A 55060-nucleotide genomic window follows, 5' to 3' on the forward strand; every position below is an offset into this window, starting at 1 on the left:
CACCCCGACGCCGACCACGCGCCGGGGGCTGCGCTTCGCGCTGGTCGTCATCGGCCTGCTCGCAGCGCTCGTGATCACCTGCATCGCATCGATCACGAGCGGCCAGTACGACCTCTCCCCCACCGATCTCGTCGGCGTGCTGCTGCACGGCATCGGCATCGACACCGCCTGGGCGCCGTCGAACGCCACCGATTACGGCGTCATCAACAGCATCCGGATGCCGCGGCTGGTGCTCGGCCTGCTCGTCGGCGCCGCGCTCGCGGTGTCGGGCGTGCTCATGCAGGCGATCTTCGGCAACCCGCTGGCGGATGCCGGTGTCGTCGGCGTCTCGTCGGGCGCCGCCCTCGGCGCGGCCGCGAGCATCACCCTGGGACTCGCCTCGTTCGGGATGTGGACGACCCCCGCGTTCGCCTTCATCGGCGGACTCGTGGCGGTGCTCTCCGTCTACTTCATCAGCCGTTCGGGTGGGCGCACCGAGGTCGTCACCCTCCTGCTCACGGGTATCGCGATCAACGCGATCGCGGGCGCCGGGATGGCGTTCCTCACGTTCATCGGCACGACCTCGACGCGCGAGCAGATCGTGTTCTGGCAGCTCGGATCACTCAACGGCGCGCTGTGGCAGAACGTCACCCTCGTCGCACCGCTGGTCGCGATCGGCATCGTCGTGGCGTTGATCGTCGCTCCGAGCCTCGACCTCTTCGCCCTCGGCGAGCGCACCGCACGGCACCTCGGGCTCAACGTCGAACTGCTGCGCATCACGGTCATCGTCACCGTGGCGCTGCTGGTGTGCGCGGCCGTCGCGTTCGCCGGGATCATCGGGTTCGCGGGCCTCGTCGTGCCCCACCTGATGCGCATGATCATCGGCCCCGCGCACCTGCCGCTCGTGATCGCCTCGGCTCTCGGCGGCGCACTGCTCATCGCCGTGGCCGATCTCGTCGCCCGCACCGCCGTGCCCCTCGCCGACCTGCCGATCGGCATGATCACCTCGCTCGTCGGCGGCCCCTTCTTCCTCTGGCTGCTCGTGCGCACGCGCCGCCGGGCGGGAGGCTGGGCATGACCGTCCGCCTGCGGGGCACCGGGCTCACCGTGCGCGTCGGCGACGGTCGCGCGATCCTCGACGACGCTTCGATCGACATCCACGCCGGGCAGATCCACGCCCTCGTCGGCCCCAACGGCGCCGGCAAATCGACCCTGTTCGGCGTGCTCGCCGGCGACGTGACGGCCCAGACCGGACGGGTCGAGCTCGACGGGGCGCCGATCACCGGCATCCGTTCGCGCACCCTCGCGCAGCAGCGGGCGGTGCTGCTGCAGGAGAACACCGTCACGTTCCCGTTCACGGCCGAGCAGGTCGTGCGCATGGGGCGCTCGCCCTGGGCGCGCACTCCCGCGGCCGACGACGACGACGCGATCGTCGCGACCTCGATGGGATCGACCGAGGTGCTGCCGCTCAGCGCCCGCTCGGTCACGTCTCTGTCGGGCGGTGAGCGCGCCCGCGTGGCGCTGGCCCGCGTGATCGCTCAGAGCACCGGCATCCTGCTGCTCGACGAACCCACCGCCGCTCTCGACCTCAAGCACCACGAAGACGTCATGAGGCTCATCGGACTGCAGGCGGCCGAGGGCGTCGCCGTCGCGATCGTGCTGCACGACCTCAACGCCGCACTGGCGCATGCCGACCGTGTCACCCTGCTGTCGCAGGGGCGCGTGGTCGCCACCGGCGCCCCCGCCGAGGTGCTCACGGCGCCGCGCATCGAAGAGGTCTACGGTCAGCCCGTCGACGTCTTCCCCCACCCCGTCACGGGGGTTCCGCTGGTGGTCGCGCGCCGCTAGGTACCGGCGCGCTACGGGCGCAGCGGGAGCACGTCGACGAGGTCGGCGCGCGTGCCCGAGGCGGCGATGCGACCGGATGCCGCGGCATCCGCCCACTGCTCCTCGCCCAGCGCGACCGCGAGCCACGTCGCGGCATCCATCTCGACCACGTTCGGGGGCGTGCCGCGCGTGTGCCGCGGACCCTGGATGACCTGCACCGCGCCGAACGGCGGCACCCGCACCTCGACGCTGTTGCCCGGCGCCTTCTCGTCGAGCAGCTGCAGCAGATACCGCACGGCCGTGGCGAGAGCGGGGCGCGGAGGCTTCTCGCCCGCGGCATCCGCCTGCTTCACGACGTCGAGCGCCGTGCGTCCGTCGACGATGTCGATCTTCTTGGCCATCTCCTCACCCTATGACCGCGCGTAGGCTCGCAGCATGAGCATGCATCCCGAGGGCGCCCGCGCCGAGCTGCTCGCCGCGGCATCCGGGCACGGCTGGAGCGGCCCCTTCCCCGCACTCCTCGATCCCGAGAACGCGCACGATGCGGCGGTGCTCATCCTGTTCGGTGTGCTCGATCGCGAACCAGCCGTGGTGCCCGATGCGGCCGTCGCGCGCGACCTCGACGTGCTGCTGCAGCGCCGCGCCCCCACGCTCTCGTCGCATCCGGGTCAGGTGTCGTTCCCGGGCGGTCGGGTCGAGCCGGGAGATGCGGATGCCGCCGCCACCGCGCTCCGCGAAGCAGAAGAGGAGACCGGACTCGACCCGGAGGGCGTCGACGTGCTGGCGACCCTGCCCGAGATCCCCCTGGCGGCCAGCAACCATCGCGTCACCCCGGTGCTGGGGTGGTGGCGCACGCCGTCGCGGGTGGCGGCGATCGATCACGCCGAGACGGTGGAGGTGTTCCGGGTGCCGGTGGCGCAGCTGCTCGACCCGGCGACGCGGTACACCTCGGTGCGCACGTTCGGCGACCGCACGTTCCGGGCTCCGGCGTTCGACGTCGACGGCACGATCGTGTGGGGCTTCACGGCCATGGTGCTCAGCGGCATCTTCGACGCGGCCGGGTGGACCGTGCCGTGGAACGTCGCCGACGAGCGGCCGGTCTGAGGGGTCCTCGAGGCGCGGCCCTTCGGCGGGCTCACGGACCGGCGGCCCGTCGACAAGCTCAGGGACCGAGCTGCACCTGTACCTAACTCAGGACAAATCGACTGATTCTGCGCTTTCCTGCCCTAGATGGCCCATAGCGCTCCGTTTGTCCTGAGTTAGTGCCACCCCGCGAACGCCGCCCGCCCCGGCACCCCGCCGAAACCCGACGGGCGAGGCTCGATAGGCTGGGCGGGTGAAGATCCTCGTCCTCGGTTCCGGTGCCCGTGAGCACGCGATCATCCTCGCTCTGCGAGCAGAGAAGGCGGAGCACGAGATCTTCGTCTCCCCCGGCAACGCCGGCATCGCACAGGATGCGACCCCCGTCGCGGTCGACGTGCTCGACGGCGGCGCGGTGACCGCGTTTGCGAACGAGCACGCGATCGACCTCGTCGTCATCGGCCCCGAGGCACCGCTGGTCGCTGGTGTCGCCGATGCGCTGCGCGAGCGCGGCATCCCGGTCTTCGGCCCGGGCAAGGCGGCGGCCCAGCTCGAGGGTTCGAAGGCCTTCGCCAAGCGCATCATGGACTCCGCGGGTGTTCCCACGGGCCGCGCCGTGCGTGCGACCACCACCGCCGAGGTCGAGGCGGCGTTCGACGACCTCGGTGCCCCGCACGTCGTGAAGGCCGACGGTCTCGCCGCCGGCAAGGGCGTCATCGTCACCTCCGACCGTGCCGAGGCCCTCGCGCACGCCGAGCAGTATCTGCCCGCCGGCCCGGTGCTCGTCGAGGAGTTCCTCTCCGGCCCCGAGGTCTCGCTCTTCTTCCTCAGCGACGGCGACACCGTGCGCGCGCTCAGCCCCGCGCAGGACTTCAAACGCGCGCTCGACGGCGACGCCGGCCCCAACACGGGCGGCATGGGCGCCTACTCGCCGCTGCCCTGGCTCGCCGAGCAGTTCGGAAGCGAGCAGGAGTTCGTCGCCGAGGTCACGCGCGACGTGGCCGTGCCCGTGATCCGCCAGCTCGACGCCGAAGGCACCCCCTTCATCGGCCTGCTCTACGCCGGCCTCATCCTCACCCCCGCGGGTGTGCGCGTGATCGAGTTCAACGCCCGTTTCGGCGACCCCGAGACGCAGGTCGTGCTGCCGCGCCTGGTCACGCCGCTGTCGGAGCTGCTGTTCGCCGCGGCATCCGGCACCCTCGAAGACCAGCCCGAGCCCGTCTTCGGCGACGACGTCGCGATCACCGTGGTGCTCGCGAGCGAGGGCTACCCCGAGGCCCCGCAGACCGGCCGCCCGATCGAGAACCTCGCGGATGCCGCGGCCGTCGAGGGCGTGCGCATCGTGCACGCCGCGACGGCGGGTCCGGATGCTCCGGGCGGAGACCTGCTCGCAACCGGCGGCCGTGTGCTGAACGTGGTGGCGACGGCATCCGATTTCGGCACCGCCCGCGCCCGCGCGTACGACGCGATCGGACGCATCCGTCTGGAGGGCGCGCACTACCGCGGCGACATCGCCGCCCGCGTCGCGGAATGACGCTGCTCTACAGCGCGATCCAGTAGCGCCGCAGCATCCCCTGGCCGCGCGCCGACTGGTCGCTGATGTCTTGCAGCACTCCGCCGGCACGCTCGATCGTGCGGTACGAGCCCTCGTTGTCGACGTCGCAGGTGATCATCACCCGCTCCAGGCCGATCTCGCGCGCTCGCTCGAGGCCGAGCGTGAGCGCGGCCGACGCGATCCCCTCGCGGCGGCGTGAGGCTCGCACCGAGTAGCCGATGTGCCCGCCGGCCTCGGCGAGCCACTCGTTGAGCGTGTGCCGGAACGACAGGAACCCGACCACCTCGGCTCCGTCGACCACCCAGTACAGGTCGTTGTGCACCCGGTCGGCGGGCGGGGCGATCGCGGTGTCGGCGAGGCGCTCGGCATCCGCGATCAGGGCATCCAGAGTCGCCCGATCGGGCGTCACGGGAGCCGTCAGACCCGACCCGTCGACATGCCCGTCACCGAACTCCGCCACGGCGGCTGCCCACGAGTCGAGGAGGTCGGCGGTCGGTCGAACGAGCTGCACGGTCATCGCCCCACCCCATCAGATGGCGGTGTCCGGTCGCAAACCGCCCGCGTGCCGTCGAGCGAGACCCACCGCAAACGTCGAGACCCACCTTTCCCGACGCCGATACCGGTGGGGCTCGACGCGAGTGGTGGGTCTCGACGAAGTAAGTCTCGACGAAGAGCGGATGCCGCGAACTACAGCACCTTCGAGAGGAACTCCTTCAGGCGCTCGTTCTTGGGCGCCTCGAACAGCTCGGCCGGTGCGGCCTCCTCGACGACGACGCCGCCGTCCATGAAGACCGTGCGGTCGGAGACCTCGCGGGCGAAGCCCATCTCGTGCGTCACGAGCACCATCGTCATGCCGCCCTCGGCGAGATCGCGGATGACCTGCAGCACCTCGCCCACCATCTCGGGGTCGAGGGCACTGGTGGCCTCGTCGAACAGCATGATCTCGGGGTCCATCGCGAGCGCGCGGGCGATCGCGACGCGCTGCTTCTGACCGCCCGAGAGCGAGGCGGGCTTGGCATCCGCCTTCTCCGACAGGCCGACCCGCTCGAGCAGGGCCAGCGCGCGCTCGCGGGCCTTCGACTTCGACAGACGACCCAGCTCGATCGGCGCGAGCGTGATGTTCTCGAGCACCGTCATGTGCGGGAACAGGTTGAAGTGCTGGAAGACCATGCCGATTCGCTGGCGCACCTCGTCGAGCTTGACGCTCTTGTCGGTGAGGTCGACGCCGTCGATGACGACCTTGCCCGACGTGGGCTCCTCGAGCTTGTTGAGACAGCGCAGCAGCGTCGATTTGCCCGAACCCGAGGGCCCGATGACCGCGACGACCTCGCCGTCATCGACCGTCAGATCGATGCCCTTGAGCACCTCGTTGCTTCCGAACGACTTGTGCAGGTTCTGCACGGCGATCTTGCTCATGCGTTGAACTTCCTCTCGAGGCGGTTCGCGAGCAGCGTCAGCAGCGTGATCACGACGAAGTAGATGATGGCGACGATCGTCAGCACCTGCGCCGACAGATAGGTCGAGGCGATGATCTGACGCGACTGGAACGTCAGCTCGGCGAGGCCGATGACGCTGATCAGCGACGTGTCCTTGAGGGTGATGATGCCCTGGTTCACGAACGACGGGATCATGATGCGGAACGCCTGCGGCAGCACGACCTTCTGCATGGTCTTCCAGTGGCCGAGACCCAGCGACCGCGATGCCTCGTTCTGACCGGGGTCGACGGCCTGGATGCCGCCGCGGATGATCTCGGTCATGTACGCACCCGTGTTGAGCGAGAGCGTGATCGCTCCGGCCACGAACGGGTTGAACTGCAGGCCCGGGAACAGCTGCGGGATGGCGAAGAAGACGAAGAACGCCTGCACCAGGATCGGGGTGCCGCGGAACACGAACACGTAGGCGGTCGCGATCCAGCGGAACGGCAGGAACTTCGACAGGCGTCCGAAGCCGAACACGATGCCGAGCACGAAGGCGGCGACGAGGGCGACGAGCGTCGCGAGGATCGTCAGCCAGAGACCGCTCATCAGCGCCGGCCAGTACTTCACGGCGACCGAGATGATGTCGGTCGGCTGGGCGGATGCCTCGCCCGCGCTGAGGTAGGTGTCGACGATCTCGTCGTACTCGCCGCTCTCCTGCAGGTTCGCCAGGCCGGCGTTGAACTTCTCGATCAGCTCGGGGTTCATGCCCTTGTTGACCGCGAAACCGTACTCGCCGCCGAGCTCGGGCTCGCCCACGAGCCGGAAACCGGAGCCCTGCTGGATGCCGTACGCCAGCACCGGGAAGTCCTCGAAGTAGCCGACCGCCTGGTTCGCCTTGACGGCATCCACCATGTCGGTCGTGTCGGAGTAGGGCGTGATGCGGAAGCCGTACTCGTCTTGGTTGTCCTCGGCGAAGGTCTGGCCCTGGGTACCGGTCTTCACCGCGACGGTCTTGCCGTCGAGGTCGTCGAGCGAATCGATGTCGCTCGACTCGAGAACGCCGAGCTGGATGCCGCTGGTGAAGTACGGCTCGCTGAAGTCGAACGTCTGCTGACGCTCCTCGGTGATCGACATGCCGGCCATGACGGCATCCACCTGGTTCGACTGCAGGGCCTGCAGGGCCGCGTCGAATCCGAGCTGGCGGATCTCGACCTCGAAGCCCTGGTCATCGGCGATCGCGCGGAGCAGGTCCATGTCGATGCCGACGAGCTCGCCGTCGGAGTTCGTGAACTCGAACGGCGCGAAGGTCGTGTCGGTGCCGATGACGTACGTCTCACCGTCGGCGGCCGTGGCGGGGGCGGCTCCGCCGAGCAGCGCGGCGCCCGCGACGGCGGTCGCGAGCACGGCGGCTCCGGTCGTGCGGGCGAGGCGGCGGAGCCGGGCGCGCAGGGAAGAGGGGTGTGGGATCACGACGGATGCTCCTCGGATCGGGGTGGCGACCGGCCGGTCGCCGCCCGTCTACCTTAGTCAACGCGAAACGCCCCGCCCATTTCGGGGCGGGGCGTTCGTCGGGGGATCAGACGGTCGGATGCTTCGGCGCACCGCGCAGGAACAGCGACGCAATGAGCGCGACGAGGATCACGCAGGCCGGCAGCAGGATCGCCTGCGACATGCCCGTCGAGAAGCCCTCGGCGACGGCATCCGGAAGGCTTCCGCCCGAGCCGATCGACGCGCCCGCGTCGTCCATGCCGGGCAGGTTCGCCTCGAGGCGCGCCTGCATGAACGTGGCGATCGCGGCCGATCCGACCACCGATCCGATCGTGCGGGTGGTGTTGTAGATGCCCGCGCCCGCGCCCGCCTGGCGCATCGGGAGCATCCGGGTGGCGGTCGTCGCGAGCGGACCCCACATACCGGCGTTGCCGAGGCCCATGAGGGCGGAGGGGAACAGGAACATCCAGATCGGGGTGTCCATGTTCACCAGCGACGAGTACCAGAACAGGGCTCCCGAGACGGCGAGCAGACCCGGGATCAGGATGATGCGGGGGTCGGTGCGGTCGAGGATCTTGCCCGCGACCGGAGCCAGCACGCCCGAGAGCACCGCCATCGGGATCATCAGCAGCGCGGCTTCGGTCGGGGTGAGGCCCCGGGCCGTCTGCAGGAAGAACATCAGCGGCAGCGACATGCTCGTCACCGTGAAGCCCACCGCGGCGATCGCGACGTTCGCGCCCGAGAAGTTGCGGTCCTTGAAGAGCTCCAGCGGCACGAGCGCCTCGGACTTCGTCTTCCACTGCTGCACGATGAAGATAGCGAGCACCACGATGCCGGCGATGATCATGCCCCACACCGAGATCGGGCCCCAGATGATGCCCCAGTCGTACTTCTCACCCTCCTGCAGGCCGAAGACCACGAGGAAGATCGCGACGGCGCTCAGCACGACACCGAGGATGTCGAAGCGGTGCGGGTGCGTCTTGAGCTTTGGCACGAGGATCCACGCGGCGACGAAGGCGATCACGCCGACGGGCAGGTTGACGAAGAAGATCCATTCCCAGCCGAGGCCGTCGACGAGCACGCCGCCGAGCAGCGGGCCGACGAGCGTCGCGACACCGGCGGTCGCACCCCACAGGCCCATGGCCGCGCCGCGGCGCTCGGGCGGGAAGGTGCGGGTGATGACGGCCATGGTCTGCGGGGTCATGAACGCAGCGCCGAGACCCTGCACGGCGCGGGCCGCGATCAGACCCTCGAGCGAGCTCGACAGACCGCACCAGAGGGATGCCGCGGTGAAGATCGCGAGTCCGATGAGGTAGATGTTCTTCGGGCCGAAACGGTCGCCGAGGCGGCCGGTGATCAGCAGCGGCACGGCGTAGGTGAGCAGGTAAGCGCTGGTCACCCACACGACGTTGTCGAGGTTGTTGGTGTTCGGGTCGAGGGCGGCCTTGATCGCGGGGTTCGCGACCGAGACGATCGTCGTGTCGACGAGGATCATGAAGAAGCCGATGACGAGCGCCCAGAGGGCGGGCCAGGGGCTCTTCGGTGCCTGCCCCGCGGCGAAGGGGCCGGTCTGGGGGCCGACGGCCTGTCGGGAATCGGTCATTGCTGTGCAGCCTTTCGCTGAGCGATGTAGCGGTCTGTGTCGTCGAAGTCGTTCGGGCCCCAGCGGAGCCCGTCGCCGTCGAGTCGGGTGAGGAGGGTGTCGAGCCAGCGCACCTCGGCCTCGAGCAGTGCCTCCTGGCGTTCTATCTCGACGAGCACCTGCGCGGGAGTACCCCGTTCGTGTGCTGCGCGGAGCCCGTCGCGGTGGGCCACGTGGCTGTCGACGAGAGCGGAACGACGCTCGCGCAACAGCGCGGTGACGTCGTCGCGCTCGAGATTGTGCGCTTCGGCGAGCGCGATGCGGAAGTCGGTCTCGCTCTCGGTGCGGGGCAGTTCGCGCCGCACCCACGCGATGACGGTGTCGCGACCGGCATCGGTCAGCGTGTAGGTGGTGCGCTCGGGACGGTTGCCGTCACGATCGATGCCGATCTCGTCGATCAGGCCGGTCTTCTGCAGGCGCGCGACCGTGTGGTAGAGCGTGCCGTTGGTGATCGTGAGCAGGCGGTCGTCCTGACGGCTGCGCAGCAGACGGACCATCTCATAGGGGTGCATGTCGCCCTCGCGCAGCAGCGCGAGCACCATCACACCCATGGGCGTGAGCGTGTCGATCGGATCCTTCATCACCTGCTCCACTTCGATTAGTCCACGTGGACTATACGCCTGTTCCGCGGCGCGATCAAGCACGCCCCCGGCGAGGAGGCGGATGCTGCGACCGCAGCCGTCAGACGTCGATCGGTCCGTGCCCCGCGCGTTCGAGGAGCACACCGACCTGCACGCGATTGCGCACCGCGAGCTTGGCGAAGACCTGCTCGAGATGCGTCTTCACGGTGCCCGGGGCGATGTGCAGCGCCGCGCCGATCTCCTGGTTCGTGGCGCCCGAAGCCACCCGCACGGCGACATCGCGCTCGCGCTCGGTGAGCACCGAGATCCGGGCGACCGCCGCGGCGCGCCCCTGCCCCTGCTCGCCCTCGACCGCGCGTCGCACCAGCTGCGCCGTGCTCTGCGCCGAGAACACGCTCTCGCCCGCGGCGGTGCGTCGCACCGCATCGATGATGCGCGTCGGCGCCTCGTCCTTCAGCAGGTAACCGAGCGCCCCGGCGATCAGCATCCGTACGAGCTGCCCCTCGGCGTCGAGGCTCGTCATCGCGAGCACTCGCGCGCCCGATTCGGCCACGATGGCGGCGGTCGCCTCGGGCCCGTCCATCACCGGCATCCGCACGTCCATGAGCACCACGTCAGGTCGGTGCGTGCGCACGAGCTCGATCGCGGCGGCGCCGTCGGATGCCTCGGCGACGACCTCGATCGACGGGTCGGCGCCGAGCACGAACCGGAATCCGCTGCGGATGAGGGGTTCGTCATCGACGATCAGCACCCGCACGGGGGAGTCGTCGAAGCCGGTCACGCACCGAGCATATCGGCGCGGGTCAGCCGCGCTCCTGCCAGGGCAGCGTCACGTCGACGATGAACGAGCCCTCGTACGCGCCGATCCAGGCCTGGCCGCCGAGTGCCGTGGCGCGTTCGCGGATGCCGAGCACGCCGTTCCCTCCGCCCGGAATGCTCCCGGGGGCACCCGCCGGCACCCCGGCGCCGACCGGATTCACGACGCGGATCCGCGCGCCCGACTCGGGAGAGACCTGCACGATCAGGTCGATCGGTGCGCGCGGCGCGTGCTTGACGGCGTTGGTGAGCGACTCCTGCACGATCCGGAACACCGCGCCGTCGAAGAGCGCGCCTGCACGCTCGGGCGACTCGATCAGGATCAGCGAGGTGATCGCATGACCCGCGCCGCGGAGACCGGCGACGAGGGCACCGACGGCCCGCATCGTCGCGGGAGCGGAGCTCTCGGCATCCGCTCCGCTACGCAGCTCGCCGATCAGGCCGCGCATGTCCTGCAGTGCGGCGTGGGTCTGCTCGCGGACGGTCCTCGCCATCTGACCGGTCACCCCCTCGTCGGCAGCCGCCTCGAGCGCTCCGGCGTGCAGCGAGACCACCGAGAGGCGGTGGGCCAGGGCGTCGTGCATGTCGCGGGCGATGCGCTCGCGCTCGGCCTGACGCACGGTCTGTTCGGCGAGCACGTCGGCTCGTTGCGTCTGCACGGCCGCCCGCTGCTCGCTGCGCTCCGCGCGGTCCCGCGTGCGGGTCAGTGCCACCGACCCGGCGGCGATACCGAGCGACACGAGCGCGCAGACGATCACCGCGACGTTCCATTCGACACTGTCGACCGCGCCGATGCTGGTCGTGAGGAACCAGGGCAGGGCCCCGCCCCACGGCGTCAACGCCTCGCGCAGCGCGAACAGCAGCACGGCCCCGCCGACGACGGCGCCGATCGGCGCGACCTTCGTCGGCTTCTGACGGATGAGCGCGACGGCCCCGATCAGCAGCAGCAGATACGAGGTGCCGACGACGGCGAGCACGCCACCGGCGATCACGACGACCAGCGGATGCCGCCGCCGCCAGAGCACCGTGAACCACGCGGCGATCGCGAAGAGGGCGATGCCCACACCCACCGGGGTGATCCGCAGGGTGCCGCCGGCCGCACCGTCGACGGTCGGGTACGTCGCGGCGCCGGGCACGTTCGCGACGGCGCAGATGTCGAGCACCGCGCCCACGATCAGGAGCGCGATCGACCCGGCCGTGTACGTCACGGCGCGACCGCGGGAGCGCGCTGAGGAGGGGTTCGATGCCGACACAGACCGAGCGTATTGCCCCGCGCGCCTCGCGCGCGCCTGCCGGACGGTGCGAGACCCCTCTGCCGAACGGCGTATCCGGGTGTGGACGGATGGCCGATACCCCCGGCCGAGCGGGGCTGCGAAGGTGATGGACGAGCGCCGATCAGGGCGCGATCCGCCACCCACGTCCCCACCCCTTGAACCGAGGATTCGTCATGTCTTTCGACAACACGGGCTCCACGCCCCCGCCCCCGCCCTCCCCGCTGCCCACCGCACCCACGGCGGCCTACCCCGCGCCCGGCGCCCCGGCCCCGGGCTACTCCGCCCCGCCCGCCGGCTCCCCCGCACTGACCGCACCGCCCGTCGCCATCGGCGAGAAGTCGTTCCTCGTGACCTGGCTGCTCGCGCTGCTCCTGGGCGTGCTGGGCGTCGACCGCTTCTACCTGGGCAAGGTCGGCACCGGCATCCTGAAGCTCGTCACGTTCGGCGGCCTGGGCATCTGGGCACTCATCGACCTGATCCTGGTGCTCACGAACTCGACCCGCGACTCGAAGGGGTTCGCGCTCGCCGGGCACGAGGAGCACAAGAAGATCGCCTGGATCGTGACCGGCATCGTGATCGCGCTCGGCATCGTCAGCAGCGCCGTGAACGGTTCGCAGGCGTCGTCGCGCCCGACCTCCGACCGACCCGCGGTCTCGGCCCCGGTCGAGTCGGCCGCACCCGAGGAGACGACCGCCGCCGAGGAGCCCGTCGAAGAAGCATCCGCCGAACCGGTCGAAGAAGAGGCACCGGCCGAGCCCGAGGCACCGGCCGTCCCCGCCGAATACGCGTCGGCGCTGACCAAGGCCGAGACCTACTCCGACTTCATGCACATGAGCAAGGCCGGCATCTACGACCAGCTCACCTCGGAGTACGGCGAGAAGTTCTCTCCTGAGGCGGCGCAGTACGCGGTCGACACGATGGTCGCCGACTGGAACGCGAATGCGCTCGAGAAGGCGAAGACCTACCAGGAGACGATGGCCATGTCACCGTCGGCGATCCGCGACCAGCTCGTCAGCGAGTACGGCGAGAAGTTCACGCCCGAAGAGGCGGATTACGCGATCGCGCACCTGAACGACTGACACCGACCGGGCTGACGGCGCTGCGGGGGCGCGCCGTCAGCTCTTCAGTCGCCGCAGGGCCGATCCCTTGTGCGCGGCGCGATCACCGCTCTTCTCCGACTCCACGATGTAGGCCGGGTCATCGGCCGTCGCCGTGAAATGCTGCCCCGCGAACTCGAAGTCCTTCGTGCGCTTCTCCTCGATGGTCCCTCGTGTGCGCCCCTGCGAGGTGTTCCAGCTCACCCGGTCACCCTTCGACAGTTCCTTCGACATGCATCCTCCGTTCGTTGCGGAGAGCATCGCGGATGCCGCGGCATCCGCCACTCCCCTTGACACGGCGCGGTCGCGCGACCGGGATAATGGGGCAGGTGAGCACTCCTGCAGACAGCACGTCCCAGAGCATCCCCGGCTGGCGTCACCTCTACTCGGGCAAGGTCCGCGACCTGTACGCCTCGGAGGATCCCGCCGACACGCGCATCCTGGTCGTGGCGAGCGACCGCGTCAGCGCGTTCGACTTCGTGCTGTCGCCCGGCATCCCGAAGAAGGGCGCCCTGCTCACACGGCTGAGCCGCTGGTGGTTCGCGCAGCTCGACACCCCCAACCACCTCGCCGAGGGCGAGATCCCGGATACCGTCGCCGACCGTGCCATGCTCGCGCAGTCCCTCGAGATGCTGCCCGTCGAGTGCGTGGTGCGCGGCTACATCACGGGCTCCGGCTGGGCGGAATACGAGGAGAGCGGCACGGTCTGCGGCATCCCGCTGCCCGCCGGGCTCAAGAACGGCGACCGCCTGCCCGAGCCGCTGTTCACCCCCGCGTACAAGGCGCCGATGGGCGAGCACGACGAGAACATCACCTTCGCGCAGACCGTCGAGCTGGTCGGCGAAGTGCGCGCCGCCGAGTTGCGCGACGTCTCGCTCGACCTCTACACGCGCGCGGCCGCCATCGCCGAGGAGAAGGGTCTGATCCTCGCCGACACCAAGTTCGAGTTCGGCACGGATGCCGACGGCACGCTGCGTCTGGCCGACGAGGTGCTCACGAGCGATTCGTCGCGGTACTGGGATGCCGAGGCCTGGCGCACCGGCGTCACGCCGAGCCAGCGCATGGCGAGCTTCGACAAGCAGATCGTGCGCGACTGGCTGGCGTCGCACTGGGACAAGCAGGGCGAGCCCCCCGCGCTGCCCGAGCACATCGTCTCACGCACGGCCGACCGCTACCGCGAACTGATCGACCGCCTCGGGGCGTGACCGTTCGTCTCGCGGCGCGGTTCCTGAGCGAGGAGCGCAGCGACGAGACGAAGGGCACCCAGGGAACACTCAGGAATCGGTAGTGTTGCTCCAGCACTCCCCCACCCCGAATCCCTGAGGAGCCCGCATGCCCCTGTGGAAGATCCACGGCAACGGCCGCACCGTCGAAGCCGGCGCCGTCGTCGCCCCCGAAGAGCGTCTGAACTGGCCCGCCACGATCGCGATCGGTGCGCAGCACGTCGTCGCGATGTTCGGCGCCACGTTCCTCGTGCCCACGCTGACGGGCTTCCCCGTCTCGACCACGCTGCTGTTCAGCGGCGTGGGCACCCTGCTCTTCCTGCTGATCACCAAGAACCGCCTCCCCAGCTACCTCGGCTCGTCGTTCGCGTTCATCGCGCCGATCACCGCGGCGGTCGCCGCGGGCGGCACGGGTTCGGCGCTCGCGGGTGTGGTGGCCGTCGGCATCCTGCTCGCCCTCGTCGGCCTCGTGGTGCAGTTCGCCGGCCTGCGCTGGGTCGATGCGCTCATGCCCCCGGTCGTCGCCGGCGCGATCGTGGCCCTCATCGGCTTCAACCTCGCGCCGACCGCGTGGAACAACTTCAACCTCGACCCGGTCACCGCCACGATCACCCTCGTCGCGATCATCGTGTTCGCGGTGCTGTTCCGCGGATTCCTCGGCCGCATCTCGATCTTCCTCGGCGTCGCCGTCGGCTTCATCTGGGCGGCGTTCAACGGCTCGTTCGATGTGCCGAACGAGCTGCGCGGCGGCAAGACCCCGAACGAGCTGATCGCCGAGGCATCCTGGGTCGGCCTGCCCGACTTCCAGTTCCCCGACTTCGTCGCCCCCGGCACCTGGTCGACGATCGCGATGTTCCTGCCCGTCGTGCTCGTGCTCGTCGCCGAGAACATCGGCCACGTGCGCGGCGTCGCCACCATGACCGAGGACCCGACGGTCAACAAGCAGACCGGTCGCGCGCTCATCGCCGACGGTGTCGCGACGACCATCGCCGGCGGTTTCGGAGGCTCGGGCACCACGACGTACGGCGAGAACATCGGCGTCATGGCGGCCACCCGCGTCTACTCGACCGCCGTCTACTGGGTCGCTGGTCTGTTCGCGATCCTCCTCGCCTTCTCGCCCAAGGTCGGCGAGGTGTTCAACTCGATCCCCGCCGGCGTGCTGGGCGGCGCGACCACCGCGCTCTACGGCCTCATCGGCATTATCGGCATCAAGATCTGGGTCGACAGCCGCGTCGACTTCTCGCGCCCGGTGAACCAGTACACGGCCGCGGTGTCGCTCGTGATCGGCATCGCCGGGTTCTCGATGAACCTGGGCGACTTCGCCTTCGGCGGCATCGTGCTCGGCACCGTCGCGGCGCTGCTGATCTACCACGTGGGCAACTTCATCGCCCGCGCGCGCAAGACGGGTGCCGACGACCCCAAGCCGCTCGAGCCCGTCGGTCCGCTGGGCGGCGACCCGGCCTGACCCCGGCACGCACGACAGGAGGTTCCGGCCCTTCGTCTCGCTGCGCGGTTCCTGAGCAAGGAGCGTAGCGACGAGACGAAGGGCCGAGTCAGTCGTCGGAGCCGGCGCCCTCGCACACCCCGCCGCGAGCCCGGGGGCGCGGTTCTCCCTCGCACGGGGCGACGGCGAGCGGCAGGGGCACGGTCGGCTCCGGCAGGTCGTAGAGCCGACGCACCCAGCGGCGGGCATCTTCGAGCGGATACGTGTCGCGGTACACCGAGTACTTCACGAACACGCCCTCGAGCACGCTGCGGAACATGACCTCTTCGAGCCCGGGATCGGCTGCGCCGCGCGCGCGGAACAGGTTGCGCACCGCGTCTTCGGCCATCGTGACCTGCTCGCTGAAGCGGTCCTCGGACTCGGCGAAGAGGCGGTGCGTGGCCGGCTGCTGCTGGATCGCGAGCACGACGCGCTGCAGCGGCACGGCGTAGGCCGTCGCCTGGAACACGCTGTCGATGATCGAGGCGAGCACCTCGTCGGGGCTGCCCTCGACGCTCGGCAGCTCGAGGAGGGTGATGAACCAGCGGTCGATGACCGCGGCGATCAGCTGATCCTTGCCGCCGAAGTGATAGCTGACGAGCCCCTGGGCGACACCAGCGCGCTTGGTGATCTCGGCGATACTGGCGCCGGAGACGCCCCGCTCCTCGAACACCTCGATCGCCGCCTGGAGGATGACCTCCTTGGCTCGTTCGCGCGCACGTCGATTCTGGTCTTCCGATCGCGCCATGTGAAGTTCACTTCCCCGTTGCCCCCGAATGTGCACCGATGTGCGTCCCCGTACTATAGATTACTCGCTGAATGTACGTTCAGTTTAATTATCTCTGGGGAGCCTCCATGCACCGTCTCGCGCCCGTCGATTTCAACGACCTCGGGTCCATCGTCGGCTGGCTGATCGGCCAGTGGTGGGTGTGGGCGATCGTCGGCGCCGTGGCCCTCTTCTTCCTGATCCTCTGGATCATCCCGGCGGCCAAGGTGAAGCCCTCCGAGAAGTTCTCGACGACGGATGCCGAGGCGAACGAGATCGCCCTGGGCTTCCTGCAAATCCGCAACCTGCCCTCCGGCCCGTGGAACGACCCGACCGCGAGCGACCTCGGCCCGTCGGAGAAGTCGGTGCTCGTCGAGCAGTGGGGCGTGCACACCCGTGAGGAGTGGCTGTCGAACATCGAACGCCTCACCACGGTGCGCCGCCGCCGCGAGGTCTGGGTGCTGTACCTCGCCGTGCGCGTCGCCGTCGCCGAGCGCCTCGGCCGTGCCCCGAAGGCGAAGGAATGGCTGGCGGCCATCGTCGAGGAGGGCGGCGACAAGCGCGACGCCAAGGCGTTCATCACCGCGATCGAGTACATCGAGTCCGAGGTGCGCAAGCGCGTGGGTAAGGACATCGTGACGCCGGACCTGTTCGTGCAAACTCTCGACGGCTACGCGATCGGCCAGGCCGTCGCGATGGCGACCTGGGGCGTCGCGCTCGGACACGGCGACGTGCCCGAGGCCCGCTCGATCATCCACGCGATCAACGTCGAGGCGCGGCCCGCGTTCTCCTCGTGGGCCGACTTCGGCCTCAGCTACATCGCCGGCCGGGTCATGCACTGGTCCGACGGCCGCGTCGACGAGAAGTCGTTCGAGAAGTTCGGCGACGGGTGGGCGGACTTCAAGGCCGCAGCGACCGAGACGCGCAACGGTCCGTGGGCGACCCTGCCGTGGACGCTGTAGCCGTCGACCTCGCTCCGCTGCAGCGCAGCGCCGGCATCCGCGACATCGTCGCCTACGAGCGGATCACGAAGATCCCGCTGCACCGGCGCTTCGTGTTCCTGCTCGTGGTCGTGCTGCTGTTCGCGGCGGCGATGCTCGCGGGTCTGTGGTTCCTCGGGCGCACCGACATCCTCGCCGTCGCACCGATCCTCGCGGTGTTCGTGATCGGCTACACGCTGCTCGCGGCCGTTGGATTCGTGTGGTTCGCGGTGGGCCTCAGCCGTCGCGTGAAGATCGCGGCGTTCGCCTGGCAGAACGGCTGGGCCTACGCGGATCGACTCGAGCACACCCGCCGCCCCGGCGCTCCCTTCACCCGCGTGCTGCGCGGCCAGGAGCGCGCGGTGGTCGCGGGCGACGATCCGCGGATGCCGTTCGAGCTCGGCATCCATCACTCGCTGTCGCGCGGCCAGGAGGGCGCGACCGTGCAGCGACCGTTCGCGTTCATCGAGCTGCCGCTGCCGTCGTCGGTGCCGCACATCGTGCTCGCGAACCGGCGACGCAGCATCGTCCCGACGCTGGGCCTCGGCCGGGGCGCTGCCCGGATGGAGCTCGAGGGCGAGTTCGCGAAGGTGTTCCGGCTGATCGTGCCGGAGGGCTACCAGACCGACGCTCTGTACATCTTCACGCCCGACCTGATGGCGCGCGTGCTCGACCTCGGACGCGGCGCCGAGATCGAGCTCGTCTCCGATCGGTTGTACGTGTACCTGACGGGGAGCACGCGCTTCGATCGCCCCGCCACCATGGCCGCGGCGCTCGTTCTCGCCGAGGAGTTCCACCGCCGCTTCGCCGCACGCACCGAGCTCTACCGCGACGATGCCGCGGGCGAGATCGCGGCGCGCGCCGGCGTCTCGGTGGGGCTGCGGGGACAGCGCCTCGGCGGGCACGGCATCTCGGTGCTGGCCGTGGCGGGCACCGTGGGGGTGGTTCTGCTCTCGGCCGGCGTCACCGCGCTGACGCTCTTCGGCGGCGACTTCTTCACGTCGCTCCTGGGCGGCCCCTGAAACCGCGGGTGCGTCCCTGTCCCGGAGGGGGCGACAGGGCCGCACCCGTGCAGTTCCCGCGGTGGGTGCTTCGACAGGCTCAGCAACCCAGTTTCGATACTGGGCCCCTGAGCCTGTCGAAGAGTCCACAGAACTGGGTCCCTGAGCCTGTCGAAGAGTCCACAGAACTGGGTCCCTGAGCCTGTCGAAGAGTCCACAGAACTGGGTCCCTGAGCCTGTCGAAGGGTCCCGCCCCGAGAAACCCCGTCAGACGGGGCCCGCACGCTTGCGCACGTCCGATCGTGCCGGCGCGCCCAATTGCTAGACGCGGAAGGACTACGCACCGACCTCATCCGCGAGATCTCCGCTCAAACTACTTAGGCCGCGCTCGTTCTTCGCGTCATGAAACGCGCCCTAACGCGTCGTGTAGGTATCAGAGCGGTGTCACGCTCGAGGGTCGGCCACGTTCTCATACGGAATAACATGAGCTCGGCGACGGAAACGGCACGGAGGAGCACCATGAGCACGCCCCCTGGATGGTACGACGACGGGTCAGGTCGCCGGCGCTGGTGGGACGGCCAAACGTGGACCGATCATTTCGCTCCCGAGCAACACACTCCGGCGCTCGCGCCACCACCAGCACTTCAAATCTCCAGCGGCACGCAGATGACTGTGCCGCAGCGGCGTGGTGCTCCGGTGCTGGGACCCATCGGTCTGGGCCTGGCGGTCGTCGGCACCGTGCTCGCGTGCCTCCCGGTGACCTTCATCTTCGGAGTCGTCGTGCTCCTCGCAGCGTTCGTCCTGTCGCTGATCGGGCTGTTCGCGAAGAACACGGCGAAATGGCCGTCGATCGCTGGGACCATCCTGTCGATCGTCGGCGGCGCGATCGGAACCTTGGTGACTCTCGCCGTCATCGCCGCGGGTCTCGTCAGCCCCGAAGGCCCGATCACGCTTCCGACAGACGCACCGTCGCCGACCTCGTCGGAACAGCCCTCGACTGACCCGAGCGACTCGCGGCCGGTCCCGGAAGAGATCGCTGAAGGATTCGCAGTGCTCTTGCGGTCGGACGGCATCACCGACTACGAGGACATGCCCGACTACTATCCGTGCATGGGGCAGCAGCTGTACGACTCGAATCTCCCCGATGAGCCCCTCCGACTTCTCGCCGACGGACAGGATGTGACGGGCCCCGAGCGCGAGGCCGTGTATGACGCGATCGTGGAGGCAGGACTGATCTGTGATCCCGAAGGCGAAGGCCTGAACGGCTGACGTTCCCAGCGCATGATCGGCGGCTTCTCTCGATCAGCGAGGCGGGTGAGCCCTCGCTTCGCTGTGCTCTCCGAGATTCCGTACCAAGCAGGCGCTCGGTTGTATGGGAGTTCGAAGTTCGGCTTCGAGCTCAACGCAATGAGCAACATGATCTTCTCCGCGCTGCTGAGTTTCTGATCCCATCCATCGAGCCAGTAGGTGTACGGGACGGTGAACCATCGGGCGTCGTACGGGATGCGGGAACTCGCGAGTGCATGGATGAGCAGGTAGCCCCGTCAGCCCGATGCCCGGACCACGAGCTCCGTCGGCAGGATGGTCGTGCGGGGCGGGTCTCCCCCGGCGAGCCGCGACAGCAGCACCTGCGCCATCGCCTCGCCCTGCGCGTACATCGGCTGACGCATCGTCGTGAGCTGCGGGTCGCAACTGAGCGCGACCGAGGAGTCGTCGAACCCGACGAGGGCGATGTCGTCGGGAACGCGGATGCCGGAGGCACGCAGCGCCGTGAGAGCGCCGCGGGCCATCAGGTCGCTCGCGACGAAGATCGCGTCGGGGCGGCCCGCCGCGAGGATGCGGCGGGCGGCGTCGGCGCCGCTGGCCTCGCTGTAGTCGCCCTCCTCCTCGGCGAACGGCGTGAGCCCGGCATCCGCCAACGCCTCGCGGAAGCCCTGCACGCGGTCGATCGACGAGAGCATCGTGAGCGGACCGGAGATCGTGGCGATGCGGGTGCGGCCGATGTCGACCAGGCGGCGCACCGCCTCACGCGCCCCGGCCACGTTGTCGACGTCGACCACGTAGTCGGTCTCGCGCGTGCGCACGGGGCGCCCGCCGTAGACGACCGGCACGGCATCCGCGATCCGGTCGATGAACGCGTCGCTCGTGTGGTGCGACACCAGCAGCGCCCCGTCGACACCGCCGTTGCGCACGAAGCCGGTCATCTTGTCGCCCGGGTCGTCGCTCGCGATGAGCAGGTTCAGCAGGTAGTCGGAGGTGCGGAGCGTGCCGGTGATGCCGGCGACGATCGCGGCGAAGAACGGGTCGCCGAAGAAGCGCGTGGTGTCTTCGGGCACGATCAGGGCGATCGCATGCGTCTGACGCGACGCGAGCGATCGCGCCGCGCGGTTCGGCACGTAGTTCAGCCGCTCGATCGCATCGTGCACCGCGGCGAGCGCCTCGGGGCTGACCGCCGTCGAACCGTTGACGACGCGCGAGACCGTCGACCGTGACACTCCGGCGGCAGCGGCCACCTCTTCGATCGTCGCTCGCGACACAGCTCTTCCTCCGATCCGGCGGGGCGATCGGATGCTCCGACCGCCCTCGCCGCCCGGTCTCAGAGAGAGCGAGCGGCGATGATGCGAGCGTACTCCCGCGCGGAGTCCTTGAGCGTGCGCTCCTGGGTGTCGTAGTCGACGCGCACGATGCCGAAGCGCTTGTCGTAGCCCCACGCCCACTCGTAGTTGTCGAACAGCGACCAGTAGAAGTATCCGCGCACGTCGACCCCGGCATCCGCCGCGTCGAGCACCGCAGCGAGGTGCAGGCGCAGGAACTCGGCGCGGTCGTCGTCGTGCACGCGGGTCTCGCCGTCTTCGACGACCGCGACGTCGTCGTAGGCGGCGCCGTTCTCGGTCATGTACAGCACGGTTCCGGCGGGCTGCGCGTACTCCGTCCACACGCGCTGCAGCAGGCGGGTGAGCCCCTCGGGCTGCACCTCCCAGTTCTGCGCCGTACGGGGCAGGCCGCGCTCGACGTTGTGGATGTTCTCGAACGACGGGTAGGGGCTGCGCACCTTTCGCTCGGTGTCCGGCACGCTCTCGACGGCGACGTTCTCGGGCACGGCGCCCGAGACGAGGTCACCGTGGTAGTAGTTCACGCCCTGCGTGTCGATGTGCTGCGCGATGGTGGCGAGGTCGCCGTCGTGGATCGCGGCTTCGAAGGTCTCGACGGCCGCGGCATCCACCGCACGGATGTCCTCGACGATGTCGGCCGGGTACTCGCCCCGGTAGATGGGGTCGAGGAACCAGCGGTTGAACTGCCCGTCGATACGGCGCGCGGCGTCGACGTCGGCGGGGTTGGTCGGGTCGGCGGGGTCGGCGACCGTGTGGTTGAGCGTGATGCCGAGGTTGAGCGAGGCGTCGCGCCCTCGCAGCTCGCGCACCGTCTCGCCGTGGGCGAGCAGCAGGTGGTGGGCCGAGAGCAGACCCTCGGCGACGCTCGTGTGACCGGGGGCGTGCTCACCGCCCGTGTACGACAGGAACGACGAGCACCACGGCTCGTTCAGCGTGGTCCACACGTTCACCCGGTCGCCGAGCGCGTCGTGCATGGTGCCCGCGTACTCGAGGAAGCGGTCGACCGTGTCGCGGTTCGTCCAGCCGCCGGTCTCCTGCAGCGCCTGCGGCATGTCCCAGTGGTACAGCGTCAGCCACGGCAGGATGTCGGCGGCGAGCAGCTCGTCGACCAGGCGCTCGTAGAAGTCGACGCCCTGCGCGTTCACGGCACCGCCGTCGGGGCGCACCCGAGACCACGAGGTCGAGAAGCGGTACGTCTGGAGGCCGAGGTCCTTCATCAGCGCCACGTCGTCGCGGTACCGGTGGTAGTGGTCGCAGGCGACGTCGCCGTTGTCCCCGTTGATCACCGCTCCGGGTACGCGCGAGAACGCGTCCCAGATCGACGCGGTGCGCCCGTCTTCGAAAGCCGCCCCCTCGATCTGGTAGGCCGCGGTGGCGGCGCCGAAGAGGAAGTTCTGGGGAAACGCACGGGTCATGGAGTCATCCTTTCACCGCGCCCGCCATGATGCCACTGACCAGCTGCTTGCCCGCGACCACGAAGAGCACGAGCAGCGGAAGGGTCGCGAGCACCGCACCGGCGAGCACGATCGAGTAGTCGATGTAGTAACCGGACTGCAGCTGGCTGAGCGCGGTCTGGAGGGTGGGATTCGAGGGCGAGAGCACGATGAGCGGCCACAGGTAGTCGGTCCACGCGGTCATGAACGTGAAGAGTCCGAGGATGGCCATCGCGGGGCGGGCGGCCGGGATCCCGACCGTCAGGAACGTGCGGAACTGGTTGGCGCCGTCGACGCGGGCGGCTTCGATCAGTTCGTCGGGGATGACGTCGACGAGGTACTGCCGCATGAAGAAGACGCCGAACGCGGTGACGAGTGTCGGCACGATCACGGCCCCGATCGAGCCCGTCCAGCCGAGTTCGCGCATGAGCATGAACAGCGGGATGATGCCCAGCTGCGTGGGGATCGCCATGGTCGCGATCACGAACACCATGAGGCCGTCGCGTCCCTTGAAGCGCAGCTTCGCGAACGCGTAGCCGGCGAGGGTCGAGAACGTCACGACCGAGATCGTGATGATGCCCGAGATGAGGAACGAGTTCCCCAGCGCCAGCCAGAACGGGATCGCGTCGAACACCTTGGCGGCGTTCGCGAGGAAGTTGCCGCCCGGGATGAGCGGCAGGGTCTCGCCGCGCGTGGCGTTCGTGCCGCTCGCGACGACGACCGACCACCACAGCGGGTACACGCTGCCGATCACGAACGCGGCCAGCAGGCCGTAGGTGAGGAAGCCGGGGCGGCTGCCGATCCCCGCGTTGCCGAGGGCACTGCCCCGGCGACGGCGGATCTTCTCGGGCACGCTCAGTGCCATCGTCGCGGTCATCGTGCGTCCTCCTCGAGGGTGGCGGCGGTCGCACGGGCGCGGCGGCGCGCGGCGCGGTTGCGGCCGGCATCCCCCGTCGATATCCGTCGCGAGATCAGGAAGTTGATCACGCCGATGCCGACGATCAACAGGAACAGCAGGATGGCGACGGCGGATGCTTCGCCCAGATCGCGCCGGAAGAACGCGAGCTCCCAGAGGAACAGCACGGTCGTCTGGAACTGCCGATCGCTGCCGCCGATGCCGCCGGCGGTGGAGACGTCGAACAGCCGGGGCTCGGCGAAGATCTGCAGTCCGCCGATGGTCGCCGTGATGATGACGAAGATCAGCGTCGGTCGGATCGTCGGGATCGTGATCGAGAAGAAGCGGCGGGCGGCGCCGGCGCCGTCGAGGGCCGCCGACTCGTAGAGGTCGCGCGGAACGGCCTGCATCGCGGCGAGCAGGATGAGCGCGTTGTACCCGGTCCAGCGGAAGTTCACCATGACCGCGATCGCGATGTGCGACAGCGCGGTGTCGTGCTTCCACTGCTGGTCGGCGATGCCGATGAGGTTGAGCAGGTTGTTGGCGAGGCCGTCGGCCTCGTTGAAGATGCTCGAGAAGATGATCGCGACCGCCACCGGGGTGACCACGAACGGGATGAGCACGCTCATGCGCCAGAACGTCGGGGCGCGCAGCCCGCGGTCGAGCAGGTAGGCGATCGTCAGGGCGACCGCGAGCTGCGGGATCGCCGACAGCAGGAAGATGCTGAGGGTGTTGAAGATCGAGTTCCAGAACATCCCGTCGCCGAGGATCTCGACGAAGTTGCCGAAGCCGACGAACCCGCCCTCGCCCTTGAGCAGATCCCACTCGTGCACGGCGACGTACACCGTGTACAGCAGCGGGAACAGGCCCACCAGCCCGAACAGCAGGAAGAACGGCGAGATGTAGAAGTACGGCGAGGCGTTCTGGTCGAAGCGGGAGACGCGATGGCGCCAGGAGCGTTTCGGCGGAGCATCCGATTCAGAAGCGGATGCCGCCGCACGCTGCTGCGCGGGCGGTGCGGTGAGAGTCATGAGGGTTTCCTTGATCGGAGGTGCCCTTCGTCTCGCTCCGCTCGCTCAGGAACCGGGGGAACCGGTCCCTGAGCGAGGAGCGTCAGCGACGAGACGAAGGGCGAAGGGCCGGTCAGCCGACCAGGTCGTTCAGGAGGGAGATCGCCTGATCCCAGGCGCCCTTCGTGTCGGTCTCGCCGCGGTCGAGCGCGCTGAGCGCCGGGCCGAAGACGTTCTCCTGGATCACCGAGTCATCGGCGCCCTTGAACTGCGCGACCACGCCCTTCGCGCGCTCCGCGAGGATCGCGCCGGTCGGGGCGTCGTTGAAGAACGCGTTCGGGGTGGCGTCGGCGGCGAGGGTCTCCTGCGCCTTCACCGTCGAGGGGAAGTTGCCCGCGGCGGCCGACTGCTTCACCTGCTGCTCGGGCTGCGTCAGCCAGTCGGCGAGCTCGGCTGCGGCCTCCTTGTGCTGCGAGGACTCGGGGATCGACAGGAACGCGCCACCCCAGTTCGCCGCTCCGCCGGGGAAGACATCCGCGAAGTCCCAGCCGGTCGACGCGTCGCCGCCGCCGGCCTCGACCTGACCCTGCACGACGCCGAGCATCCAGCCGGGGCACACGAAGGTCGCGAAGGTGCCGTCGACGAAGGACTTGCCACCGTTCCAGTCCCACGCGGTCTGGGCGGCGGACTGGCCGCCCTCGGTCGCCGCTCCCAGCAGCTCGAAGCGCTCCTGCAGCTCGGCGTTGCCCTCGACGTTCAGCTCGCCGTCGGCGGTGTAGTACCCCTCGTCGAGCTGGTTGACCATCGCGTTCCACACGAAGCCGGAGTGGTCGTACCACGCCTTGCCGGTCTTGGCCGTGTAGTCGGCGCCGACCTGGAAGTAGTTCTCCCAGTCGCCGTTCAGCAGCTCGGCGACCGACTCGCGGTCGCTCGGGAGCCCGGCGGCCTCGAACGCGGCGCCGTTGTAGCAGATGCCCGAGGGGCCGATGTCGGTGCCGTAGCCGATGACGCGGCCCTCGGCATCCGTGGCCTGCCCGTACTTCCAGTCGACCCAGTCGTCCTTGCGGTCCTCGATGCCGTAGTCGCGCAGGTCGACGAAGGTGTCGGAGACGTCCATGACGGCGCCGAGCCAGCCCTCCTCGATCGCGACGACGTCGCTGAGACCCGAGCCGGCCGCGATCTTGGTGAAGGCGTCGGTGCGGGCGTTGCCGCCGGTGTCGATGTTGGTGGCCTCGATGGTGATGTTCGGGTGGGCGGCCTCGTACTCCTCGTACAGGTCGTCGTAGCCGAAGGTGCCGAACGTGGTGACGGTGAGAGTGATCTCCTCGTCGGCGTTCGAGCCGCCCTCGCCTCCTCCGCCGGTGGAACAGCCGGCGAGGGCGAGGGCCGAGACGGATGCCACGGCTGCGGTCGTGAGGACCCGGTGGCGGGCGCGTGCGTTCACAGTTCACTCCTTCGTGAGGTGGTGCGGTGGGTGGTGCGTCGGGATGGTGCTGAGCCGTGGGCTCCGCGATGGGAGCGCTCCCACGACGTTCCGGCCACGATATGGGAGCGCTCCCACGATTGTCAAGGGTCCCCGTTTTCGAAAGCCTCGAACACGAGGAGTACCCTTGCTCAGTGCCCGAAGCCGAACTCTCCCCTGCCCTCGCCCGCGCCCAGTCGCTGATCCGCAACGTGCCGGACTACCCGCAGCCGGGCATCATCTTCCGCGACATCACGCCGCTGCTCGCCGACGCCGAGGCCCTCCGCGTCACGACCGAGGCCATCATCGAGCCGTTCGCCGGACAGTTCGACGTGATCGCCGGGATCGAAGCCCGCGGGTTCATCCTCGCGAGTGCCGCCGCCATCGCCGCCGGCACCGGACTCATCCCGATCCGCAAGGCCGGCAAGCTGCCCCGCCCCGCAGCATCCGTCGACTACGCCCTCGAATACGGCACCGCCACCATCGAGATGCACGACGACCTGCCCGCGGGATCGCGCGTGCTGCTCATCGACGACGTGCTCGCGACGGGCGGCACCCTCGCCGCCGGCCGCCAACTCGTCGAGCGCCTCGGCAGCCACGTGGTCGGCATCTCGGTGCTGTTCGAGATCGACGGCCTCGGCGGCCGCGAGCTCATCGGCGATCTGCACACCGTCTTCCACGCCTGAGCGACGCCCCGCGCGCCACGCCCGGCGGCGAATCGCGACCGGAGCAGGGCGGTAGACTGGACGCGCCTTCCTGCCCGCGACTTCTGGAGCCGTTCATGCCCACCATCGTCGTCGACGTCATGCCCAAGTCCGAACTGCTCGACCCGCAGGGGAAGGCCGTCTCCGGAGCGTTCGCACGCCTCGGCGTCGAGGGCTTCTCCGACGTCCGCATCGGCAAGCGCTTCGAGCTCACGGTCGAGGGCGAGGTCACCGACGAGCTGCTCGCCGAGGCGACCCGCATCGCCGACGAGGTGCTGTCGAACTCCGTGATCGAAGACGTCGTGGGCATCGAGGTCGTCGAATGACCGTACGCATCGGGGTCGTCACCTTCCCCGGCTCGCTCGACGACCGCGACGCGCAGCGCGCCGTGCGCATGGCCGGCGCCGAGCCCGTCGCCCTCTGGCACGGCTCGCACGACCTCGAGGGTGTCGACGCCCTCGTGCTGCCCGGCGGATTCAGCTACGGCGATTACCTGCGCGCCGGCTCCATCGCCGCGCTCTCGCCGATCATGGCCGAGGTGAAGGATGCCGCCGCCAAGGGGCTGCCCGTGCTCGGCATCTGCAACGGCTTCCAGATGCTCGTCGAGTCGCACCTGCTGCCCGGCGGACTCATCCGCAACAGCCACCAGCACTTCATCCGTCGCGACCAGAAGCTGACGGTCGAGAACTCCGACACCGCGTGGACCAACGAGTTCCGCCGCGGGCAGGAGATCGTCATCCCGCTCAAGAACGCCGACGGCGGCTACATCGCCGACGAGCAGACCCTCGACCGCATCGAGGGCGAGGGCCTCGTGGCCTTCCGCTACGCGGGCGTCAACCCCAACGGTTCGCTGCGCGACATCGCGGGCATCACGAACGAGGCGGGCAACGTCGTGGGGCTCATGCCACACCCCGAGCACGCGACCGAGGCCGGCTTCGGCCCCGACACCTCGGTGGCCATGCGCTCCGGCATCGACGGGATCGGCTTCTTCGCGAGCGCGATCGCCGCGGTCGCGCGCGTCGCCGCGTAACTTCTTCGACGGAGGGGGCGGATGCTTCGGCATCCGCCCCCTCCGTCATTCCTGCCGCCGGTCAGTCGGCCGGCAGGGTGAAGGGGTTGTCGCCGGCCTCGGCCAGCAGGTACCAGGCGGTCGCGCCGGTGTGCAGGCTCGCGTAGTAGAGGTCGCCGAACCCGGAGTCGAGGCCGTCGGTCGAGGTCGCGACGATCCCCTTGCCGTCGCCGTTCGCGGCGTCGCGCTGACCGAGACGGATGCTGTCGAGCAACGTGTCCGCATAAGCCGCATCGCCTGCGGCATCCCGCAGCTTCAGGGCCAGTGCGAGGTGCGCTGCTCCCTCGAACCAGACCTTCGAGGTGTCGACGTCGCTGATGCCGGGGCCCGTGTAGGGGCCGTCGGTGCCGATGAGGTTCGCGAGCGTCCAGTCGAGTGCTGCGTCGTAGCGCGGGTCGCCGGTCGCGAGCGAGGTCCAGGTCTGCGCGTCGAGCGGGATGGGGTGAGTGTTGACCGTGCTGCCGTCGAGCAGCGTGCCGGTGTCGACGTGGCCGTCGGGGCTCTGCATCGCGGTGACGAACGCGGCGGCGACGGCGGCGCGGTCGGCCCAGACGGTGTCACCGGTGAGCTGGGCGAGCTGCCCGAAGAAACCGGCGATGTCGGCGTTGTGCTCGGTGGACTTCCAGACGAGCGAGTCACCGGCATCCGTCTGCCCACCGGTGTAGCCGAAGGGGGCGCGCACCATGTCGGCGGTGTTCGTCTGGATCCAGTTCGCGATGTCGAGCGCACCGTCGAGGTAGCGCTGATCGCCGGTGGCGTGGAAGAGGCGGGCGAGGGCGAGGCCGGCCCAGGCCTGGTTTCCGGTGAACGTGCCGGGTCCGGTGATCTCCATGCGGCCCTGACGGATGGCGTGGGGTTCGTAGTGGGTGCGCACGCGTCCGTCGCCGATCGGGTCGTTCTCCTGCACGAAGAGCAGCGTCTCGCCGATGCTCTTCGCGCGGCGGATGTCGTCGGGAAGACCGCGGGCGGTGTACGCGATGATGACCAGCGCGTCGTCGTAGACGAACGACGGTGTGAAGTCCCAGGTCGGCGTCGTGAAGAACCCGCCCTCGTAGCTGCGCGGCAGGCACATGCCCTCGCCGTCGCAGAACTGATCGGTGCGCGCGTCGAGGAACTCGTAGGCGAGAGCGATCGACACGGAGGGCTCCGGAGCGGTCGGGTCGGCGGTCTCGTCGGCGGGGACGGGATCTCCGGTGGCAGCGGATGCCGCGCCGGCGAGCACGGCGGTGGCGACGAGCGCGACGACCACCGTCCAGCCGACAGCACGACGGGGAGAACGGGAACGAGACATTGGGGGACCTCTCGTCAAACTCCGTGCGCGGTGGGGGAACGCACACGGGCGACCCGAAGGTCACGCGATGATCATCGCAGTTCCGTCGCCGAGAGGGAAGGGGACTTCTTACAGTTTCTGCTCGTGTATGAATAAAGGCTTCATCGGTGCGGGGCCCGGCGCACTACACGGTCATCGCGGGCGGCCACAGCCCGATGATCGCCGCCATCACGAGCACCGTCACGAGCTCGTGCGCGATGTTGAGGGTCGTGAGCCGGGTCGAGCGCCCCTCGAAGGCGTCGTGGGTGATGAAGCGGGCCGCCGTGAAGCCGGCCCAGAGAGTGACCGCGGTGATGACGGCACCCCAGAACCAGGATCCGCCATAGAAGTGCCAGGCGATGGCGGATGCTCCGGCGAGCACCCAGGCCGTGATGAAGCTCACGATCACCGTGGTGATGATCGGCCAGACCGCGGTGGCCGCCGGGCGATCCATGTCGACGTTCGCGAGCTTCGACCAGCGCGTACCGAACACCTTCGGCGAGTACCAGATCGAGCCGACGATCATGCTCGACAGCGTGGCCAGCAGAACGGCCCAGTAGTTGATCTCGGGAATCATGCGACACCTCCTCGTGATGGTGCCGTCAGCGTACTCCCGGGTGCGCGGTGCGCGAGTGATGCAAGCGCTTGCATTAGGCTCGGGGGATGCCTGAAATCGAACAGTTCGCCGCGCCCGGATCCGAGTGGTGGCGCAGCGCCGTCATCTACCAGATCTACCCCCGCTCCTTCGCCGACGCCTCGGGCGACGGCATCGGCGACCTCCCCGGCATCACCGGCCGCCTGGACTCGCTGAAGGACCTCGGCGTCGACGCGATCTGGCTGAGCCCCTTCATGACCAGCCCGCAGCGCGACGCCGGCTACGACGTCGCCGACTACCGCGACGTCGACCCGCTCTTCGGCACCCTGGCCGACTTCGACACCATGCTCGAGGCGGCCCATGCCCGCGGCATCCGCGTGATCGTCGACCTCGTGCCCAACCACTCGTCCGACCAGCACGTGTGGTTCCAGGAGGCACTGAAGGCGGCGCCCGGGAGCCGCGAGCGCGCCCGCTACATCTTCCGCGACGGCAAGGGCGAGAACGGCGAACTGCCCCCGAACAACTGGGAGTCGGTGTTCGGCGGCGGCATGTGGCAGCGCGTGACCGAGGCCGACGGCACCCCCGGCCAGTGGTACCTGCACATCTTCGACGCCACCCAGCCCGACTTCGACTGGACCAACGAAGAGGTGCGCGAGGAGTTCCGTTCGATCCTGCGCTTCTGGCTCGACCGCGGCGTCGACGGCTTCCGCGTCGACGTGGCGCACGGCATGATCAAGGCCGACGGCCTGCCCGACTACACCCCTCCGTCGGATGCCGACTCGATGGGCGGCGGCGAGGCAAACGTGCCGTATTGGGGTCAGGACGGCGTGCACGACATCTACCGCGACTGGCACGAACTGCTCGCCGAGTACGACGGCGACCGCGCCCTCTGCGGCGAGGCCTGGCTGCCGACGCTGAAGAAGACCTCGCTGTGGGTGCGCCCCGACGAGATGCACCAGACCTTCAACTTCCCCTACCTGATGACGGCGTGGGACGCGAAGGCGCTCGGCGACGTCATCCGCGAATCGCTCGACGACTTCGGAGCGGTCGGCGCCCCCAGCACCTGGGTGCTCTCGAACCACGACGTGGTGCGCCACGCCACCCGCCTCGCCCTCACGGTCGACAACCCGCAGGGCGAGGGCATCGGCCCCCACACCCCGAACAAGCCCGACGCCGTGATCGGCCTCGCCCGTGCCCGTGCGGCGACGACCCTCATGCTCGCGCTGCCCGGATCGTCGTACCTCTACCAGGGCGAGGAACTGGGCCTGCCGGAGGCCATGGAGATCCCCGACGAGTACCGTCAGGACCCGACCTGGTTCCGCACGAAGCACGAGCGCTACGGACGCGACGGATGCCGCGTGCCGCTGCCCTGGGAGGCGGATGCCCCGGCGTTCGGCTTCAACGACACCGGACTCTCGTGGCTGCCGCAGCCCGACGAATGGGCGACGTACGCGCGCGACGTCGAGCTGGCCGACCCGAACTCCACCCTCTCGCTCTACACCGAACTGCTGGCGCTGCGCCGTGCGCACGGCTTCGGCTCGGGCTCGCTGGTCTGGGAGGACTTCGGTGCGGATGCCGTCGCCTTCCGCCGCGGTGACGTGCACGTGGTCGCGAACCTCGGCACTGCACCGATCGCGTTGCCCGACGACGCGACGTTCCTCGTGAAGAGCCAGCCCTTCGCGGGCTCGGAGCTGCCCGTCGACACGACCGTCTGGTTCACGCGGGGCTGATGCCCTCGGCGATCGGACCGGGGTCGCGCTCGCTGGCGGCCCCGGCATCCGATCTTCTCTTCTTCGATTCGAACGATCCTCGAAAGGCGGCGCGATGGCGAGCATCGACGACGTGGCACGACTGGCCGGCGTGTCGACGGCGACCGTCTCGCGCGCCCTGAGCGGGCGCGGCAAGGTCTCGGACGAGACGCGTGCGCGGGTTCTGGGGGCCGCCGACAGCCTCGGCTACGTGGTGTCCTCGCGTGCGTCGAGCCTCGCCTCCGGGCGCACCCGCACGGTCGGGGTGATCGTTCCCTACCTCGACCGCTGGTTCTTCAGCACCGTGCTGTCGGGGGTGTCGTCGGCGCTCATGCGCGCCGGCTTCGACATCACCCTCTACAACATCACCCCCGACCGCGAGACGCGGCGGCACGTGTTCGACACCTTCCTGCGGCGTCAGGGCGTGGATGCCGTGATCGCCGTGTCGATCCGTCTCGACGACGACGAGACGCGTCGGCTGCTCGAGCTGGGGATGCCCATCATCGCGATCGGCGGACCGCATCCGACCCTCGAGACCCTCACGGTCGACGAGCTCGGCATCGCCCGCCTCGCCACCGAGCACCTGATCGGGCTGGGCCACCGAGACATCGCGTACATCGGGGCGACCGCCGAGTTCGACGAGGAGTTCCACGTGCCGACCAACCGTCGCCGCGGGTTCGAGGAGGCGCTGGTCGACGCGGGCATTCCGGTCGACCCGTCGCTCGTGGTGGCCGCCGACTTCACGATCGCGGGCGGCCTGCGCGCCGCTCATCAGTTGCTCGGCGGGGGCGGTCCACGGCCGACCGCGGTGTTCGCGGCATCCGATGAGATGGCGATCGGGGCGATCCTCGCGGCGCGGGAGCACGGCATCCGCGTTCCGGAGGATCTCTCGGTGATCGGCATCGACGGGCATGAGCTCGGCGAGATCTTCGGGCTCACCACGGTCGATCAGTTCCCGCTGCAGCAGGGCGAGCGCGCGGCCGCCGCGGTGCTCGCGCAGCTGGGCGAAGGCGAGGTCCCGCCCGCCGATCTGCCGTTCGTGCTCACGGACCGGGATTCGACCGCCGCGGTGTGAGCGGATCGGGGTTCACAACTCCGGAGAGAACGGGCGTTCCGGGGTAGTTTTCGGCCAGAACCGGGGTTCGGGGGCCGGTTCTGAGGAGTTATGCGCCGCGGGCGGCGTACCTAACTCAGGAAGAACTGGCGAGATCGTCCGATTCAGTGGCCGAAACTGCCGTTCGACGGCCGATGTTCCTGAGTTGGGTACACGCGGGGCCGGTCAGGGCTGGTGCGGGAGGCTGTGGAACTTGCGGTCGACGTAGACGAGGGGGCGGCCCTGCGGGCCGGCGAACACCTCGAGCACCTCGGCGATCACCACGCTCGACGTACCGACGGGCACCGTCTGCAGCGCGCGGCAGCGCAGCGCGAAGCGGGCTGCGGGGAGGTACGGCTCGCCCGTCGGCAGGGTGCTCCACTGCTGCTCGGGCGTGAAGCGCTCCGACCCGCTCACGGCGAAGCTCTGCGCCAATTCGGAGTGATCGTGATCGATCAGGTGCACGACGAAGGTCGGGGCCGAGAGGAGCCCGCCCGCGCTTCCGGTCGCCCGGGTGACCGAGAACACGATCGCGGCGGGGTCGACGGCGACGGATGCTACGCTCGACGCCGTGAGTCCGACGGGCCCCTCGGGGGTCGCCGCGGTGATGATCGCGACGCCGGCGGGGTGGGTGCGGAACGCCGCCTTGAGCCCTTCGCCGACGGCACTGGGGACAGGGATGCCGGATTCTGCGGTGCTCACTCGGCGCCCTCCTGCGGGGGAAGTGCGGCGATGAGCGGGTGGTCGTGCGTGATCATGCCGACCTTGGCCGCACCCCCGGGCGAGCCCACCTCGTCGAAGAACTCGACGTTCGCCTTGTAGTAGTCGGTCCACTCGTCGGGCAGGTCGTCCTCGTAAAAGATCGCCTCGACGGGGCACACCGGCTCGCACGCCCCGCAGTCGACGCACTCATCGGGGTGGATGTAGAGCGAGCGTTCACCCTCGTAGATGCAGTCGACGGGACACTCGTCGATGCACGCGCGGTCCTTGACATCGACGCACGGCAGGGCGATCACATAGGTCATCGGGTCTTCCTTCGGGTCAGCGTTCCACGCTAAAACCTCAAGTACACTTTAGGTCAAATCCGCGGGCCAGGATCCGCGGGCATGAGCCACAGTATTCCGGAGGCAGCGATGACCTCGCACGCCGATGCCGCGCACACCGCCGAGGACGCCCTCTCGATCGGCGAGATGACGCGACGCACGGGGGTCGCGGCATCCGCTCTGCACTTCTATGAGTCGATCGGCCTCATCGCCTCGTTCCGCACGCCCGGCAACCAGCGCCGCTACCCGCGGCACATGATCCGGCGGGTGTCGCTCATCGCGGTGGCGAAGCGCCTCGGCATCCCGCTCGCCGACGTGCAGACGGCGTTCGCCGACGTGCCGCTCGCCGAGACCCCGAGCCACGACGACTGGCAGCGCGCCTCGCGCCGCTGGAAGCGCGCGCTCGAGAAGCGTCGAGAGGGCATCGAGCGCCTCGAACGCGAACTGACCGGATGCATCGGCTGCGGATGCCTGTCGATGAAGGCGTGCGGTCTGCTGAACCCCGACGACGCACTCGGCAGTCTCGGGGCGGGCCCCCGCCGACTCAGCGACGAGGACGAGGTCTGACCGCTCGCTCCGGATGACCTCGTGTTGCACTCCGAGGTGCGGGGCGGATGCCGCAGGTCTTAGCGTCGCGGTAGACCCTCCTTCCTCGGTGGCGCCGTCGCGCCCGGCGGCGGGAGCACCCGACGCACACCAGCAGAGAGCAGAGCATGAGCGCCTACTTCGACAGCGAAGCCGACAAGACCTACACGAAGGTCTACAAGGAACACACCCCCGACATCCTCGCGGCGTTCGCGGCCTTCGACAGCGCCGTGTTCGCTCCCGACGAGTCGCGGGCGATCCCGCTGAAGTACCGCGAGCTGATCGCGCTGGCCGTGGGCATCACCACGCAGTGCGTGTACTGCATCGACGCGCACTCGCAGAAGGCCGTCGCAGCCGGTGCCGACGAGGCCGAACTGGCCGAGGCCGCCTGGGTCGCGACCGCCATCCGCGCCGGTGGTGGCTTCGCGCACGGACGCCTGGCGTTCAAGCTCGCCGAGCCCGCGCACCAGCACCAGCACTGAGAGCAGGATCATGCCCGACTTCGCCCCCGAGAAGCAGTGGATCGTCGTCGACACCGACACCGGCATCGACGACGCCCACTCCCTGCTCTACCTGCTCGCCCAGCCCGACGTCGAGATCGTCGGTATCACGACGATCTACGGGAACTGCGCGGTCGAGGACTCGGCCCGCAACGTCGCGTACGTGCTCGACGTGGCGGACGCCCCGCGCATCCCGATCTACCTGGGCGCGAGCGGTCCCCTCGACGGCGACCCGTCGATCGCGTGGTTCGTGCACGGACACGACGGCCTCGGCGACCGCGGCTTCGACCGCCCCGAGCCCACGCTCGAGGCGGAGTCCGCGGCCGACTACCTCGTGCGCATCGCCAACGAGCACCCGGGTCAGATCGACCTGCACCCGCTCGGACCGCTCACGAACATCGCGCTGGCGCTCGAGAAGGACCCGGAGCTGTTCCTGAAGTTCCGCTCGGTCGTCATCATGGGCGGTGCGGGCCCGTACCCGGCGCCCGGAACCCCGACCGTGACCGATGCGAACACGAACAACGACCGCGCGGCGGCCGAGGCCGTGTTCGGCGCCGTGAACAGCGGCAACGTGATCATGGTGGGCGTCAACGTGACCTCGCAGGCGCTGCTCGAGGAGGACGTCACGGCGCTGCTACTCGGCTCCGATCTGCCGGCGGCGCACTTCGCGGGCACGATCCTCGATGCGTACAACGACTTCTACCAGTACAAGTGGGGGCGCCGGATCTCGGCCGCCCACGACGGACTGTCGTCGGTGATCCTGCATCGCCCCGAGATCGTGACGGGCTGGATCGAGGGCCCGGTCGACTTCACCCCGGCCGCGGGTTCGCTCGCGACTCGGGTCGCTCTCACGAGCGACGGCCTGCCGCTGGTGTGGGGCACGCCCGAGGGCGCCTCGACGCGGGCGGTGACCTCGTTCGATCTGACCGAGTTCCGCCGCCGCTTCGTGCACGCGCTCGCCTACGGCCGCACGCGTCCGGCGCTCGACCCGGCCGGTCGCACGGCACCCGCGGGCTGGCCGAACTCCGGCCCGTCGGGCGCGGGCGGGACGGACTGACGGATGCCGGAGGATCTGCTCGCGTTCACCTCGGTCGCAGACGTCGGGGTCGCCCTGGCGAACGTCGCCGAGATCGATGAGGTCATCGGCCGCATCGCGGCCGAGTCGCCGGCGCGCGACCACGACCGCGACCCCGAGCGGGGACTCCGCGCCGACGTGCGCGAGCTCGCCCGCCTCGGCCTGACGGCGGCGAGACTGCCCGTCGCCGCCGGGGGCGCGGGGCTCACGTACCCGCAGCTCGTCGACCTGCAGATCCTTCTGGCCCGTGCCGACGCGAACGTCACGCAGAGCCTGCGCACGCACTTCACCACCAGCGACCGCGCCGCCCGCGCCATCGCGCGCGGTGAGACGGATGCCGCGACCGCCGAGATCGCGGCCGGCCTGCTCTTCGCCGGCGCGACCACCGAGGGCGCCGGAGAGATCGGCACGGTGGGCACGACGCTGCGCACGGATGCCGACGGCATCCTGCGTCTGAACGGACGCAAGGCCTATGCGACCGGCACGGGCTACGCCGACCGGATCTCGGTGCTCGCTTCCGACGAGGACGGCCGCCACCTGGTCGCGATCGTGGCTGCGGATGCCGAGGGCGTCGTGCTGCACGACGACTGGGACGGCGTGGGCCAGCGGCTCACCACGTCGGGCACGGTCGAGTTCACCGACGTGGTCGTCGACCCGGAGCGCGTGCGCGTGGGCGAGGGCTCGCGCACCGACCGGCTCGGCAACCTCGACGCCGTGCTGCAGCTCACGCATCTCGCGACGCTGGCCGGGATCGCGCTGCGCACCCGCGACGACGCAATCGCCTGGCTGCGCTCGCGCACCCGCAACTTCAGCCACGCCTCGACCGCCGTGCCCGCCGACGACCCGCAGCTGCAGGAGCGCATCGGCACTCTCGACGGTCTCGCGCAGGCCGTGGTGGCGTCGGTGCGCACGGCGGCCGCGCTGCTCGGAGCCGACCTGGATCGCCCCCTCGCCGAGCAGACCGGTGACGGGCACCTCGCCGTCACGCGCGCGCAGATCACGGTGCCGGCGCTCGTGCAGCAGGCCGCGCAGAGCGTCTTCGACCTGGGCGGCGGATCGCTCGTCGACGGCCGCCTCGCCCTCGATCGGCACTGGCGCAACGCCCGCACGCTCAGCAACCACAACCCCGTGCACCTCAAGGCCCGGGCGCTCGGCGAACGCGCCCTGGTCGGCAGCGACCTGCCCGAGATCTGGTACGTCGGCACGGGTCCGCTCGGGGCATCCGCTCCGGCATCCGCCACCGCATCCACGACAGCATCCGCGACCGCGTCCACGCCCGCTGAGAAGGAGCCCGCCCGATGACCCGCCCCCTCGTGATCGGCGCGAACGTCTACGACTACGGCACGGATGCCGGCGCCTGGCGCGCGCCGGGCGAAGACCCGTTGCGGGTGTTCGGCGCCGACTTCTGGCGCGACGCCGCCCGCACGGCCGAGGACGCCGGCATCCACGCGATCTTCCTCGCCGACACCCCGGGACTCGCATCGAACCCGGCGATCCGTCCGAGCCGGCTCCTCGAACCCCTCGCGGCACTGGCCACGGTCGCCGCCGAGACCGAGCACCTCGGCATCATCTCGACCGTCTCGTCGAGCACGAACGACCCGGTCGAACTCGCCCGCCGCCTGCTCAGCGTCAGCGCGTTCAGCGGCTCACGGTTCGGGTGGAACGTCGTCACGGGGGTCACCGGTCCCGCCGTCACCGACTTCGGCTACACCTCCGACCCCGGACGCGAGGAGCGCTACGCCCGCGCCGAGGAGTTCGTCGATGCCTACACCGCGTTCCTCGCCGCCGTGCAGGGCGACACCGACTACGTGCACGAGGGCGAGTACTTCGGCGACGGCATCCGTCGTGCCGATCTGGGCGTCGATCCCGCGATCCGGGCTCTGCTGCCCGACGTCGCACCCCTCGTGGTGCAGGCCGGCGGCTCGCCGCGCGGGCGTCAGCTCGCCGCCGCGAGCGCCGAGGCCGTGTTCGCGGCCGAGACCGTGAAGGAGACGGCGGCCGAGAACCGCCTCGACCTGCGCCGCCGGTCGGCGGAGCTCGGTCGGCCCGCGCCGCTCGTGCTGCCCGGCATCCACCTCGTCGTCGGTTCGACCGAGGAGGAGGCCGAGCGCCGCTTCCAGACGATCCACGAGCTCAGCCCCGACGGCTACGTGCTCAAGCGCTTCACCGCGATGTTCGGCATCGACGGCTCGCGGCTCGACCTCGACGCCCCGGCCGAGGGCGAGATCCAGCGCCTGTCGGGCGACCCCTCGGCCGCGCCGATCGGGTTCCGCAAGGCGATCGCCGCCTACGGCGCAGCCGGAAACCTCACCGTGCGCGAGCTGCTGCGGTACTTCGCCGGTTTCGGGCACCAGCTCTTCGTCGGCTCGCCCGAACGGCTCGTCGACATCATGACCGACTGGGTGGATGCCGGGGCCGCCGACGGCTTCAACCTGCTGTTCGACACCAACCCGTGGGGCCTGCGCGAGTTCGCCGAGCACGTGACGCCCGTGCTGCGCACGCGCGGGCTGCTCGCCTCGCACGGTGATCAGCCGTTCACCCGCTGGATGAGAGAGGCCCGCTGATGACCCGTCTGCTGCGCTTCGACGACGCCACCCTCGCCGCCTTCGCGGTGCGCTCGGGCTCCGGACGTGCGGCGCGCGCCGCACTCGGCGCCGAACTGGATGCCGCGGCCGACGTGCTGCTGCTCGGTGACCTCACCGGCCCCGGGCCCGACCGCACCGCCGCCGCGGGGGCGCTGCTCGCGATCACGCAGCGGGTCGTCGTGGTGCCGATCATCGGTGAGCGGCAGCATCCGATCAACCTGGGCCGGAACATCTCGACCCTCTCGAACCTGCACGGGCGGCGGATCGGACTCGCCGGGACGTCGGCACCGGTGCTGGCGCTGATCTCGCGGCTGTTCGAATCGTGGCCGCTCGATGCGATGGTCGGTGATTCCGAGGCCGGCGTGTACGTCGACGATTCGCGCATCGTGCGGATCTCGGATCTCGAGTTCCCGTCGATCGGCGGGCCGCTGACGGTGCCGGTGGATGTCGCGGACAAGCCCGTGACGGTGCTGTTGTCGTCTTCCGCCGAGGTGGAGCCGGGGGTCGATGTGGTGCTCGACGCGGCCGCGCTGCCGGTGTGGGGAACGGTGCCGGTGATCGGTGACGAGGGCGATGAGGACATCGTCGGGGCACGTACGGCCTTCGGCCTCGGTGCGTCTGCGGCGATCGCGGTCGGCGCTCCGGCGTTCGCCGGGTCGGGTCGGTTCGACCAGGTCTGAGGTTTCGGGGCGGGACGCTTCGACAGGCTCAGCGACCCAGCTTCTTCACACGACTGGGTCCCTGAGCTTGTCGAAGGGCCCCGCCCCACAGCATCCGTCAGGAGAACTCGATCTCGCCCACCGGGGCGAACTCCTCGAACACGTCGTCCGTCCCGCTGTACTGCTCGAGGTACGTCGGCAATCCGTTGTCGACGAAGAGGATGAGGCCCTCGGTCACCCGCCACCCGTCGAGGATGACGCGCGGGCCCTCGCTCGCGTACTCGCCGGAGGCATCTCCGAGGTCGATCGAGGGGCAGCGACCGCATGCGCATCTCCCCCACACGCGCAGGTCGTCGACCTTCTCGAGCAGCGCCGCGCGCTCACTCGCCTCGAACGAGCCGTGGGAGGGTTTCGCGTGCGTGATCATCGCGACCAGCACCTCGCGCTCGCGGGTGGTGAGTTCGCGGCCATTCGGAGTATCCATCGACGCCGAGACTAGCGCGCCACGTGCGCGACGCGCCTCTCGCACCGCGTGGGGCGGAGTTCTCCGTGATGGGCGGAGGGATCGGGCGAGAATCTCCGCCCGACGGCGAGATCTCCGCCCGCACCGTTCGGGTGCGGAGTGCGACTCCTCTCTGCTCGCCGATACGCTCGGAGCATGACGCGTTTCGGCAGGTACCGCGGGATCCGGGTGGAGATCGTGCCGGCGCCGCGTGGCGACGTGTCGCTCTTCACCGACGAGCCGCGAGCCACCGAAGAGGGATTCGTGCCGTACGGGTTCGAGCGACCCGGGATCCAGCAGTGGGTCAAGAACGTCGCCCCCGATGATCCGGAGCTTCGGCGGGACTGACCGCGGGAGCCTTCGACGGGCTCAGCGGCCCCGTTCCGTCACCGACCGGAGGAGATCACACCTTCCGCAGGATCAGCACAGCGGATGCCTCCTGCACAGCACGAGATCTCCTCCCGCCGCGCGGCACGAACCGCCCGCCTAGGGCCGGCGGAAGCGCTCCAGCACCCCGCCCTGGCCGTACTCGCGGCGGAAGATCCCGCGGCGCTGCAGCTCGGGCACGACCTGGTCGACGAAGTCCTCCAACCCGGACGGGAACAGGTCGAGCATGATGTTGAAGCCGTCGGCCGACCCCGCCCGGAACCACTCCTCCATCGTGTCGGCGATCTGCTCGGGCGTTCCCGCGAGGAACCGCTGCCCGTACCCGCCGAAGTCGCGCAGCAGGCGGCGGATCGTCGGCTGCTCCGACCGGATCCGCTCGATGAGCACCCGGCGGTACGCCGCCGACCATCCGGCATCCTGCGCCTCGGCATCCGCCAGCACCTTCTCGGGCACCTGCGCGTCGAGGTCGAGCCCCGAGAAGTCGGCACCGAGCGCCTTCGACAGCTCGTTGAGGCTGTAGGTCGCGGGGGCGAGGTGCTCCCAGTGGTCGAAGCGGTCCCAAGCCTCCTGCTCGGTGCTGCCGATCACGACCGCGAGACCCGGGAAGACCCGCACGTCGTCGGCCGAACGACCGGCCTCGACGGCGTAGGAGCGGATCTTCTGACGGTGCTCCGCCGCGGATGCCAGGTCGTGGTCGACCGAGTACACCCCGTCGGCGACGAGCCCCGCGAGACGCCAGCCCGGCTCAGACCCGCCGGCCTGCACGATGGCCGGCCGCTCGGGCACGAGGGCGTCCATCTCGAGCCCGGCATGCACCGAGAACGAGCCGTCGTGATCCACCACGTCCGACGTGCCCGCGGTCTCCCACAGGCGCTTGATGACGGTCACGAACTCCTCGGCGCGGGCGTACCGCACGGCGCGCTCGGGCACCTCGGTGATGCCGAAGTTGCGCACGGCCTCGACGTCCCAGCTGGTGACGGCGTTCCACGCGAAGCGGCCCTGCGTCGCAGTGTGCAGCGCCCACAGGCGGCGCGCGAGTTCGACCGGCTCGTTGAGGGTGGTGGATGCCGTCGCCACGAAGCCCAGGTGCTCGGTGGCCGCGGCCATCGCCGGCACGAGAACGCCCGGATCGAGGTACTGCACCGGACGGCTGCGCGGGTCGGTGATCGCCGGGCGGTCGGCGAGGAAGATCGCGTCGACGAGACCGCGCTCGGCGATACGGGCCACGTTCTGCCAGTGCGCGAGGTCGACGATCGCGTCGGGGCGGATGTCGGGGGCGCGCCAGGCGGCGGGTCGCTGCCCGACGCCGAGCACGTTGATGTTGACCGTGAGCAGGCGGTTCTCGTCGCTCATGATGCCTCCGTCTCGCTGCCGCGCTCGAAGCGGGCGGATGCTCCGGGGAGCTCGTACAGGGCGGGCGCGGGCAACCGCAGCCGGGCGCGCAGGGTCTGGGGAGCGGCATCCGACGCGGCATCCGCGATCTGCGGCAGCGCACCGGCGATCGCGAGCAGTCCGTCGATGTCATCCACCGCATGACCGGTCGCGAGCGGGTGGCCCGCGGCATCCGCGTAGGGCAGCACCCAGGCGTCGTCGCGCACGAGCAGGTCGACGTAGCGGTGCACGTCGTCGAACCTGCGCGACGACACGAACACCGGCAGGTGCTGCGGGCTGCTCGGCACGTTGAGCGGGCCCGCCGTCGGGAAGGCGCCGTCGGCGTTGATGCGACGGATGCTCTCGGTCTGCGCGAAGTGGCGGGCGCCGGCATCCGCGGCGATGCTCTCCCGCGGCCAGGTGCGCAGCAGCTGCTGCACCACGCGGATGCGGTCACGCTGCTCCTCGGTCTCGGTGTCGCCGTCGTCGAGCACCCAGGCGGTGCGTCCGCCCGAGAGCTGCTCGAGCGAGGCGATGCGCCGGGCGAGGTTGTACGGGTGGCCGGTGAGCGACAGATCGCCGGTGCCGACGGCGAACCACGCCGTCGGCAGGCGGTGCAGCAGGGTCGCAATCGCGACGGCTGCGTCGAAGTGCGCGCCCGGGCGCTCGTCGAACTGGAAGAGCACGGGCTCGCGACCGCCGAACGCCGCGGCCACCGCATCGAGCGAGCGCGGGTCGGCGGCGAGGCGGGCGGCGAGCGCGGCATCGAGCCGCACGACGGTCAGAGGACGGATGCCGTCGGCGATCGACTGCGCGACGGCGGCCTCGCGCTCGGCGGGATCGGCGATGCGATCGATCGCGTAGATCTCGCGGTCGGCGATCGCACGCAGGCGGTGCAGCACGGGGTTGTGCGTCGACAGGGTCTGGGCGTTGCGCCAGAACCGGTCGAGACGCAGGGAGCTGCGCAGGTTCTGCGCTTCGGCGACGGCTTCTGAACCATCGGCGAGCAGCGCGGGCAGCGTCATGAGCTTGTCGGTGGCCTCGATGACCTGCGGCACGATCGTGGCCTGCGCCTGGAAGACGGCGTTGACCGCGTTGTCGGCGAGGGCCTCGGCATCCGCATCTCCGGCGATGATCGCCCGGTGCGCGATCTCGCTCAGCCGACCGATCTCGCCGAGCGAGGCGCGGGCCGAGGCGACGAGCGCGCTGATGCGGCCGTAGCCCTCGAGCACGAGGATCGGGGAGCCGCCGTGCGCGCGGTCGATCTGGTCGATGAGATCGGATGCCGCGGCGCGAGCACCCTCGCCGATGCCCACGAGCACCGCGAGCAGGATCATCTGCTGCCAGCCCGGGGTGCCGAGGTGCTGCGTCTGCCACGGGGCGACGTCGTCGGGATCGACCGGAGCTCCGTCGAGCACGGTCGTTCCGCTGGCGGTGGCGCGCTGGCCGAAGCCGGTCCAGTCGTCGAGGAGCGTGACGCCCTCGGCATCCACCGGCAGCGCCGCGATCACGAGGTCGCCCGCATCGTCGACCGCGCTGTACTCGAGCCAGTCGGCGTAACGGCTGCCCGTGGAGTAGAACTTGCGTCCGGTGAGACGCGGGACGCCGGTCTCGGTCGAGAGGCGGGTGGTGAAGACGCTCGGGCCGGAGCCGTCGGCCTCGGTCCAGCCGCCGCCGATGATCGAACCCGCAGCGACGCGGGAGATCCAGCGGTCGCGCAGCGGGCCGGCGGGCGACTTCACGTGGCGCTCGGTGGCGAGCACGTGGGTGCGCCAGGCCTGGGCGAGGTTGGAATCGGCCGCCGCGATCGCGAGCAGGGCGTCGAGCAGGTCGAGCACATCGCCGCCCAGACCGCCCTCGGCCACGGGCACGCGGATGCGGCCGAAGCCGGCGGCGGCGAGACGGGTGAAGAAGCTCTGCGGGAGCTCGGGGGCATCGGCGATGCTCGCCTGGCGGATCTCGTCGAGGAGCGCCGGGATTCCGGGGGTTCTCCGCGCCCAATCCAGGGAGCCGAACGGACGGGAGGTCATGGCTTCAGCGTATCCAGCACCGGGGAGCGGGGGCGTCCCTGTTAACGCGCATGACGTTCGCGACGGATGCCGTTCGATACAGTCGGAGCATCCCGCCGCCTTCTTCTCCGAGGAGCACCATGCCCGCCTCCGCTCTGCCGTCCGACCGCGCCACCGGGCTGGTGCGCGACCTCGCCGACCTGATCACCGAGGTCACCGAGACGGGCGCCGCGCAGACCGCCGCGCGCACCCGCCGTCAGCAGCACGGCAACACCGAGCGCGCGGCCGACGACCCCCAGTTCCTGCGGGTTCTCGCCGATTCCGCCGCCCGCTCGGCCGTGGCTTCCGCCGCCGCGGAGTCGGTGCTGCGTCGTGCCGACGAGGGCACGGCATCCGTCGCCGATGTCGAGCTCGTGGCCGCGGGTCTCGTGCCCCTCGCCGGCGATGCCGTTCGGGCGCTGTTCGAGACGCTCGGCGCCTCGGCCACCCTGTCGGAGCACGGCCTCCACCACTTCTGGACCCGCCTGCACGACCTCGAGACCCGGTAGCTACACCGGTCCCTGAGCGAGCGAAGCGACGAGACGAAGGGCGCCCAGGAACCGAGAGAGGGCGCTCAGGGGTCTGTCAGAGAAGTCGTGGCAGGTTGGTGCGGTTCGCACGACCGAGGAGCCCCGCGATGAAAGATCACCGCTCGACGTTCTTGCGCGAATTGGCGGATGCCGTGCCGCTACCCTCACCGACCGGGCCGAGCATCCTCGTCGGAATCGACGGTGTCGACGGTGCCGGCAAGACCGTGCTCGCAGATCAGCTCGCTGACGCGTTGCGTGATCGCACACGTGTGGAGCGCATCTCGATCGACGGCTTCCATCGGGTCCGGGCGGAGCGATACCGCCGCGGACGGCACTCGGCCGAAGGATTCTGGCGCGACTCCTACGACTACGCTGCGTTCCACCGAGAGGTCGTTCGGCCCTTCCGCACCGACGAGGGAACCTTCCTCCGCGCTACTCACGACGTCGACACCGACGACCTGCTCGATGGACCGCGCGAGGCGGTGGTGGCGGGGTCGCTCGTGATCGTCGACGGGATCTTCCTGCATCGCCCCGAGCTGCGCGATGCGTGGGACTTCACGATCTTCCTCGACGTTCCGTTCCGCGAGTCCGCTCGCCGCATGGCGACGCGCGATGGCCTCCCGGCAGACCCCGCCGCCCCCGAGAACGCACGCTATGTCGGCGGCCAACGGATCTATCTCGAGCAGTGCGACCCGCGCGGTGCCGCAGATCTGGTCGTCGACTACGGCGACCTGTCTCGTCCGAGCATCCGCCGCTGATCCAGACGACGCATCGCGTGGCGGCCCTTCGTCTCGTCGCGCCGCGGTTCCTGAGGGAGCGCAGCGACACGAAGGGCCTCGCTCAGGGACCGGAGAAAGGTCAGGTGTAGAGGGACAGGGGCTGACGGATGCCGAGGAGGAAGTCGGCGCCGACCTCGAGCTTCTTGTAGTCGATGGGATCGTGCAGCGAGTGCGTGCGGATGTTGCGCCAATGCGCATCGAGGCCGATCTTCGAGGCGGTGGAACTCGAGCCGGTGGCCTCGAACACCCGGTGGGCGACGTCGGTCGCCGTCTCGCTCGAGACGACCTTGAGCTGCGCGACGCGGATCGCGATGTCGCCGCGGGCCTGCTCGTCGACCTCGGCCCCGCGCGCGACGACCCCGTCGTACTCCTCGTTCACGCGATCGGCGAGCGCCTCGACCGCGGCGACCTGCGCGACGAGCTCGCCGTAGAGGCGCTGCACGAAGGGGTCGTCGCGGTACCGCTCGGCGCCGCTGAGGAACCACGCGTTCGGCCGCGCGTTGGTGAGTTCGCGCGCCTGGTCGAGCGCGCCCTGCGCGATGCCGAGGTACAGGTTGCCGAAGAGCAGCTGCACGGCGGGCGTGAGCAGCGCCTGGAACCACTCGTCGGTGCCGAAGCCGAGCAGGTGCTCGCGGCCGACCGGAGCATCCGTGAACCGCACCGAGTTGCTGGCCGACAGGCGCTGACCGAGGAAGTCCCAGTCGTCCTGCACCTCGACACCCGGATGCCCCGCCGGCAGCACGAGGAAGGCGAAGCGCCCCTCGTCCGGACCCGAATCGACCACCGCGTTGACGAGGATCACATCGCCCACCGACGATCCCGTCGAGAAGCGCTTGACCCCCGCCAGCCGGAACCCGTCGCCGTCGGGGGTGAGTGAGAGCGTCGGATCGACCGGGTTGACCGAGTCTCCCCAGAGCCACGTGCCCTCGATCGAGCGGCGGTACCAGTCGTCGCGCTCGTCGGCGCTCGCGACCAGGGCGATCGTGGCCGAGTTGGCGTAGTGGTAGCCCAGCAACTGCGCGATGCCGGCATCCACCCGGGCGATCTCGCGCACCGCGAGGAATGCCGACGACCAGTGGCCTCCCCCGCCGCCCAGCGATGCCGGGTCGAGCAGGGTCGTGAGTCCCGAGCGCTGCAGCAGCGCCGACTCGGCGCGCGGCACGGCGCCGGCGCGTTCGCGGGCGAGCACGTCGACCGCGAGCTCCGCGGCCACGGCCTGCGCGACGGAGCGCCAGTGCGCGTTCTCCTCGCGGGTCGCGACCCCGGTCCACTGGCTGCGGGCGGTCACGGTGCGACCTCTGCGGCATCCGGATCGCCGGAAAGGTGCGCGCTCACCGCGGCGAGCGCGGAATCGAGGTCGGCGATCAGATCGGCGACCGTCTCGATGCCGACCGACAGCCGCACGAGCCCCTCGTCGATGCCGAGCTGGGCCCGCAGTTCGGGCGTGAACGAGAGGTGGGTGGTGGTCGCCGGGTGCAGCACCATCGAGCGCACGTCGCCGATATTGGTCATGCGGCTGAACACGCGCAGGCTGTCGATGAAGATCTCGGCGCCGGCCCGCCCGCCGCGCACGGTGACGGCGAACACCGATCCGCTGCGGCCGTCGAGGGTGCGCTGGGCGATCTCGTGCTGCGGATGCCCCGGGAGCCCGGCGTAGTCGACGTACTCGACCGCGGGGTGCTGAGCGAGGAACTCGGCGATCGCGCGGGAGTTCGACACGTGCCGCTCCATGCGCAGCGACAGGGTCTCGATGCCCTGCTGCAGCAGGAACGCGTGGAACGGCGAGAGCGCCGGACCGAGATCGTTCACGATGCCGCCGCGCACGAAATACTCGTAGGCGCGGGGGCCGTAGGTCTCGAGGGCGCTCGGCACGCCGGGCGCCGGCGAGTCGGTGATGCCGGGGTAGTCGCGCGGGCTGCCGGCCCAGTCGAAGGTGCCGCCGTCGACGACGATGCCCGAGATCGCGGCACCGTGGCCGGTGAGGAACTTGGTGCCCGAGTGCACGACGATGTGCGCGCCCAGTTCGAGCGGGCGCACGAGGTAGGGCGTGCCGATCGTGTTGTCGACGATGAGCGGGATGCCGTGGCGCTCGGCGATGCGGGCGACCGCCGCGATGTCGACCACGTCGTTCTTGGGGTTCGGGATCGTCTCGGTGAAGATCGCCTTGGTGTCGGGGCCGATCGCAGCTTCCCACTCGGCCTCGTCGGTCGGGTCCTGCACGTAGTCGACGCCGACGCCGAAGCGGGCGAACGAGCGACCGAAGAGGATGCGCGTGCCGCTGTAGATGCTCGCGGTCGAGACGAACCGGTCGCCGTTGCCGACGATCGACAGGATCGCGGCGCTGATCGCCGCCTGTCCCGACGACACCACGATGGCGCCGACGCCGCCCTCGAGTGCGGCGATGCGACGCTCGGCGACCTCGTTCGTGGGGTTGAGGTTGCGCGAGTAGATCTGTCCGTCCTCGCCTCCGAAGCGGCGCGTGCTCTCGTCGAACGAGTCGAAGCGGAACGCCGCGCTCAGGTAGATCGGCGCGATGCGCGACCCGTGGGCGGGTTCGTCGAACTCCCCCGCGTGGATCTGGCGGGTGTCGAAGCCGAAGCCCGTCCAGTCGTACACCGGTTCGAGCACTTCGTGCGGGACGGATTCGGGACGGATGCCTTCGCTCATTGCCCCGACGCTAGACAACGCGCGCCCGCGGCGCTCGCCCGCGCGTCATGAGAGGTCACAGACCGGCGGCGCGCGACGGCGAAGGGATAGCGTCGCGACCGTGACCCCTGCCCCCTCCCGCACCCCGTCGACGGATGCCGTGACGCCCCCGGGATTCCGGTGGGCGGCGGCCGCGGCATCCGCCTTCCCGGCGCCTTTCGCTGAGCCGGGCGATGCGCCCGCCGCCGTGTCGTGGCGGTTCGCGGCGTTGCCGGAGCAGGTGGCGGATGCCGCGCGCGCGGCGTTCGGCGTGGATGTCGTGTCGGATGCCGCTGCACCCGACCCCCGCGACCTGCCCGCTTTCGCGGCGATCTTCGCGCACGCGCGCGCCGAGCAGATCGTGCGCGCGCTCGCCCGGCGCACGAATCTCGTGCTGCCCGCGGCATCCGCGCTCGTGATCGGCGACGGCCCGGTCGCCGATCGTCTCGCCGCCACGCTCACCGTCGGCGGCACCCGGGTATTCCGCGGAATCGCCGATCCGGTCGTGCGCCTCCGCGCGCACCTCGCCGGTTCCCGCACGGTCGACGAGCCGTGGCCCGTGGCCGACCTCGTGCTGACGACCGGTGAGGGCCATGCCCCCGTCGACCCGGCATCCGTGACCGGGGTGCTGATCGACGCGTCCGTGGATGCGAGCGGCCTGGTGCCGTCGGCAGGCGACACGGTTCGTCCATTCGTCACCCGTGTCGGAGACGGCACCTGGGTCGTCGAGGCCCCGGAGGTGTTCGAGACGCTCGGGCAGCCGAGCCTCCTCGCCGATGCGCTCATCGCCCTGTCGATCCTCACGGCCCGGGCCGAGAGTGGGGGACGCTTCGACAAGCTCAGCGACCCGGTTGCAGTCGACACCCACCTCGCCCGTCTGGTGCTCGCATGACCGGCCGCATAGACGACCCGACCCTCTGGCGCGAGGGCACCGAACGCATCGCCTGGGCACGGCAGTTCATGCCCGCGACGACGGCTCTCGCGGCCGAGCTGCGCGAGAGCGGGCGGGTGCGCGGCATCCGCATCGCCGTCTCCGACGTGCTCGAGCCGAAGACCGCGACCGTCGCCCTGCTGCTCGCCGAGGCCGGTGCCGACGTCGCCGTGTCGTGCGTCGGGCGCGACACCGACGACGCGGTGGCCGCGGCGCTCGTGCACGCCGGCATCCCGACGTACGCGCACCGCGGGGCGACCGACGCCGAAGACCGCGACAACGTGCTCGCCCTGCTCGACCACCACCCCGAGGTCATCGTCGACGATGGTGCCGCGACCATCCGTCTCGCGCACACCGAGCGCCCCGGCATCCTGGGGTCGATGGCCGGGGCGACCGAGCAGACGACGAGCGGCGTGCGCCCGCTGCGCACGATGGAGCGCGAGGGAGCCCTGCGCATCCCGATCGTCGCCGCGAACGACGCCCGCACCAAGTCGCTGTTCGACAACGCGCACGGCACCGGCCAGTCGGTGGTGCTCGCGGTCGCCGACCTGCTCGACCGGTCGTGGGCCGGCAGCGAGGTGGTGGTCGTCGGGTTCGGGCGCGTCGGCAGCGGCGTCGCCCGCCACGCCGCCGCCCTCGGCGCGCGCGTGACCGTCTCCGAGGTCGATCCGGTGGCCGCTCTGCAGGCGGCGTTCGCCGGGTACGCGGTCGAGCCGTTGGCGGATGCCGCGGCCCACGCCGATGTGCTCATCTCGACGACCGGCATCGCGCACACCGTCGCGACCGAGCACCTCGACCGGCTGCCCGAGGGCGCCGCGGTCGCGGTCGGCGGTGGGGCGTTCCAGGAGATCTCGCTGCTCGCGGCCGTCGACGCCGGCGCGGTCGAGACGTCGCGCCACGGCGCGGTGTCGGTGCTGCGGCTCGCGAACGGGCGCAGCATCCGCGTGCTCGACGACGGCCACTGCATCAATGTGAGCGCCGCCGAGGGCAATCCGATCCAGGTCATGGACCTGTCGTTCGGGGTGCAGCTCTCGGCGGTCGACTACCTGCTCGCGGGGCGCGGCACCCTCACGCCCGCGGTGCACATCCTGCCCCGCAGCGCCGACGACCGCGTGGCCGCGCTGGCGCTCGGCGCCTTCAGCGGCGGACTGGATGCCGTCTCGTCCGCGCAGAGCGACTATCTGACCTCGTGGCGCCCCCGAGACGTCACCCCCTGAACCCGACCCGACCCGCACACCCGAGAGACGACCATGAGCGACATCACCCTCCACCGCGCGCGCACCGTGCTGCCCGTCGCCGCGCCCCCGATCGCCGATGGCGCGGTCGCCGTGCGCGACGGACGCATTGTCGCGGTCGGCGCGCACGACGCCCTCACCGCCGAGCTCGGCGACGCGATCGGCGAGCGCCGCGAATGGGACGGCGCCCTCACGCCCGGACTCGTCAACGCCCACACGCACCTGCAGTACACCGACATGGCAGCGGTGGGACGGGGGCAGTACCCGAGCTTCGAAACCTGGGCTCTCGCGTTCGAGAAGGGCTACCGCGTCGAGCACGACTGGGCGGCATCGGCCGCCGAGGGCGTGCGCCTGTCGATCGAGTCGGGCACGACCGCCGTCGCCGAGATCGTCACCGACCCCGAGGCGGGGCGCGCGGTGCATGACGCCGGGCTGCACGGAGTCGTGTTCTGGGAGGTGTTCGGCTGGAAGCGCGCGGCCTGGCAGCACGACGGCCCCGAGCGCGTGCTCGCCCAGCTCGACGCGCTCCCCTCCCCTCCCGCGACCGGCCTCTCGCCGCATGCGATCTACTCGCTCGACACCGATGTGTTCCGCGAACTGCAGCGGCTCGCCGAGGCGCACGGCGTGCGTCTGCACATCCACGCCGCCGAGTCGGCATCCGAAGACGAGTTCGCCCGGTTCGGCACCGGCCCCCTCGCCGAGCGCTGGCGCGGCCTCGGGCACTCCGACATGCAGCTGCTCTCGGGTAACGGATCGGGCAACGGCGTCGTGCACTACCTCGACACGGTCGGCGTGCTCACGCCGCACTCGCACCTGGCGCACGGCATCTACGTCGACGCCGCCGACCGCGCCCTGTTGCGCGAACGCGGGGTGTCGGTCGCGCTGTGTCCGCGCTCGAACGCCGTCATCGGACTGGATGCCCCGCCCATCGCCGCGTACCTGACCGAGGGCAATCCGATCGGGGTGGGCACCGACTCGCTGTCGTCGTCGCCCTCGCTGCGGGTGCTCGACGACGTCGCCGAACTGCACCGGCTCGCCCGCGCCCAGGGGTACTCGGCCGACGACCTGCACTCCCGGCTGCTGCACGCGGCGACGGCCGGTGGTGCCCGCGCCCTCGGGCTCGCCGACGGGCCCGCACCGGCGGGCACCCTGATCGACGGCGCCCGGGCCGACCTCGCGGTGTTCGCGACGGCATCCGCCGACCCGCGCGATGCGCTCGCCGAGATCGTCGAGAGCGCGCCCGAGGCGCTCGGCACGGTGGTCGACGGACGGATGCTGTGGGAGGCGGGTTCCGCGGGGCGGGGCCCCTCGACGGGCTCAGGGAGCGCGTTCGAGGGAGCCCGCGCATGACCGACACGAAGCCCCTCTTCTTCGGCCTGTACGAGCAGGCGTGCGTCGGCAACGGGTCCGGGGCCGTGAGCCTGTGGACCCACCCCGATGACCGGCGCCTCGGCGCACTCGACCTGCGCTACTGGATCGACCTCGCCCGTCGCGCCGAAGAGGCCGAGTTCGACCTGTTCTTCTTCGGTGACGTGCTGGGCATGTACGACACGCTCGGCGGCGGCCCCGCGACCGCGCTCGAGTGGGGCGTCGAGCTCCCCGCGCACGACCCGCTCCTGCACATCCCCGCTCTCGCAGCGGTCACCGAACGCATCGCGTTCGGGGCGACGGTCTCGACGACGTACGAGCATCCGTTCGCCCACGCCCGCCGCTTCAGCACGCTCGACCATCTCACCGCCGGGCGCATCGCCTGGAACATCGTCACCTCGTACCTGCCGGGAGCAGCCGCGAACTTCGGCCTCGACGTGCTCGCGCACGACAGCCGCTACGACCGGGCCGACGAGTTCCTCGAGGTCGTCTACGACCTGTGGGAGCGCAGCTGGGACGACGACGCCTACGTCGGCAGTCGCGAGCTGCGGCGCTTCGCCGACCCGTCGAAGGTGCACCGCGTCGACCACGAGGGTGCGCACTTCCGCGTCGCCGGTCCGCACGTGAGCCCGCCGTCGCCGCAGCGCACGCCCTACCTGATCCAGGCCGGCTGGTCGCCGCGCGGGCGCGAGTTCGCCGCCCGGCACGCCGAGCTGATCTTCGTCGGCGACTCCGATCCGCAGGCCATTCGGGAGGGGCTCGCCGGCATCCGCGCCCGCGCCGCCGAGCTGGGCCGCGACCCCGAACAGATCCGCGCCGTCGTCGGGATGAACCCGGTACTCGCGCCCACGCGGATCGAGGTGCAGCAGAAGCTCGACGGCTATCAGTCGCACTACAACGCCGACGCCCAGCTCGCCGCGTACGCCGGCTGGAGCGGGATCGACTTCGCCGCCTACGCCGACGACGAGCCCATCGTGAAGCAGTCGACGAATCACACGCAGACGAAGCAGACCCGATCGGATGCTCCGCCCCTCACCGCGGGCGACGTGCGACGCCGCTTCGCCTCGGTGACCGCCTTCGCCGACGACCGGTTCATCGGCACTCCCGACGAGGTCGCCGCGAACATCGAAGAGTTCGTCGAGGAGTCGGGGGTCGACGGATTCCTGCTGCACCAGTACCTGTCGCCGGGGTCGCTCGACGACTTCTCGACGCTGCTCGCTCCCCGACTGCGCGAGCGGGGCCTGTTCGGCGGACGCCCGTCGGACGGAACGCTGCGCTCGCGCCTGCGCACCGACGGCGCGGACCGGCTCGGCGCCGACCACCCCGCGGGGGCTCGGCGGCGCTGAGGGGGTTTCGCGGGGTGGGCCTACGCGCGACGGGAGGAGATCACTTCTTGCGCAGGAAGCATCCACTGTTTTGATCCTGCGGAGCGCGTGATCTCCTCCGTTGCGGAGCGGCCCCTCTGGGTGGGGCCCTTCGACAAGCTCAGGGACCCAGACTCAGAAACCGGGTCGCTGAGCCCCTCCGCTGGGTCGCTGAGCCTGTCGAAGCGCCCCCCCCACGCTCGGAACCTGGGTCGCTGAGCCGCCCGAAGCGTCCCGAAACCGCCCCTGCGTAACGCGCAGATTTCGCGGGAATGACGATCTGCGTCACATCATTTCGCCGTGTTTCCGAACCCGTGACCGCATGCCCCCACGTCCGAGAGACTCATGCCACGGGCATCCGCCCGACCTTCTCCCGACGATCGGTCACAGCCCGGTCGAGCTAAGGATCCCGCACCCTCATGAGCACCTCTCGCACGCGCGCCACCCGGGTCGCGCTGTCGGCCGCCGCCGGAGTCGCCTCCGTCGTCCTCCTCGCCGGTTGCACCGGTTCGTCCGCCCCGTCGAGCTCCTCCGGTGACGCCGATGACTTCGAGGGCGTCGAGCTGACGTCGTGGAGCAGCATCGACTTCGACCCGTACCAGACGCTGCAGAAGGAGTACTTCGAGAAGTGCGCCGCCGACCTCGGCATCACGATCGACGCCCAGACCCTCTCGGGCGACTACACGACCAGCCTGCTGCAGGCGGCGAGCTCGAAGTCGCTGCCCGACATCGCCCTCGTCAACACCGACACCCAGCTGCCGACGCTCGCAGCGCAAGGAGTGCTCTCCGACCTCGACACCCTCGGCCTCACGACCGACGGTCTCGCCGAGCCGGTCGCCGCCCTCGGCGAGTACGAGGACACGTTCTACGGTCTGCCCACGCAGGTCGAGGACTACTCGGTCTTCTACAACAAGGCGTACTTCGAGGAGGCGGGCATCACCGAGCTGCCGACCACCTTCGACGAGCTCATCGCCGCCGCCAAGGCCACCACCACCGCCGACCACTACGGCATCGCGCTGCCCGGCATCGCGGGCGACGGCTCGACGTCGTCGTACTTCCTGCCGTTCCTGCTGAGCGCGGGCGGCGACCCGGCCGACCTCACCAGTGACGGCGCGGTCGCGGCGGTCGACCTCTACAAGACCCTCGTCGACGACGGCAGCCTCTCGAAGGAGTTCGTCAACTGGGGCTGGGACGGCATCGACCAGTGGAAGTCCGGCAAGGCCGCGATCACGGTCTCGGGCCCCTGGAACCTCGTCGACACGAGCCTCGACTTCGAGTACGGCACGTTCTCGGTGCCGGCCGCGACCAGCGCCGACGAGAGCAGCGTCGGACTCCTCGGCTACGCCTACACCGTGCCGGTGCAGGGCGACGAGAAGCGCGAGAAGGCGGCGGCCGCTCTGATCGAGTGCCGCGCCTCGGAGGAGAACCAGGTCGACACCGCGGTGCAGGGCGGGTACGTCCCGGCGCTGACGTCGGCCCAGGATGCCTTCGTCGCCGAGGTCCCGGCCGCCGAGGCCTTCGTCACCCCCGTCGCGAACGCCTTCAACCCGGCGACGCTCGGAACCGAGTGGAGCGCCCTGCAGGCGAAGTACGTCGACGCGCTGCAGAACGCGACCGTCAACGGCGTGAGCGCCGAGGAAGCGCTGAGCAAGGCCGACCAGGGTTGATGACAGCCGCTGCCACAGCGCCGAAGCGGCCGGGGACTCGTGTCTCCGGCCGCTTCGGCCTGACCCTGGTGCGGCGACGGAACCTCGAGCTGTGGGCCTTCCTGGTGCCCGCGATCCTGTTCTTTGCCGCGTTCTTCCTGTTCCCCCTCGGGTACGGCGTGTTCATGAGCACGACCGACTTCACGACCGGCACCTTCATCACCGGCGAGGCGCCGTTCGTCGGGTTCCAGAACTTCATCGACATCTTCCGCGCGGATGCCACCGGTATCGCGATCGTGAACACCCTCACCATCACTGTCGTCGCCGTGATCTCCGAGCTCGTGATCGGCCTCGCGCTCGCACTGCTGTTCACGCGGCGCTTCCCGGGCAGCCGCTGGTTGCCCGCTCTCATCCTCATCCCGTGGCTGCTGCCGGCCGTCGTCGTCGCGACGATCTGGAAGTCGCTGCTCGCGGGAGACGGAGCGATCAACGACATCCTCGGATTCCTCGGCCTGCCCGGCAACGCCTGGCTCGCCGATCCCGCCACCGCCCTCGCCGCCGTGATCATCGTGACCGTGTGGGCGAGCCTGCCGTACTGGTCGACGATTCTCGCCGCGGCCCTCAAGCAGGTGCCGGTCGAGCACCTCGAAGCGGCATCCCTCGACGGGGCCGGGGCGTTCAAGCGCCTGTGGCACATCATCATCCCCAGCATCTGGCCCGTCATCTCGGTGCTCGTCGTCATGAGCGTCGTCTTCAACCTGCTGATCGTCGACCTCGTGCTCGCGCTCACCCAGGGCGGCCCCGCCAACAGCACCATGACCCTCGGCGTGCTCTCGTACCGTTCGGCGTTCAGCCTGTTCGAGTTCGGGCACGCGGGCGCCTACGGCATGCTGCTGCTCGTCATCAGCCTCGGCTTCGCCGCCGTCTACACGTGGCTCTCCGCCCGACAGGAGCGTGCCGAGCGATGAGCACACGCACTCCCCGCCGCAGCCGCGGCTGGTTCTGGACCGCGCTCACGGTCTCGATCCTCATCGTCTACCTGTTCCCCATCTACTGGATGATCTCGGCATCCCTCCAGCCCGATGCCAACTCCACCGACACCGCGTGGTTCCCGACCGCCCCGGCCCTCGACGGGTACGTGACGGCGTTCGAGGACGGCGGCCTCGACGGCCTGCGCGTCAGCCTGATCACCGCGATCGGATCGGTGCTGCTGACCCTCGTCGTCGCGGTGCCCGCCGCCTACTCGCTCAGCCGGCTGCGGTCGCGGGCGGTGAGCCTGGGACTCGTCATCCTGTTGCTCGCGCAGATGATCCCGAGCATCGTGCTCGCGAACTCCTTCTACGCGATGTTCAACACGTGGGGCACGCTGAACAGCTACATCGGGCTGATCCTCGCGAATGCGACCGCCGGCATCCCGTTCGCGATCATCCTGCTGCGCTCGTTCATGCTGCGCCTCGACACCGAGGTCATCGAGGCCTCCACCCTCGACGGACTCGGACCGGTCGGGTCGCTGTGGCGTGTGGTCGTGCCGCTGTCGCGCAACGCGATCATCACGGCCGGGGTGTTCACGTTCCTCTTCGCCTGGGGTGATCTGCTGTTCGGCCTCACCCTCGTCACGAAGACCGAC

At 70.1% G+C, this 55060-nt stretch carries 55 protein-coding genes (2 of these 55 cut by a window edge); 31 read left to right on the top strand and 24 right to left on the bottom strand.

Annotated features, from left to right (window positions below; translation table 11 throughout):
- Both ACI2JZ_RS13040 and ACI2JZ_RS13045 read left to right on the top strand, forming a co-directional pair.
- Window positions 1-1057, top strand: the 3' portion of a protein-coding gene (locus ACI2JZ_RS13040) for a FecCD family ABC transporter permease (RefSeq protein WP_404597920.1). Its footprint begins 17 nt before the window's first position; only the last 1057 of its 1074 coding nucleotides appear in the window; its start codon lies off the left edge, out of view; it ends in the stop codon at window positions 1055-1057.
- Window positions 1054-1827 carry a heme ABC transporter ATP-binding protein gene (locus ACI2JZ_RS13045; protein WP_404597921.1) on the top strand — a complete coding sequence of 258 codons (774 nt, stop codon included), beginning with the start codon at window positions 1054-1056 and terminating at the stop codon, window positions 1825-1827. The genes ACI2JZ_RS13040 and ACI2JZ_RS13045 overlap by 4 nt, the downstream gene beginning before the upstream one ends.
- A gap of 11 nt (window positions 1828-1838) precedes the next feature.
- Here the strand turns inward: ACI2JZ_RS13045 and ACI2JZ_RS13050 are convergent, their stop codons facing one another.
- Window positions 1839-2207, bottom strand: a complete 369-nt coding sequence (locus tag ACI2JZ_RS13050) for a sterol carrier family protein (RefSeq protein ID WP_247623623.1) — start codon at window positions 2205-2207, stop codon at window positions 1839-1841.
- 34 nt (window positions 2208-2241) lie between these two features.
- Between ACI2JZ_RS13050 and ACI2JZ_RS13055 the strand changes: the two genes are divergently transcribed.
- Together ACI2JZ_RS13055 and purD are read left to right on the top strand one after the other, a co-directional pair.
- Window positions 2242-2910 (top strand): NUDIX hydrolase, encoded by a 669-nt coding sequence (locus ACI2JZ_RS13055; protein ID WP_404597923.1) that lies wholly within the window; start codon window positions 2242-2244, stop codon window positions 2908-2910.
- 232 nt (window positions 2911-3142) lie between these two features.
- The gene (gene purD, locus ACI2JZ_RS13060) at window positions 3143-4420 is read left to right on the top strand and encodes a phosphoribosylamine--glycine ligase (RefSeq protein WP_404597925.1); all 1278 of its coding nucleotides are present in this window, start codon (window positions 3143-3145) and stop codon (window positions 4418-4420) included.
- Window positions 4421-4427: 7 nt separating this feature from the next.
- On the opposite strand, the gene ACI2JZ_RS13065 is transcribed toward purD, so the two are convergent.
- From ACI2JZ_RS13065 to ACI2JZ_RS13095, 7 genes are all read right to left on the bottom strand, one after another.
- Window positions 4428-4958 carry a GNAT family N-acetyltransferase gene (locus tag ACI2JZ_RS13065; protein WP_404597926.1) on the bottom strand — a complete coding sequence of 177 codons (531 nt, stop codon included), beginning with the start codon at window positions 4956-4958 and terminating at the stop codon, window positions 4428-4430.
- Window positions 4959-5128: 170 nt separating this feature from the next.
- Window positions 5129-5857 (bottom strand): amino acid ABC transporter ATP-binding protein, encoded by a 729-nt coding sequence (locus tag ACI2JZ_RS13070; RefSeq protein ID WP_247623627.1) that lies wholly within the window; start codon window positions 5855-5857, stop codon window positions 5129-5131.
- Window positions 5854-7329, bottom strand: coding sequence for an amino acid ABC transporter substrate-binding protein/permease (locus ACI2JZ_RS13075; protein WP_247623628.1), 1476 nt, complete (start codon window positions 7327-7329; stop codon window positions 5854-5856). Before ACI2JZ_RS13075 ends, ACI2JZ_RS13070 begins: the two co-directional genes overlap by 4 nt.
- A 106-nt stretch (window positions 7330-7435) precedes the next feature.
- Entirely contained in the window at window positions 7436-8950 is a 1515-nt protein-coding gene (locus ACI2JZ_RS13080) for a DHA2 family efflux MFS transporter permease subunit (protein ID WP_404597927.1), read from the bottom strand.
- The gene (locus ACI2JZ_RS13085; RefSeq protein WP_404597929.1) at window positions 8947-9570 is read right to left on the bottom strand and encodes a PadR family transcriptional regulator; all 624 of its coding nucleotides are present in this window, start codon (window positions 9568-9570) and stop codon (window positions 8947-8949) included. Before ACI2JZ_RS13085 ends, ACI2JZ_RS13080 begins: the two co-directional genes overlap by 4 nt.
- A 100-nt stretch (window positions 9571-9670) precedes the next feature.
- Window positions 9671-10351 (bottom strand): response regulator, encoded by a 681-nt coding sequence (locus ACI2JZ_RS13090; RefSeq protein ID WP_404597930.1) that lies wholly within the window; start codon window positions 10349-10351, stop codon window positions 9671-9673.
- Window positions 10352-10373: 22 nt separating this feature from the next.
- Window positions 10374-11639, bottom strand: coding sequence for a sensor histidine kinase (locus tag ACI2JZ_RS13095; RefSeq protein WP_404597932.1), 1266 nt, complete (start codon window positions 11637-11639; stop codon window positions 10374-10376).
- A gap of 194 nt (window positions 11640-11833) precedes the next feature.
- Between ACI2JZ_RS13095 and ACI2JZ_RS13100 the strand changes: the two genes are divergently transcribed.
- Window positions 11834-12739, top strand: a complete 906-nt coding sequence (locus tag ACI2JZ_RS13100) for an Ltp family lipoprotein (protein WP_404597934.1) — start codon at window positions 11834-11836, stop codon at window positions 12737-12739.
- Window positions 12740-12775: 36 nt separating this feature from the next.
- Here ACI2JZ_RS13100 and ACI2JZ_RS13105 read toward each other — a convergent pair whose 3' ends face one another.
- Window positions 12776-12991 carry a DUF2945 domain-containing protein gene (locus ACI2JZ_RS13105; RefSeq protein WP_247623633.1) on the bottom strand — a complete coding sequence of 72 codons (216 nt, stop codon included), beginning with the start codon at window positions 12989-12991 and terminating at the stop codon, window positions 12776-12778.
- An 86-nt stretch (window positions 12992-13077) separates the two neighbouring features.
- Between ACI2JZ_RS13105 and ACI2JZ_RS13110 the strand changes: the two genes are divergently transcribed.
- Together ACI2JZ_RS13110 and ACI2JZ_RS13115 are read left to right on the top strand one after the other, a co-directional pair.
- Window positions 13078-13962: a phosphoribosylaminoimidazolesuccinocarboxamide synthase gene (locus tag ACI2JZ_RS13110; RefSeq protein WP_404597935.1), complete on the top strand. Its 885-nt coding sequence runs from the start codon at window positions 13078-13080 to the stop codon at window positions 13960-13962.
- 127 nt (window positions 13963-14089) lie between these two features.
- Window positions 14090-15445, top strand: coding sequence for a uracil-xanthine permease family protein (locus tag ACI2JZ_RS13115; RefSeq protein WP_404597936.1), 1356 nt, complete (start codon window positions 14090-14092; stop codon window positions 15443-15445).
- An 88-nt stretch (window positions 15446-15533) separates the two neighbouring features.
- Here ACI2JZ_RS13115 and ACI2JZ_RS13120 read toward each other — a convergent pair whose 3' ends face one another.
- Window positions 15534-16211, bottom strand: coding sequence for a TetR/AcrR family transcriptional regulator (locus tag ACI2JZ_RS13120; protein WP_404597938.1), 678 nt, complete (start codon window positions 16209-16211; stop codon window positions 15534-15536).
- 107 nt (window positions 16212-16318) lie between these two features.
- On the opposite strand from ACI2JZ_RS13120, the gene ACI2JZ_RS13125 reads away from it, so the two are divergent.
- The 3 genes from ACI2JZ_RS13125 (at window position 16319) to ACI2JZ_RS13135 (ending at window position 19479) form a co-directional block, all read left to right on the top strand.
- A complete protein-coding gene (locus tag ACI2JZ_RS13125; protein WP_336641105.1) occupies window positions 16319-17191 on the top strand; it encodes a DUF1266 domain-containing protein in 873 nt (290 codons plus the stop codon).
- The gene (locus tag ACI2JZ_RS13130; RefSeq protein ID WP_404597940.1) at window positions 17179-18231 is read left to right on the top strand and encodes a hypothetical protein; all 1053 of its coding nucleotides are present in this window, start codon (window positions 17179-17181) and stop codon (window positions 18229-18231) included. Before ACI2JZ_RS13125 ends, ACI2JZ_RS13130 begins: the two co-directional genes overlap by 13 nt.
- A gap of 498 nt (window positions 18232-18729) precedes the next feature.
- Window positions 18730-19479, top strand: a complete 750-nt coding sequence (locus ACI2JZ_RS13135; RefSeq protein ID WP_404597941.1) for a DUF2510 domain-containing protein — start codon at window positions 18730-18732, stop codon at window positions 19477-19479.
- Between the two features lie 275 nt (window positions 19480-19754).
- On the opposite strand, the gene ACI2JZ_RS13140 is transcribed toward ACI2JZ_RS13135, so the two are convergent.
- From ACI2JZ_RS13140 to ACI2JZ_RS13160, 5 genes are all read right to left on the bottom strand, one after another.
- A complete protein-coding gene (locus ACI2JZ_RS13140; RefSeq protein ID WP_404597942.1) occupies window positions 19755-20747 on the bottom strand; it encodes a LacI family DNA-binding transcriptional regulator in 993 nt (330 codons plus the stop codon).
- Window positions 20748-20806: 59 nt separating this feature from the next.
- On the bottom strand, window positions 20807-22237 hold the full coding sequence (locus ACI2JZ_RS13145) for a GH1 family beta-glucosidase (protein WP_247955436.1): 1431 nt from the start codon (window positions 22235-22237) through the stop codon (window positions 20807-20809).
- A gap of 4 nt (window positions 22238-22241) precedes the next feature.
- Window positions 22242-23132: a carbohydrate ABC transporter permease gene (locus ACI2JZ_RS13150; RefSeq protein ID WP_372491944.1), complete on the bottom strand. Its 891-nt coding sequence runs from the start codon at window positions 23130-23132 to the stop codon at window positions 22242-22244.
- Window positions 23129-24181 (bottom strand): carbohydrate ABC transporter permease, encoded by a 1053-nt coding sequence (locus ACI2JZ_RS13155; RefSeq protein WP_404597945.1) that lies wholly within the window; start codon window positions 24179-24181, stop codon window positions 23129-23131. The genes ACI2JZ_RS13150 and ACI2JZ_RS13155 overlap by 4 nt, the downstream gene beginning before the upstream one ends.
- A gap of 112 nt (window positions 24182-24293) precedes the next feature.
- The gene (locus ACI2JZ_RS13160; protein WP_247633082.1) at window positions 24294-25604 is read right to left on the bottom strand and encodes an ABC transporter substrate-binding protein; all 1311 of its coding nucleotides are present in this window, start codon (window positions 25602-25604) and stop codon (window positions 24294-24296) included.
- Between the two features lie 173 nt (window positions 25605-25777).
- On the opposite strand from ACI2JZ_RS13160, the gene ACI2JZ_RS13165 reads away from it, so the two are divergent.
- The 3 genes from ACI2JZ_RS13165 to purQ all read left to right on the top strand — a co-directional run bounded on the left by ACI2JZ_RS13165 (window position 25778) and on the right by purQ (window position 27356).
- Entirely contained in the window at window positions 25778-26308 is a 531-nt protein-coding gene (locus tag ACI2JZ_RS13165; RefSeq protein WP_404597947.1) for an adenine phosphoribosyltransferase, read from the top strand.
- A gap of 95 nt (window positions 26309-26403) precedes the next feature.
- A complete protein-coding gene (purS, locus tag ACI2JZ_RS13170) occupies window positions 26404-26652 on the top strand; it encodes a phosphoribosylformylglycinamidine synthase subunit PurS (protein WP_247623653.1) in 249 nt (82 codons plus the stop codon).
- Window positions 26649-27356 (top strand): phosphoribosylformylglycinamidine synthase subunit PurQ, encoded by a 708-nt coding sequence (gene purQ, locus ACI2JZ_RS13175; protein ID WP_404597948.1) that lies wholly within the window; start codon window positions 26649-26651, stop codon window positions 27354-27356. The genes purS and purQ overlap by 4 nt, the downstream gene beginning before the upstream one ends.
- A 61-nt stretch (window positions 27357-27417) precedes the next feature.
- Here purQ and ACI2JZ_RS13180 read toward each other — a convergent pair whose 3' ends face one another.
- Together ACI2JZ_RS13180 and ACI2JZ_RS13185 are read right to left on the bottom strand one after the other, a co-directional pair.
- Complete coding sequence (locus ACI2JZ_RS13180; RefSeq protein WP_404597949.1) at window positions 27418-28686, bottom strand: hypothetical protein; 1269 nt, start codon at window positions 28684-28686, stop codon at window positions 27418-27420.
- Window positions 28687-28849: 163 nt separating this feature from the next.
- Window positions 28850-29281 (bottom strand): DUF1761 domain-containing protein, encoded by a 432-nt coding sequence (locus tag ACI2JZ_RS13185; RefSeq protein WP_404597950.1) that lies wholly within the window; start codon window positions 29279-29281, stop codon window positions 28850-28852.
- A gap of 86 nt (window positions 29282-29367) precedes the next feature.
- Between ACI2JZ_RS13185 and ACI2JZ_RS13190 the strand changes: the two genes are divergently transcribed.
- Entirely contained in the window at window positions 29368-31029 is a 1662-nt protein-coding gene (locus ACI2JZ_RS13190; RefSeq protein WP_404597951.1) for a glycoside hydrolase family 13 protein, read from the top strand.
- A 94-nt stretch (window positions 31030-31123) separates the two neighbouring features.
- Window positions 31124-32122 carry a LacI family DNA-binding transcriptional regulator gene (locus ACI2JZ_RS13195; RefSeq protein WP_404597952.1) on the top strand — a complete coding sequence of 333 codons (999 nt, stop codon included), beginning with the start codon at window positions 31124-31126 and terminating at the stop codon, window positions 32120-32122.
- A gap of 204 nt (window positions 32123-32326) precedes the next feature.
- On the opposite strand, the gene ACI2JZ_RS13200 is transcribed toward ACI2JZ_RS13195, so the two are convergent.
- Window positions 32327-32842, bottom strand: coding sequence for a flavin reductase family protein (locus tag ACI2JZ_RS13200; protein ID WP_247633092.1), 516 nt, complete (start codon window positions 32840-32842; stop codon window positions 32327-32329).
- Complete coding sequence (gene fdxA / locus ACI2JZ_RS13205) at window positions 32839-33165, bottom strand: ferredoxin (RefSeq protein ID WP_404597954.1); 327 nt, start codon at window positions 33163-33165, stop codon at window positions 32839-32841. The genes ACI2JZ_RS13200 and fdxA overlap by 4 nt, the downstream gene beginning before the upstream one ends.
- Before the next feature lie 108 nt (window positions 33166-33273).
- Here fdxA and soxR point away from each other — a divergent pair, with 108 nt between their 5' ends.
- The 6 genes from soxR (at window position 33274) to ACI2JZ_RS13235 (ending at window position 38608) form a co-directional block, all read left to right on the top strand.
- Window positions 33274-33750 (top strand): redox-sensitive transcriptional activator SoxR, encoded by a 477-nt coding sequence (gene soxR / locus ACI2JZ_RS13210; RefSeq protein WP_404598131.1) that lies wholly within the window; start codon window positions 33274-33276, stop codon window positions 33748-33750.
- Between the two features lie 146 nt (window positions 33751-33896).
- Window positions 33897-34250 (top strand): carboxymuconolactone decarboxylase family protein, encoded by a 354-nt coding sequence (locus ACI2JZ_RS13215; RefSeq protein ID WP_247623661.1) that lies wholly within the window; start codon window positions 33897-33899, stop codon window positions 34248-34250.
- Window positions 34251-34260: 10 nt separating this feature from the next.
- Entirely contained in the window at window positions 34261-35325 is a 1065-nt protein-coding gene (locus ACI2JZ_RS13220; protein WP_404597956.1) for a nucleoside hydrolase, read from the top strand.
- 3 nt (window positions 35326-35328) lie between these two features.
- Window positions 35329-36645, top strand: coding sequence for an acyl-CoA dehydrogenase (locus ACI2JZ_RS13225; RefSeq protein WP_404597958.1), 1317 nt, complete (start codon window positions 35329-35331; stop codon window positions 36643-36645).
- Window positions 36642-37907, top strand: a complete 1266-nt coding sequence (locus tag ACI2JZ_RS13230) for an LLM class flavin-dependent oxidoreductase (RefSeq protein WP_404597960.1) — start codon at window positions 36642-36644, stop codon at window positions 37905-37907. The genes ACI2JZ_RS13225 and ACI2JZ_RS13230 overlap by 4 nt, the downstream gene beginning before the upstream one ends.
- The gene (locus ACI2JZ_RS13235; RefSeq protein ID WP_404597962.1) at window positions 37907-38608 is read left to right on the top strand and encodes a hypothetical protein; all 702 of its coding nucleotides are present in this window, start codon (window positions 37907-37909) and stop codon (window positions 38606-38608) included. Before ACI2JZ_RS13230 ends, ACI2JZ_RS13235 begins: the two co-directional genes overlap by 1 nt.
- Window positions 38609-38705: 97 nt before the next feature.
- Here ACI2JZ_RS13235 and ACI2JZ_RS13240 read toward each other — a convergent pair whose 3' ends face one another.
- Complete coding sequence (locus tag ACI2JZ_RS13240; RefSeq protein ID WP_404597963.1) at window positions 38706-39071, bottom strand: hypothetical protein; 366 nt, start codon at window positions 39069-39071, stop codon at window positions 38706-38708.
- A 174-nt stretch (window positions 39072-39245) separates the two neighbouring features.
- On the opposite strand from ACI2JZ_RS13240, the gene ACI2JZ_RS13245 reads away from it, so the two are divergent.
- Window positions 39246-39437, top strand: a complete 192-nt coding sequence (locus ACI2JZ_RS13245; protein ID WP_336641123.1) for a hypothetical protein — start codon at window positions 39246-39248, stop codon at window positions 39435-39437.
- A 138-nt stretch (window positions 39438-39575) separates the two neighbouring features.
- Here ACI2JZ_RS13245 and ACI2JZ_RS13250 read toward each other — a convergent pair whose 3' ends face one another.
- Window positions 39576-40829: an LLM class flavin-dependent oxidoreductase gene (locus tag ACI2JZ_RS13250; RefSeq protein WP_404597966.1), complete on the bottom strand. Its 1254-nt coding sequence runs from the start codon at window positions 40827-40829 to the stop codon at window positions 39576-39578.
- Complete coding sequence (locus ACI2JZ_RS13255; RefSeq protein ID WP_404597968.1) at window positions 40826-42877, bottom strand: hypothetical protein; 2052 nt, start codon at window positions 42875-42877, stop codon at window positions 40826-40828. Before ACI2JZ_RS13255 ends, ACI2JZ_RS13250 begins: the two co-directional genes overlap by 4 nt.
- A gap of 119 nt (window positions 42878-42996) precedes the next feature.
- Between ACI2JZ_RS13255 and ACI2JZ_RS13260 the strand changes: the two genes are divergently transcribed.
- Together ACI2JZ_RS13260 and ACI2JZ_RS13265 are read left to right on the top strand one after the other, a co-directional pair.
- The gene (locus ACI2JZ_RS13260) at window positions 42997-43404 is read left to right on the top strand and encodes a hypothetical protein (RefSeq protein WP_404597970.1); all 408 of its coding nucleotides are present in this window, start codon (window positions 42997-42999) and stop codon (window positions 43402-43404) included.
- A 128-nt stretch (window positions 43405-43532) separates the two neighbouring features.
- Window positions 43533-44183, top strand: a complete 651-nt coding sequence (locus ACI2JZ_RS13265) for a uridine kinase (protein ID WP_404597971.1) — start codon at window positions 43533-43535, stop codon at window positions 44181-44183.
- A 100-nt stretch (window positions 44184-44283) separates the two neighbouring features.
- Here ACI2JZ_RS13265 and ACI2JZ_RS13270 read toward each other — a convergent pair whose 3' ends face one another.
- Both ACI2JZ_RS13270 and ACI2JZ_RS13275 read right to left on the bottom strand, forming a co-directional pair.
- Window positions 44284-45492 (bottom strand): acyl-CoA dehydrogenase family protein, encoded by a 1209-nt coding sequence (locus ACI2JZ_RS13270; protein ID WP_404597973.1) that lies wholly within the window; start codon window positions 45490-45492, stop codon window positions 44284-44286.
- Window positions 45489-46871 (bottom strand): O-acetylhomoserine aminocarboxypropyltransferase/cysteine synthase family protein, encoded by a 1383-nt coding sequence (locus ACI2JZ_RS13275; protein ID WP_404597975.1) that lies wholly within the window; start codon window positions 46869-46871, stop codon window positions 45489-45491. Before ACI2JZ_RS13275 ends, ACI2JZ_RS13270 begins: the two co-directional genes overlap by 4 nt.
- A 100-nt stretch (window positions 46872-46971) precedes the next feature.
- Between ACI2JZ_RS13275 and ACI2JZ_RS13280 the strand changes: the two genes are divergently transcribed.
- The 7 genes from ACI2JZ_RS13280 to ACI2JZ_RS13310 form a co-directional block, all read left to right on the top strand.
- The gene (locus ACI2JZ_RS13280; RefSeq protein WP_404597977.1) at window positions 46972-47781 is read left to right on the top strand and encodes a hypothetical protein; all 810 of its coding nucleotides are present in this window, start codon (window positions 46972-46974) and stop codon (window positions 47779-47781) included.
- The gene (locus tag ACI2JZ_RS13285; protein ID WP_404597979.1) at window positions 47778-49037 is read left to right on the top strand and encodes an adenosylhomocysteinase; all 1260 of its coding nucleotides are present in this window, start codon (window positions 47778-47780) and stop codon (window positions 49035-49037) included. The genes ACI2JZ_RS13280 and ACI2JZ_RS13285 overlap by 4 nt, the downstream gene beginning before the upstream one ends.
- Window positions 49038-49070: 33 nt before the next feature.
- Window positions 49071-50405 (top strand): amidohydrolase family protein, encoded by a 1335-nt coding sequence (locus tag ACI2JZ_RS13290; protein ID WP_404597981.1) that lies wholly within the window; start codon window positions 49071-49073, stop codon window positions 50403-50405.
- Window positions 50402-51769, top strand: a complete 1368-nt coding sequence (locus ACI2JZ_RS13295; protein WP_404597982.1) for an NtaA/DmoA family FMN-dependent monooxygenase — start codon at window positions 50402-50404, stop codon at window positions 51767-51769. The genes ACI2JZ_RS13290 and ACI2JZ_RS13295 overlap by 4 nt, the downstream gene beginning before the upstream one ends.
- Before the next feature lie 437 nt (window positions 51770-52206).
- Entirely contained in the window at window positions 52207-53454 is a 1248-nt protein-coding gene (locus ACI2JZ_RS13300) for an extracellular solute-binding protein (protein WP_404597983.1), read from the top strand.
- Window positions 53454-54401, top strand: coding sequence for a carbohydrate ABC transporter permease (locus ACI2JZ_RS13305; protein WP_247957518.1), 948 nt, complete (start codon window positions 53454-53456; stop codon window positions 54399-54401). The genes ACI2JZ_RS13300 and ACI2JZ_RS13305 overlap by 1 nt, the downstream gene beginning before the upstream one ends.
- Window positions 54398-55060, top strand: partial view of a carbohydrate ABC transporter permease gene (locus ACI2JZ_RS13310; RefSeq protein ID WP_404597984.1) — the 5' portion only. The gene runs 165 nt beyond the window's last position; the window shows 663 of its 828 coding nt (coding positions 1-663); the start codon lies at window positions 54398-54400; the stop codon falls past the right edge of the window. The genes ACI2JZ_RS13305 and ACI2JZ_RS13310 overlap by 4 nt, the downstream gene beginning before the upstream one ends.

The sequence above is a fragment of the Microbacterium sp. NPDC087868 genome, from assembly GCF_044900755.1.
Classification (GTDB): Bacteria; Actinomycetota; Actinomycetes; order Actinomycetales; family Microbacteriaceae; genus Microbacterium; species Microbacterium galbinum.

Excerpts from the sequence above, each read along its gene's own strand:
- ACI2JZ_RS13150 (WP_372491944.1), bottom strand. The coding sequence starts at position 23,132 with ATGACCGCGACGATGGCACTGAGCGTGCCCGAGAAGATCCGCCGTCGC.
- ACI2JZ_RS13300 (WP_404597983.1), top strand. The coding sequence starts at position 52,207 with ATGAGCACCTCTCGCACGCGCGCCACCCGGGTCGCGCTGTCGGCCGCC.
- ACI2JZ_RS13110 (WP_404597935.1), top strand. The coding sequence starts at position 13,078 with ATGGGGCAGGTGAGCACTCCTGCAGACAGCACGTCCCAGAGCATCCCC.
- ACI2JZ_RS13305 (WP_247957518.1), top strand. The coding sequence starts at position 53,454 with ATGACAGCCGCTGCCACAGCGCCGAAGCGGCCGGGGACTCGTGTCTCC.
- ACI2JZ_RS13290 (WP_404597981.1), top strand. The coding sequence starts at position 49,071 with ATGAGCGACATCACCCTCCACCGCGCGCGCACCGTGCTGCCCGTCGCC.
- ACI2JZ_RS13230 (WP_404597960.1), top strand. The coding sequence starts at position 36,642 with ATGACCCGCCCCCTCGTGATCGGCGCGAACGTCTACGACTACGGCACG.
- purS (WP_247623653.1), top strand. The coding sequence starts at position 26,404 with ATGCCCACCATCGTCGTCGACGTCATGCCCAAGTCCGAACTGCTCGAC.
- ACI2JZ_RS13105 (WP_247623633.1), bottom strand. The coding sequence starts at position 12,991 with ATGTCGAAGGAACTGTCGAAGGGTGACCGGGTGAGCTGGAACACCTCG.
- ACI2JZ_RS13070 (WP_247623627.1), bottom strand. The coding sequence starts at position 5,857 with ATGAGCAAGATCGCCGTGCAGAACCTGCACAAGTCGTTCGGAAGCAAC.
- ACI2JZ_RS13080 (WP_404597927.1), bottom strand. The coding sequence starts at position 8,950 with ATGACCGATTCCCGACAGGCCGTCGGCCCCCAGACCGGCCCCTTCGCC.
- purQ (WP_404597948.1), top strand. The coding sequence starts at position 26,649 with ATGACCGTACGCATCGGGGTCGTCACCTTCCCCGGCTCGCTCGACGAC.
- ACI2JZ_RS13050 (WP_247623623.1), bottom strand. The coding sequence starts at position 2,207 with ATGGCCAAGAAGATCGACATCGTCGACGGACGCACGGCGCTCGACGTC.
- ACI2JZ_RS13285 (WP_404597979.1), top strand. The coding sequence starts at position 47,778 with ATGACCGGCCGCATAGACGACCCGACCCTCTGGCGCGAGGGCACCGAA.
- ACI2JZ_RS13250 (WP_404597966.1), bottom strand. The coding sequence starts at position 40,829 with ATGAGCGACGAGAACCGCCTGCTCACGGTCAACATCAACGTGCTCGGC.
- fdxA (WP_404597954.1), bottom strand. The coding sequence starts at position 33,165 with ATGACCTATGTGATCGCCCTGCCGTGCGTCGATGTCAAGGACCGCGCG.
- ACI2JZ_RS13045 (WP_404597921.1), top strand. The coding sequence starts at position 1,054 with ATGACCGTCCGCCTGCGGGGCACCGGGCTCACCGTGCGCGTCGGCGAC.
- ACI2JZ_RS13265 (WP_404597971.1), top strand. The coding sequence starts at position 43,533 with ATGAAAGATCACCGCTCGACGTTCTTGCGCGAATTGGCGGATGCCGTG.
- ACI2JZ_RS13155 (WP_404597945.1), bottom strand. The coding sequence starts at position 24,181 with ATGACTCTCACCGCACCGCCCGCGCAGCAGCGTGCGGCGGCATCCGCT.
- ACI2JZ_RS13120 (WP_404597938.1), bottom strand. The coding sequence starts at position 16,211 with ATGGCGCGATCGGAAGACCAGAATCGACGTGCGCGCGAACGAGCCAAG.
- ACI2JZ_RS13055 (WP_404597923.1), top strand. The coding sequence starts at position 2,242 with ATGAGCATGCATCCCGAGGGCGCCCGCGCCGAGCTGCTCGCCGCGGCA.
- ACI2JZ_RS13225 (WP_404597958.1), top strand. The coding sequence starts at position 35,329 with ATGCCGGAGGATCTGCTCGCGTTCACCTCGGTCGCAGACGTCGGGGTC.
- ACI2JZ_RS13220 (WP_404597956.1), top strand. The coding sequence starts at position 34,261 with ATGCCCGACTTCGCCCCCGAGAAGCAGTGGATCGTCGTCGACACCGAC.
- ACI2JZ_RS13195 (WP_404597952.1), top strand. The coding sequence starts at position 31,124 with ATGGCGAGCATCGACGACGTGGCACGACTGGCCGGCGTGTCGACGGCG.
- ACI2JZ_RS13135 (WP_404597941.1), top strand. The coding sequence starts at position 18,730 with ATGAGCACGCCCCCTGGATGGTACGACGACGGGTCAGGTCGCCGGCGC.
- ACI2JZ_RS13235 (WP_404597962.1), top strand. The coding sequence starts at position 37,907 with ATGACCCGTCTGCTGCGCTTCGACGACGCCACCCTCGCCGCCTTCGCG.
- ACI2JZ_RS13255 (WP_404597968.1), bottom strand. The coding sequence starts at position 42,877 with ATGACCTCCCGTCCGTTCGGCTCCCTGGATTGGGCGCGGAGAACCCCC.
- ACI2JZ_RS13295 (WP_404597982.1), top strand. The coding sequence starts at position 50,402 with ATGACCGACACGAAGCCCCTCTTCTTCGGCCTGTACGAGCAGGCGTGC.
- ACI2JZ_RS13215 (WP_247623661.1), top strand. The coding sequence starts at position 33,897 with ATGAGCGCCTACTTCGACAGCGAAGCCGACAAGACCTACACGAAGGTC.
- ACI2JZ_RS13100 (WP_404597934.1), top strand. The coding sequence starts at position 11,834 with ATGTCTTTCGACAACACGGGCTCCACGCCCCCGCCCCCGCCCTCCCCG.
- ACI2JZ_RS13180 (WP_404597949.1), bottom strand. The coding sequence starts at position 28,686 with ATGTCTCGTTCCCGTTCTCCCCGTCGTGCTGTCGGCTGGACGGTGGTC.
- ACI2JZ_RS13240 (WP_404597963.1), bottom strand. The coding sequence starts at position 39,071 with ATGGATACTCCGAATGGCCGCGAACTCACCACCCGCGAGCGCGAGGTG.
- ACI2JZ_RS13085 (WP_404597929.1), bottom strand. The coding sequence starts at position 9,570 with ATGAAGGATCCGATCGACACGCTCACGCCCATGGGTGTGATGGTGCTC.
- ACI2JZ_RS13185 (WP_404597950.1), bottom strand. The coding sequence starts at position 29,281 with ATGATTCCCGAGATCAACTACTGGGCCGTTCTGCTGGCCACGCTGTCG.
- ACI2JZ_RS13245 (WP_336641123.1), top strand. The coding sequence starts at position 39,246 with ATGACGCGTTTCGGCAGGTACCGCGGGATCCGGGTGGAGATCGTGCCG.
- ACI2JZ_RS13125 (WP_336641105.1), top strand. The coding sequence starts at position 16,319 with ATGCACCGTCTCGCGCCCGTCGATTTCAACGACCTCGGGTCCATCGTC.
- ACI2JZ_RS13275 (WP_404597975.1), bottom strand. The coding sequence starts at position 46,871 with ATGAGCGAAGGCATCCGTCCCGAATCCGTCCCGCACGAAGTGCTCGAA.
- ACI2JZ_RS13190 (WP_404597951.1), top strand. The coding sequence starts at position 29,368 with ATGCCTGAAATCGAACAGTTCGCCGCGCCCGGATCCGAGTGGTGGCGC.
- ACI2JZ_RS13260 (WP_404597970.1), top strand. The coding sequence starts at position 42,997 with ATGCCCGCCTCCGCTCTGCCGTCCGACCGCGCCACCGGGCTGGTGCGC.
- ACI2JZ_RS13115 (WP_404597936.1), top strand. The coding sequence starts at position 14,090 with ATGCCCCTGTGGAAGATCCACGGCAACGGCCGCACCGTCGAAGCCGGC.
- ACI2JZ_RS13145 (WP_247955436.1), bottom strand. The coding sequence starts at position 22,237 with ATGACCCGTGCGTTTCCCCAGAACTTCCTCTTCGGCGCCGCCACCGCG.
- ACI2JZ_RS13065 (WP_404597926.1), bottom strand. The coding sequence starts at position 4,958 with ATGACCGTGCAGCTCGTTCGACCGACCGCCGACCTCCTCGACTCGTGG.
- soxR (WP_404598131.1), top strand. The coding sequence starts at position 33,274 with ATGACCTCGCACGCCGATGCCGCGCACACCGCCGAGGACGCCCTCTCG.